Below are 57,671 nucleotides of genomic sequence, written 5' to 3'. Positions count from 1 at the left end.
GCGACGATAACCGGGCTTCTGGATGGCCTGGAACGGGACGGTTTCCTGACTCGTCATCATGCGACCGACGATCGCCGCAAGATCACGGTGCGCCTGACGGAGAGAGGCGAAACGACGGCCGCTGCCCTTTTCCGCCAGCATGCCGAATGGATCGGCTCGCTTTTTTCGGACCTGAGTACCGATGAAAGCCGCCTGCTGAGCACATTGCTCGATCGTATCTGGCAGAAGACCGACGCCGGCAGGAGCAAAGCCCGCTCCTGACAAAACAGACAGCCACTCGAATCCGCAAGCACGCGCTCCGGTTCATCAGCCGCGACCGCTGACATGGAAGGACATTGTATGACGCACTACCTGGCCGAGCTGTACACCCCGAAACCCGCATGGCTAGCTCTCGACGCGCAAGACCGGCAGAGCTTCTTCGCCGGCATCGGCGCCGGCATGGCCGGATTGTCGGCTCTCGGTGTCGAGCCGATCGCTCTTGGGGAGGTTGACGCAAAGGTTCTGCATGCCCCGCCGCAAAGCTTTTTTGCCCTGTGGCGCTGCCCCGACGAAGCGGCGCTCGGCGCACTTGTCTCCGGCATCGCAGCGTCCGGATGGCATGACTATTTCGAAACCATCAACGCAGGCGGCGCGGGAACAGATCTGCTCGGGCACCTGGCCCAACTCGCCACCGTGTGAGAATCGCAAGACCGATTGATGCGCGCCCCGGGCATGGTTTGGACGATCTTCCACCGAATCGCATTCCTGGCCGGATCGCATGAAAGCTCCTCGCGTAAATCCAGCCTGGCAAGCAGAGCCCTGTCGTCAAACGGACGTTAAGAATATCGCTGCCGAAGACCGCGCTCTCCCTTTATTGTGACAGAAAACTGTGCTCTAGCGCTGTCATATTATGCTATGGGGCCCTCGAAGGCCCTGTTTTTGCGAAAAGCGGGCCGTCCGCAGGAGAACCAAATGGCAGACAGCACCTATCCGGTACATGGCGAAATCACCGGCCCGATCGTGATGATCGGTTTCGGCTCCATCGGGCGCGGCACGCTGCCGCTGATCGAGCGCCACTTCAAGTATGACCGGAACCGGCTGATCGTCATCGAGCCGCGTGAAGACGCTGCCGACGCCGAGATCTACGCCCGCCACGGGGTGCGCCACGTCAAGGCGCATGTCACCAAGGATAACTACAAGGACCTCCTGAAGCCGCTGCTCACCGAAGGCGACGGCCAGGCGTTCTGCGTCAATCTTTCCGTCGATACCGGCTCCCTCGATCTGATCAAGCTCTGCCGCAAGCTCGACGTGCTCTACATCGACACGGTCATCGAACCCTGGCTCGGCTTCTACTTCGACAAGGGTATGAAAAACGCCGACCGCACGAACTATGCGCTGCGCGAAACGCTTCGCCGTGAGAAGGAAAAGCATCCGGGCGGCACCACGGCCGTTTCCACCTGCGGTGCAAACCCGGGCATGGTTTCCTGGTTCGTCAAGCAGGCGCTGATCAACCTCGCCAAGGATCTCGACCTGAAGGTCGAAGAGCCGGCGCAGGACGACCGCGAAGGCTGGGCCAAGCTGATGAAGAAGGTCGGCGTCAAGGGCGTGCACATCGCCGAGCGCGACACCCAGCGCACCAAGAACCCGAAGCCGTTCAACACCTTCTGGAACACCTGGTCGGTCGAAGGCTTCATCTCGGAAGGCCTGCAGCCGGCCGAACTTGGCTGGGGCACGCACGAAGAGTGGATGCCGAAGAACGCCAAGAAGCAAAAGAAGGGCTGCAAGGCGGCAATCTACCTGGAGCAACCCGGCGCCAACACGCGCGTGCGCTCCTGGTGCCCGACGCCCGGCCCGCAATACGGCTTCCTCGTCACCCACAATGAATCGGTCTCGATCGCCGACTATTACACGGTGCGTGACAAGGACGGTGACGTCACCTACCGCCCGACCTGCCACTACGCCTACCATCCGGCCAATGATGCCGTGCTGTCGCTGCACGAAATGTTCGGCAATGGCGGCCACCAGCAGCCAGTCCTGCACGTTCTCGACGAGAACGAGCTGGTCGACGGCATCGACGAACTCGGCGTGCTGCTCTACGGCCACGACAAGAACGCCTACTGGTACGGTTCGCGCCTGTCGCTGGAAGAAACCCGCCGCATCGCCCCCTACCAGAACGCAACCGGCCTGCAGGTGACCTCCGCCGTGCTCGCCGGCATGGTCTGGGCGCTGGAAAACCCGAAGGCCGGCATCGTCGAAGCCGACGAGGTCGATTACAAGCGCTGCCTCGAAGTGCAGACGCCCTATCTCGGCCCGGTCGAAGGCCACTACACCGACTGGACCCCGCTCGAGGGCCGCCCGGGCCTCTTCCCGGAAGACCTCGACACGAAGGATCCGTGGCAGTTCAAGAACGTTCTCGTTCGCTGAACAGCCCGATAAAACCCGAATGAAGACGCCCGCGGCAAACCCGCGGGCGTCTTCGCTTTCAATGGGATAATGCCCGCTCACCGGGCAGCGCGTCTTGCTTTCGCCGCCTCTTCGCGGCATGGTCTGGCGAATTGGACAGGTGGTTCGCCCCGCCGTGACCCTGGGAGATCCGAATGAAGCCGATCACAGCCCTCAGCCTGCTGGCCGCCGCCGTGGCACTGACCGCGTGTCAGTCGGACCGTGCGCCACGGGACTTGCCGCCCGTCCGCCAGCAGCAGACTGGCGTCGATGGCGCCTGGGTTGATCCGAACGGCATCGTTTCCACCTTCGCAAGCGGCACGTTCACGACGCGCACGACCGACACCAACCAGCTTCTCGCCTCCGGCACCTACATCAAGACCTCGCCGACGCTGGTCGAGATCAACATGACCTCGCTGGTGCGCAATACCCAGTCCAAGGTCAATTGTGCGCTCGTCAGCCAGAGCCAGCTCAACTGCACGACCGCCGAAGGCGCGCAGTTCTCGCTCGCCCGCCGCGCCTGAACGACGGCACATCCGAACGAAAGGGCCGCAAGGCCCTTTTTTCGTTTCAGCGCATAAACACGCGATCGCTTCTGCCCGCCGTCTTTTCTCTTGAAGTTGCCCACAAGCGGTGAAAACATCCACCGGCCGGCTGTCATGTTTCCAGTTTACCCAGGAACGGACAGGCCCTCCCGCGCCGCCGGCAGCGGGCAAACAAGGAGAACAGCACCATGACGATTTTCCGATCCGGCCTTCTGGCCGCCTCCCTTATCGCGCTCTCCAGCGGCACCGCACTTGCGGATTACGAGCTGAACATCCTGCATATCAACGACCTGCATTCCCGCATCGAGGCGATCAACAAGTTCGATTCGACCTGCTCGGCCGAGGAGGAAGGCAAGGGTGAATGCTTCGGCGGCGTCGCGCGCCTCAAGGCTGCGATCGATGCTGAGCGCCAGGCGTTGACCGGCAAGAACGTGCTGCTGCTGAATGCCGGCGACAATTTCCAGGGCTCGCTGTTCTACACGACCTACAAGGGTGCGGTGGAAGCCGAGTTCCTGAACCTGATGAAGTTCGACGCCATGACCGTCGGCAACCATGAATTCGACGACAGCGAGGACGGGCTGGCGACCTTCCTCGACAAGGTGCAGTTCCCGGTCGTGACAGCCAATGTCGCCGCCAGCGCAAGCTCGAAGCTCGGCGACCGCATCAAGCCGTTCATCGTGCTGGACCAGGGGGGCCAGAAGATCGGCATCGTCGGCGCGGTGGCAAACGACACGGCGGAACTCTCCTCGCCCGGCCCGAACGTGCTGATCGGCGACGACGTCGCCGATATCACGGCCGCCATCGGCGAGCTGAAGAAACAGGGCGTCAACAAGATCATCGCGCTCACCCATGTCGGCTATCCACGCGACCTGGCGGCAATCGCCAAAATCCCGGATGTCGACGTCGTGGTCGGCGGCCATACCAACACATTCCTTTCCAACACCTCGGACAAGGCGGATGGGCCCTACCCGACGCTGGTCGACAATCCCGGCGGCTACAAGGTTCCGGTCGTACAGGCCGGCGCCTATTCGAAATATCTCGGCAACCTGAAAGTCGTCTTTGACGACGCCGGCGTCGTCAAGGCATCGTCCGGTGAGCCGATCCTGATCGACAGCTCCATCAAGCCGGATGAAGCCGTGCTGGCCCGCATCAAGGAACTCGGTGGCCCGATCGAGGAACTGAAGAACAAGATCGTCGCCGAGAGCGCCTCGCCGATCGACGGCTCGCGCGAAGTCTGCCGTGCGGCCGAATGCGCCATGGGCAACCTCGTGACGGACGCCATCCTTGACCGCACCAAGGCCCAGGGCATGACGATCGCTATCACCAATGGCGGCGGTCTGCGCGCCTCGATCGACGGCGGCCCGGTTTCGATGGGCGAAGTGCTCTCGGTGCTGCCGTTCCAGAATACCGTCGCGACCTTCCAGCTCAAGGGCTCGGATATCGTCGCCGCCCTCGAAAACGGTCTCGGCCAGATCGAGGAAGGCGCCGGGCGCTTCCCACAGGTCTCCGGCATGAAATATTCCTTCGACAAGTCGAAGCCACCAGGCAGCCGCGTCGTCTCCGTCGAGGTCAAGGAGGGTGATGCCTTCGTGCCGCTCGATCCGGCCAAGACCTACGGCGTGGTCTCGAACAACTACATGCGCTCGGGCGGCGACGGTTACTCCGTCTTCGCCAAGGCCGGCATGAACGCCTACGATTTCGGCCCGAACCTCGAACTGGTCGTCGCCGATTACCTTGCGGCAAACCGCCCCTACAAGCCCTATACGGACGGTCGCATCACCGAGGTCGCGGCAGCCACAGTTGTGGAAACCCCGGCAACCGCAGAGACCGCAACCAGCACCGAGGCCAAGCCAGCCACGAGTGAGACGGCAACCTCCACGGACGCGGCGGCAAAATCCGTCGAAGGGGCTGCGACAACGGGTGAAGCTGCGTCCGGATCTGCCACAACCACCACGGCGACCGGTTCGGAAGCCACGACGACGGCTTCCGACACCGCGGCCGCGACGACCGCCGGCGGCAAGCATGTGATTGCCCGCGGCGATACGCTGTGGGATCTCGCCAAGGCGGCCTATGGCGACGGTACGCTGTGGCGCAAGATTGCCGAGGCCAACAACAATCCGCGTCCGCGTGCGCTGCATATCGGCACGGAGCTATCCATCCCGAGCAAATAAGGACAATTTGTCTCCACTTTTTCTGCCGGTCCGGGCTTTCCCGGGCCGGCATTTCTTTTTAGAACGATTCTGAACCAATCGGCTGCTACCGCGTAGAAGAGCAATGACCGAAAACACATACGCACAGGATCGCCCCATGCAGGATCTAGCCGCAAAGCCCGCCAGCCACCCGTCCGTCAAGCACGGCAAGGTGGGTGTGCTGCTCGTCAATCTCGGCACGCCTGACGGCACGGACTACACCTCCATGCGCCGCTACCTGAAGGAATTCCTGATGGACCGGCGCGTCATCGAATGGTCGCGCCTCGCCTGGTATCCGATCCTGTTCGGCATCGTGCTCAACACCCGTCCCGGCAAGGTCGGCAAGGCCTATGAGACGATCTGGAACAAGGAAAAGAACGAGAGCTTTCTGCGCACCTATACGCGCAGCCAGGCCGAGTTGATGGCAAAGGCGCTCGCCGAGCATTCCGAGGTGGTCGTCGACTGGGCCATGCGCTACGGCCAGCCCTCCATCGCGTCCCGCATGGACTACCTCCAGAAACAGGGCTGTGAGCGCATCCTGGTCTTCCCGCTCTATCCGCAATATGCGGCAGCGACCACCGCGACCGTCAACGACAAGGCCTTCGAAACGCTGCTCAAGCTGCGCTGGCAGCCGGCGCTGCGCACCGTGCCGCCCTATCACGACGATCCGGCCTATATCGACGCGCTCGCCGTCTCGATCGAAAAACACCTGGCGACGCTCGACTGGGAGCCGGAGCGGGTGCTCACCTCCTTCCACGGCATTCCGAAGAGCTACTTCGAGAAGGGCGACCCCTATTACTGCCAGTGCCAGAAGACCACGCGCCTGCTGCGCGAGCGGCTCGGCTGGTCCGAAGAGAAGCTGATGATCACCTTCCAGTCCCGCTTCGGACCGGAAGAATGGCTGCAGCCCTACACGGACAAGACCGTGGAAAAGCTCGCACAGGACGGCATCAAGCGCATCGCCGTGCTCAATCCCGGCTTCGTTTCCGACTGCCTGGAGACGCTGGAAGAGATCGCCGAGCAGGCCGCGGAAAGCTTCCACCACAATGGCGGCGAGAAATTCACACACATTCCCTGTCTGAATGACTCGCCCGAAGGCATGGCCGTGCTGGAAAAAGTCGTGCGCCGGGAACTCGGCGGCTGGGTTTGATCGATAAATCTTGTTCCCGTCCAAATAGACTGGCGTCGCGGCCCGTATTCCTTACAGTGGCGCCGCGCCGCATCTAAAGCGTTCGCACGCTTTAGCTTTTGGATTGACGCTTGTCGCTGCCGCAACCGCTGTGCACCGACCTGCTTTTGGGGAGAACGCCATGAATTTGGCCGGAATGGATTTCGTCGTCATCGCCCTCGTGGTCCTGGTCATCCTGATCCTTTTCCTTGCGATCAAAACGGTCCCTCAAGGTTACCAGTACACGGTAGAGCGTTTCGGCCGTTATACCTCCACGTTAGAGCCGGGCCTCAATTTTATCATCCCGTTATTCGACCGCATCGGCGCGAAGATGAACGTGATGGAGCAGGTGCTCGATATCCCGACCCAGGAAGTCATTACCCGCGACAATGCGAGCGTCGCAGCCGACGGCGTCGCCTTCTATCAGGTACTTAACGCCGCCCAGGCCGCCTATCAGGTCGCCAATCTGGAAAATGCCATCCTCAACCTCACCATGACCAACATCCGCTCGGTCATGGGTTCGATGGATCTCGACGAACTGCTCTCCAACCGCGACGTGATCAACGACAAGCTGCTGCGCGTCGTCGACGAAGCCGCCAATCCCTGGGGCATCAAGATTACCCGCGTCGAGATCAAGGACATCGCGCCGCCGAAGGATCTCGTCGATTCGATGGGTCGGCAGATGAAGGCCGAGCGCGAGAAGCGTGCGCAGGTGCTGGAAGCCGAAGGCGCGCGTAACGCGCAGATCCTGCGGGCCGAAGGCGCAAAACAATCCGCGATCCTTGAGGCCGAGGGCCAGCGCGAAGCCGCCTTCCGCGACGCCGAAGCACGCGAACGCCTCGCCGAGGCCGAAGCCAAGGCAACGAAGATGGTGTCGGAGGCGATCGCCGCCGGCAATGTGCAGGCGATCAACTACTTCGTCGCGCAAAAGTACACCGAAGCCATGGCCGCGATCGGCAAGGCGCCGAACTCGAAGATCGTGCTGATGCCGATGGAGGCCTCCGCGCTCGTCGGCTCGCTCGGCGGTATCGGTGCGATCGCTCGCGAAGTGTTCGGCGATGGCTCGGCGCCTGCCGGCACTCCGGCGCGCGCTCGCCAATCGACGTCGGCCGCGACCACCACGGCCTCGACGCCTGCCTTCCGCAACCCGTTTGACCCGACGTCGCAGGGAAGCTGACCCATGATCCAGCGCATCGTCACCGAACTCGGCCCCTGGGCCTGGTGGGTGCTCGGCATCGTCCTGCTGATCCTCGAAGTGCTGATGCCCGGCGTCTTCCTCGTCTGGATCGGCATCGCGGCGATCGTGACGGGTGCCCTGTCGCTTCTCCTGTGGGACACGGCCTTCTGGGCGTGGCAAGTGCAATGGCTGGTCTTCGCCGTGTTGTCGCTGGTCGCGGCCCTTATCGGCCGGCGCATCGTCAGCGCCCGTGGGCAAGTGACCGACCAACCGCATCTCAACCAGCGCGGCCAAAGCCTCGTCGGCCGCACCGCCACGCTGGAGCACCCGATCACGGAAGGCCGCGGCCGCATTCGTCTCGACGATACGATGTGGAGCGTTCAGGGACCGGACCTGCCGGTCGGTGCGCGTGTGCGCGTCACGGCCAGCAATGGCCGTGATCTCACGGTCGAGGCGATCTGAAAAGGATCAGGCGACGCCGATCCGGAGCAGGTCGTGGAAGTGCACGATGCCGACGGGGCGGAAGGTCTCGTCGGTGACGATCAGCGCGGAAATATTGTGCTGGTTCAACAAGCCAAGGGCGGCGGTCGCGAGCGTCGTCGGCTTCACCGTCTTCGGGCTGCGTGTCATGATATCATCGACATCGAGTTCAGCGAGGTTGCGTGAAAGGTTACGCGCAATGTCGCCGTCCGTCACGATGCCGACGAGGGTGCCGTCGTCATCGATGACCCCGACGCAGCCATAGCGCTTCTGCGCAAGCAGCATGACGGCATCCGGCATCGAGGTGCCGAGCGGCACGAGCGGCATGTTCTCGCCGCTGTGCATGATATCACCGACATGGGAAAGGCTCGCCCCCAGCTTGCCGCCGGGGTGGAAGGTCTTGAAATCCGTTGCCGTGAAGCCGCGCGCTTCGAGAAGGGCCACGGCGATCGCATCGCCAAGTGCCAGTTGCATCAGCGTCGATGTGGTGGGGGCCAGCCCATGCGGGCAGGCTTCCTGTGCCTTCGGCAGCAACAGCAGCGTATCGGACTCGCGCGCCAGCGCCGAACGCTCCCCCGATGTCATGGCGATCAGCGGGATCGAGAAGCGGCGCGAATAGGAAACGATGCCCTGAAGCTCGGCGGTCTCGCCGCTCCACGAGATGGCGAGGATGACGTCGTCGCGCGCGATCATGCCGAGATCGCCATGATTGGCCTCGACGGGATGCACGAAGAAGGACGGCGTGCCGGTCGAGGCGAAGGTCGCCGCGATCTTCGCCCCGATATGGCCGGACTTGCCGATGCCGGTGATGACGACGCGGCCGCTGATGTCGCCGATCAGGCGCACGGCCTCGCAGAAGGCATCGTAGAGGCCGGTTTCAAGCGCCGCCGAGAGGGCAACAAGGCCGGCTTTTTCCGTTTCAACGGTCCGCAAAGCGGAGGCGATGGCGCCGTCGCCGTCGATTTTTGCCTGTCTTTTGATCATGGGCCTCGTTAGCGCTTTTGCGAAGAGCTGTCCATGCACGAATGAAGGCAGAGCGTTACCGCGAGTGAATCCTCAATAGCAACCAAGCGTTAACCACGACGGTTTACGTTCGCTTAGGAAATTCTCGAGGATTCGCAGGCCCAAATCATGGCAGAGGCAAATGGAATGGATCGCGGAGCTGGACAGCTTCGTTTGTCGCGGCGGCTGGCCGGGCTTTTGCTCGCCGGCACCGTGCTCGCATCCGTTCCGGCTTTGTCGCAGGAACAGACGCCGGCTGACCCCACCGCCTTGACCGATCCGTTTGCCGTACCGGCCGCCGACGGCGGTGCCGAGACGCCGGATACCACCACCACGACGAACGGCGTCCCGGCCCTGACCGACGACCAGCAGGACGCGCTTGCCAATGCGGCCGACGACGGCGCCGTTGGCCGCACCGGCAGCGAGACAGAACGGCTGAACGCGCCGGAAGGCAGCGTAGGCGGTGCGCGCAGCGCGTTCGGTGATCCCTATGAACCGACCGGCATCCGGCTCGGCAGCTTCGTGCTGCGGCCGTCGGTTTCCCAGGGCATCGGCTACGAAAAGACGAAGGTCGGCCCGTCTTCCACCAGCCGGACCTTCTCCACGACAGGGTTCCGGGGATCGCTGACCTCCGACTGGTCGCGCCATCAGTGGACCATCGACGGCGAGGGCGTCTATCAGCGCAATATCAGCGGTGTGGGCGAAACCGAGCCGGAATTGCGCATCAACAGCGACCTCAGGCTCGACCTCAGCGGCAATACGATAGCCAACCTGACGGCCGGCTACAGTTTCGAACGCGAGAGCAACAGCGATCCCAACGCGACCGCTGGTGCCAGCGCCCAGTCCGGCGTGCACGGATTTACCGGCGGCGCGCGCGTAACGCGGGACTTCGGATTGATTCGCGGCACGATCGGCGCCGATCTGCAGCGTGAAACCTTCAGTTCCGCCACCCTTGCCAACGGGGACAAGCTCATCATGTCGGACCGTAACTACACGGAAGGCACCTTGACCGGGCGCATCGGCTTCGAACTGTCGCCGGCCCTGATCCCCTATCTCGAAGCCTCCGTCGGCAAATCGATCTATGACGACGAGCACGATCAGGAAGGCTATGCCCGTTCCTCTTCCACACTCGGCGGCCGTGCCGGTGTGGAAATCGATCTCGGGGAAAAGTTGCGCGGCGATCTCGGCGTCGGCTTCACGCGCGCGACGTTCGAAGACAGCCGTCTGGCGGCGATCGAGGCCGTGACGATCGACGGCTCGGTCTTCTGGTCACCACGGCGCGGCACGGACCTTCGCCTCGGCCTGCGCTCGGAAATCGAACCCTCCACCACCGCCCGCGAGAGCGGTTATGTGACCTACGAAACCAATGCGGAACTGACGCACGAACTGCGCGACAACCTCGTCGCGCGCCTCAGCGGCATCTACACCTGGCGGGATTTCCGGTCGTCCACCAGCAACGATCAATATGTCTACCAGATCGGCACGGGCCTGACCTGGAACCTCAACCGCTGGCTGGCGATGACCGGCGACGTCTCCTACGAACTGACCAGGCAGTCCGGCACATCCGACACCGGCATCACGCGTGCCGGCATCGGTCTCGTGCTGCGCCGCTAAGCCCTATTTCAGGTTCGCGACGAGTTCTCTCAACGGACCCTCGACGGTCGGCCGGATATCTGCGCGGGCAAGCGCGAAGGCGATGTTTGCAAGGATGAAACCGTCCTTCGCGCCACAGTCGTAGGTCTCGCCGCGGAAATGATAGGCGGCGAACTTCTGGTCAGTGGCAAGCTTCACCATGGCATCCGTCAGCTGGATCTCGTTGCCGGCGCCGCGCTCCTGATTGGCGAGGATCGGGAAGATTTCCGGCTGCAGGATGTAGCGGCCGTTGATGAAGAAGTTGGAGGGTGCCGTGCCCGGCGCCGGCTTCTCGACCATCTTGGTGATGGCAAAACCATCGCCGACCTTCTCGCCGACGCCGACGATGCCGTATTTGTGGGCTTGGTCCGGCGCGCATTCCTCGACGGCGATGACATTCGCACCGCTATGCTCGAAAAGCTCGACCATGCCCTTCATGCAGCCCTTCTCGGCCTTCATGATCATGTCGGGCAGAAGCAGCGCGAACGGCTCGTTGCCGACCAGCTCGCGCGCGCACCACACGGCGTGGCCGAGGCCAAGCGGTTCCTGCTGGCGGGTAAAGCTCGTCGAGCCCGCGACCGGCAGGATGCTTTCGAGCAGCGTCAGCTCAGCCGTCTTGTTGCGCTGGCGCAGCGTCTGTTCAAGCTCGACCTGGATGTCGAAATAGTCCTCGATGACGGCCTTGGAGCGGCCAGTCACGAAGATCAGGTGCTCGATGCCGGCGTCCAGCGCCTCATCGACCACGTACTGGATCACTGGCTTGTCCACGACGGTCAGCATCTCCTTCGGCACGGCTTTCGTTGCCGGAAGGAAGCGCGTGCCGAGGCCCGCCACTGGAAAGACTGCTTTGCGAACCCTACGTGTCTGGGACATTATTCACCTCTTTGAGCCCGTTGCCTTCATGGCCGGGGCGCATCTGTGCCGGAATAGAAGCCAATTGCTATTTTTTTGCAAAGGAAGACGGGACAAAAGTTTGATGGTAAAGAATTTGTTGACTTCGTTTTTATAAGTTTTGCGTTCAGCCGGTGGTTTCAAGCCATCGTACCGAAATTTAAGAAACGGACATGATAGCCGATGACCCAGAATCTGAAGACCGTTCTGCGCCGATCTGCGCTCACCCTCCTTCTCTCGGCCGGGCTTTTCGCCCAGGCCGGCGTCGCCCGCGCGGATGCCCGCTTCCAGAAGTGGGTCGCCGATTTCTACGCGACGGCAGCCGAGGCCGGCATCACCAAGTCGACCTACCAGAAGGCGTTTTCCGGCGTCAAGACGCCCGATCCCGACGTGCTGGAGAAGGCGGCCTTCCAGCCTGAATTCAAGCACAAGATCTGGGACTATCTCGACTCGCGCGTCAACCCCTACACGGTACGCATCGGCCAGGAGATGGCGGCAAAACACGGCCGCACGCTGGCAGCGCTCGAGCGCCATTTCGGCGTCGACCGCAACATCCTGCTCGCCATCTGGTCGATGGAATCGAACTACGGCGCGGTATTGGAGAAAAGCGAACGGCTGCATTATGTGCCGCGCGCATTGGCAACGCTCGCCTATGCCGACAAGAAGCGCGCGAAATTTGCCCGCACGCAGCTGATCGCCGCCCTCAAGATCATCCAGCGCGGCGACATCGATGCCGCCGACATGACCGGCTCCTGGGCCGGCGCTATGGGCCACACCCAGTTCATTCCGACGAGCTACCTGATCTATGCCGTCGATGCCGATGGCAACGGCCACCGCGACATCTGGAATTCTGTGCCGGATGCGCTGGCGACCGCCGCGAACCTGCTTGCCAAGAACGGCTGGCAGGCGGGCAAGACCTGGGGCTACGAGACCATCGTGCCGACGGGCGGCAGCAAATATTCCGGCCAGACCAAGACGCTCGCCCAATGGGCGAAGCTCGGCTTCACACGCCCCAACGGCAGCGGCTTCAAGAACGGCGCCGACCGCGCGGAACTGAAACTGCCGGCGAATGGCGGCCCGGGCTTCCTGATGACCAAGAACTTCTTCGTCATCAAGCGCTACAATGCGTCGGACTCCTATGCCATGGGCGTCGGCATGCTGGCAGACCAGCTCGCCGGCTACAGCGGCGTCAAGCAGCGCTGGCCGCGCCCGGACGGCACGCTCGATATCACCGAAAAATTCGAGCTTCAGACGCGCCTCAAGGAGCTTGGCTACTATGAGGGCGAGGTCGATGGCAACTTCGGCTCCGGCTCCAAGGCCGCGATCCAGGCCTTCCAGAACCGCGTGGGCCTTGCTGCGGACGGCGAGCCGAGCCAGCAGCTCCTGAAGGCATTGCGCCGCTAATATCGGCCTGCGATGAGAACAGGGGCGCTCTGCGCCCCTTTTTGCTGCCGGCAGCTTCCGTTCCCCGCGTGCTTTTGCCATCATGCCGCCACCGAAATCCTTCAGGATCGCGGTGGAGGCCGGAGTCCATGAGCATGAAGACGATAGTGCGGTTTGTACGACTGGGCTTTGCCCTCGCCGTCTCGGCGAGCGTCGTCGTGACGGCCATGCCGGCCAGCGCCCAGGAGCGCACCGAACGCAAGACGATCCTCCAGCTGCTTTTCGGCACGCCGAAGCGCAAGGAGATCATCCGCGAACCGGAAGTCAGGAAACCGCGCACCACCGTCAACCGCAAGAAAAAAAAGCCGACGGCCGTCGTCGCCAAGCCGGCGCCAGTGGTGATCGAAAAACTGCCGGAGGCCAAGGTCGTGCTGGTCGTCGGCGACTTCATCGCCGGCAGCCTCGGCGAAGGGCTAGCAACCGCCTTCGAGACAACACCCGGCATCGTGATCGAGCGCCGCACGAACGGCTCCTCCGGTATCGTGCGTGACGATTATTACGACTGGCCCGCTTCGCTTCCTGGCCTGATCGCCGAAACCAAGCCCGCCCTCGTCGTCATCAGCATGGGGGCCAACGACCGCCAGCAGATGCCGGTTGCAGGGGAAAAGGAAAAGTTCCGCTCCGAGGCGTGGACGAAGGAATACGAGGCGCGTGTCGCCCGGCTTGCGACGCTGGCGCGCGATAGCGGCAAGCCGATGCTCTGGGTCGGCATGCCCGCCTTCCAATCCTCGGCCCTCACCGCGGACATGACCACGCTCAACACGATCTACCGCGCAAGCGTCGAGAAGACCGGCGGCGAATTCGTCGATATCTGGGACGGTTTCGTCGACGAGAACGGCAAGTTCGTGATTTCGGGCTCCGATATCAACGGCCAGCAGGTGCGCTTGCGCGGCTCGGACGGCATCAATTTCACCAAGGCCGGCAAACGCAAGCTCGCCTTCTACGTCGAAAAGGAAATCCGCCGCCTGCTCGGGGATGCCGCCGCAGATGGCCCGGGGCTGCAGGGCGACCTCAAGGATCTCGTGGTCGCCACCCCCCCGGTCGAGGATGCGGAGATTACCAAGACGCAACCGATCAGCCTTGCCGACCCGGCGCTCGACGGCGGCACCGCCCTGCTCGGCGGCACGACAGCCAAGGGAAATGGCAAGAGCCTGCGCGAAAAGCTGGTCGAGAAGGGCGAGGTCGCCGATGCGCCGCTCGGCCGCGTCGATGATTTCCGGCTGGACAAGACCGCGACACCCTGACCGGGCCATCCAAAACAAAAGGGCGCGTCGGTTTCCCAACGCGCCCTTTTCTGTTTCTGAGGCTCAGCGCGGCAGCGTGGTCGCGCCCATCAGTGCTTCGTCGATGGCGCGTGCGGCCTGACGGCCTTCGCGGATCGCCCAGACGACGAGCGACTGGCCACGGCGCACGTCGCCGGCAGTCCACAGCTTGTCGACCGAGGTCTTGTAGTCGCGATCGTCGGCAATGACGTTCGACGAGCCGCGCTTGTCGGTGTTGATCGCAAGCTTGTCGCCGAGATCCTTCAGCACGCTATCCGTGAAGGGACCGCGGAAGCCGATGGCGATGAAGGCGAGGTCAGCCTTGATGATGAACTCCGTGCCGGCGATCGGCTTGCGGCGATCGTCCACCTGGCAGCACTTCACGCCGGTCAGGACGCCGTCCTCGTCGCCGACGAATTCGAGCGTGCCGACCTGGAACTCGCGCATGGCGCCTTCGGCCTGCGAGGAGGAGGTGCGCATCTTCGTCGCCCAGAACGGCCAGACGGCGAGCTTGTCTTCCTTTTCCGGCGGCTGCGGGCGGATGTCGAGCTGGGTGACCTTCACGGCACCCTGGCGGAACGCCGTGCCGACACAGTCGGACGCGGTATCGCCACCGCCGACGACGACGATATGCTTGCCGCCGGCGAGGATCGGGTCGGACGGCCAGCCGACGCTGTCGATGTTCTCGCGGCCGACGCGGCGGTTCTGCTGCACGAGATAGGGCATGGCATCATGCACGCCCGCAAAATCGACGCCGGGAATGCCGGCATCGCGCGGCGTCTCGGAACCGCCGCAGTAGAGAACTGCATCATGCTCCGAGAGCATCTCGTCCATCGTCTTGTCGACGCCGACATTGACGCCGTAGTGGAACGTCACGCCCTCGCCGCGCATCTGGTCGACGCGACGGTCGATAAAATTCTTCTCCATCTTGAAGTCCGGAATGCCGTAGCGCAGCAGGCCGCCGGCCTTGGATTCGCGCTCGTAGAGATGGACTTCGTGGCCGGCGCGGGCGAGCTGCTGGGCAGCCGCCATGCCGGAAGGACCGGAACCTATGACGGCGACCTTCTTGCCGGTCTTCACCGTCGCCGGCTGCGGCACGATATAGCCCATCTCATAGGCCTTGTCGGCGATCGCCTGCTCGACGGTCTTGATGGAGACCGGCGCGTCCTCGAGGTTCAGCGTGCAGGCCTCCTCGCAGGGAGCGGGGCAGACGCGGCCGGTGAACTCCGGAAAATTGTTGGTCGAATGCAGGTTGCGGATCGCCTCTTCCCAGTTGCCGTTGTAGACGAGGTCGTTCCAGTCCGGGATCTGGTTGTGCACCGGACACCCGGTCGGACCGTGGCAATAGGGAATGCCGCAGTCCATGCAACGCGCGGCCTGCTTCTGGACCTCCGGGTCCGACATGGGGATGGTGAATTCGCGGAAATGGCGGATGCGGTCGGAGGCCGGCTGATACTTCGCCACCTGTCGGTCGATTTCCATGAAACCAGTTACCTTGCCCACTTCAAAAATCCTCACTCAAGACGGTGCCTTCAAGGCCCCGGACCGGTGCGCAGCTCCGCTGTCGCGCCGGTTAAGATGAATTCGATCCTGATTTCGCTGTCCTTACGGCGCGCAATCAGTCGGTGAAGGTCGAAAACCGCTGCCTTACTCGGCAGCGACCCCCATCCTCATGCGCTCCATCTCTTCGAGCGCGCGTCGGTACTCGACCGGCATCACCTTGCGGAATTTCGGACGATACTCGACCCAGTTGTCGAGGATCTCCTTGGCCCGCGGCGAGCCCGTATAGTGCAGGTGGTTCGAGATCAGCTGATAAAGCCGTTCCTCGTCATGGCGCGTCATGTCGTCAGACACGTCGACCATGCCCTTGTGCATGAGGTCGCCACCGTGGTGGTGCAGCTTCTCCAGCATGTCGTCTTCTTCCGGCACCGGCTCGAGTTCAACCATCGCCATGTTGCAGCGACGGGCAAAATCACCGGCCTCGTCGAGCACATAGGCAACGCCGCCCGACATGCCGGCCGCGAAGTTTCGACCCGTCTCGCCCATAACGACGACGACACCGCCCGTCATGTATTCGCAGCCGTGGTCACCCACGCCCTCGACGACGGCGACCGCTCCGGAGTTGCGCACGGCAAAACGCTCGCCGGCCACGCCGTTGAAGTAGCATTCGCCGGCAATCGCCCCGTAGAGCACCGTGTTGCCGACGATGATCGACTCGTGCGGCACCGCCCTGTTGTCCGCCGGAGGACGCACGATGATGCGGCCGCCCGAAAGGCCCTTGCCGACATAGTCGTTGCCAGCGCCGATGAGGTCAAAGGTGATGCCACGGGCCAGGAACGCGGCGAAGGACTGGCCGGCCGTGCCGTGCAGCTTCACCGAGATCGTATCGTCCTTCAGGCCCTTGAAGCCGTAGCGCTTGGCGACGGCCCCGGAGAGCATCGCGCCAGCCGAACGGTCGACGTTCTTGATGTCGACCTCGAAGGCGACAGGCGTCTTCGATTCCAGCGCGGGTTTGGCCTGCTCGATGAGCTTGCGGTCGAGCACGTCATGGATCGGGTGGTTCTGCCGCTCGGTCCAGTAGGTCGCCTCCTTCGGCGCATCGACCTTGTGGAAGATGCGGCTGAAATCGAGCCCGTTGGCCTTCCAGTGCGAAATCATCGTCTCCTTCTCGAGCAGTTCCGAGGCGCCGATGATCTCGTTCAGCGAACGAACGCCGAGCGAAGCCAGGATTTCGCGCACCTCTTCGGCAACGAAGAAGAAGTAGTTGATGACATGCTCAGGCGCGCCCTTGAAGCGCTTGCGCAGAACCGGGTCCTGCGTCGCAACCCCCACCGGACAGGTGTTGAGGTGGCACTTGCGCATCATGATGCAGCCGGCCGCAATCAGCGGCGCGGTTGCAAAGCCGAACTCGTCGGCGCCCAGCAGCGCACCGATGACGACGTCGCGGCCGGTCTTCAGGCCACCATCGACCTGGAGCGCGATGCGCGAACGCAGCTTGTTCAGCACGAGCGTCTGGTGCGTCTCGGCAAGGCCGATTTCCCAGGGCGAACCGGCATGCTTCAGCGAGGTGAGCGGCGAGGCACCCGTGCCGCCGTCGAAGCCGGCGATGGTGATATGGTCCGCACGCGCCTTGGCAACGCCGGCGGCAACCGTGCCGACACCAACTTCCGAGACGAGCTTGACGGAAATATCCGCTTCCGGGTTGACGTTCTTCAGGTCGTAGATGAGCTGCGCCAGGTCCTCGATCGAGTAGATGTCATGGTGCGGCGGCGGCGAGATGAGGCCGACGCCCGGCGTGGAGTGACGGGTTTTTGCCACCGTCGCATCCACCTTGTGGCCGGGCAGCTGGCCGCCCTCGCCGGGCTTGGCGCCCTGCGCGACCTTGATCTGCAGCATGTCCGCGTTGACCAGGTACTCGGTCGTCACACCGAAGCGGCCGGATGCGACCTGCTTGATCGCCGAGCGCTCGGGGTTTGCAGAACCGTCCGGCCGCGGCAGGTAGCGGTCGGCTTCCTCGCCGCCCTCGCCGGTGTTCGACTTGCCGCCGATGCGGTTCATCGCAACGGCAAGCGTCGTATGCGCCTCGCGGGAAATCGAGCCGAAGGACATGGCACCCGTCGAGAAGCGCTTGACGATGTCCGTCGCCGGCTCGACCTCGTCGATGGAGATCGGCTTGCGGCCGGCAGCCTCGGCGCCCTTGATGGCGAAGAGGCCACGGATCGTGTTCATGCGCAGCGACGAGGTGTTCACCAGTTCGGCGAATTCCTTGTAGCGGTCGGCCGCATTGCCACGCACCGCATGTTGCAGCGAGGCGACGACGTCCGGCGTCCAGGCATGGTCTTCACCGCGCATGCGGTAGGCATATTCGCCGCCGATATCGAGCGTGTTGGCGAGCAGCGGATCGCGGCCGAAGGCGGCCTTGTGGCGGTTGAAGGTCTCCGTTGCGATCTGTTCGAGGCCGATGCCCTCGATGGTCGTCGCCGTGCCGAAGAAATACTTGTCGACCAGCTCGGACGAAAGACCGATCGCGTCAAAAATCTGCGCACCGCAATAGGACTGGTAGGTCGAGATGCCCATCTTGGACATGACCTTCAGGATGCCCTTCCCGATCGCCTTGATGTAGCGGTAGACGATCTCTTCCCCGTCGACTTCCTTCGGGAACTCGCCGCGCTTGTGCATGTCGGTGAGCGTGTCGAAGGCGAGATACGGGTTGATCGCTTCCGCGCCATAGCCGGCAAGCAGGCAGAAGTGATGTATCTCGCGCGGTTCTCCGGTTTCGACGACGAGGCCGACCGAGGTGCGCAGACCCTTGCGGATCAGGTGGTGGTGCACGGCGGCGGTCGCCAGCAGCGCCGGGATCGCCACGCGGTCCGGCCCGATCTGGCGGTCGGAGAGCACGATGATGTTGTAGCCGCCGTTGACCGCATGCTCGGCGCGCTCGCACAGCCGGGTGAGCATTTCCGGCATGCTTTCGGCACCGCGCGAGACGTCATAGGTGAAGTCCAGCGTCTTGGTGTCGAACAGGTCCTCGACATGGCCGATCGAGCGGATCTTTTCCAGATCGCCATTGGTGAGGATCGGCTGGCGCACTTCCATGCGCTTGGCCTTCGCCGCGCCACCATGGTCGAGCAGGTTCGGACGCGGGCCGATGAAGGAGACGAGGCTCATGACCAGTTCTTCGCGGATCGGGTCGATGGGCGGGTTCGTCACCTGCGCAAAGTTCTGCTTGAAATAGGTGTAGAGCAGCTTGGTCTTGTCGGACATCGCCGAAATCGGCGTATCCGTACCCATGGAGCCGATCGCTTCCTGCCCCGTCGTCGCCATCGGCGACATCAGCAGCCTGGTGTCTTCCTGGGTATAACCAAAGGCCTGCTGGCGATCGCGCAGCGACACGTCGCGGCGCAGCGCGCGCGGTTCGACCGGGCCGAGTTCTTCCAGGATGATCTGGGTGTTGCGCAGCCAGTCGCTGTAAGGGTGCTTGGCGGCGAGCGCGGACTTCACCTCGTCGTCGGAGATGACGCGGCCCTCTTCCATGTCGATGAGCAGCATCTTGCCCGGCTGGAGGCGCCACTTCTTGATGATGCTCTCTTCCTTGACCGGCAGCGTGCCGGCTTCGGAGGCGAGGATGACGCGGTCGTCATCGGTCACGAGATAGCGGGCCGGGCGCAGGCCGTTGCGGTCGAGCATCGCGCCGACCTGCCGGCCATCCGTGAAGGCGACGGCGGCCGGGCCGTCCCACGGCTCCATCAGGGCAGCATGGTACTCGTAGAACGCCTTGCGCTCGGGGCTCATCAGCTGGTTGCCGGACCAGGCTTCCGGGATCAGCATCATCGCCGCATGGGCCATGGAATAGCCGCCGCGCACGAGGAACTCGAGCGCGTTATCAAAACAGGCGGTGTCCGACTGGCCCTCATAGGAGATCGGCCAGAGCTTGGTGATGTCGTCGCCGAAGAGCGGCGAGGACACGGAGGCTTGGCGGGCCGCCATCCAGTTGACGTTGCCGCGCAGCGTGTTGATTTCGCCGTTGTGGGCGACCATGCGGTAGGGGTGCGCCAGCTTCCAAGACGGGAAGGTGTTGGTGGAAAAGCGCTGGTGCACGAGGGCGACGGCCGATTCGAAGCGCGGGTCGGCCAGGTCCTTGTAGTAGGCACCCACCTGGTAGGCGAGGAACATGCCCTTGTAGACGATCGTCGTCGAGGACAGCGAGACCGGGTAGAAGTTGCTCTCCTCGCCCTCGTATTCGTCATAGATGCGGTTGGAGATCACCTTGCGCAGGGTGAAGAGACGACGCTCGAACTCGGCATTGGTCGCGGCTTCGCGGCCGGCACCGACGAACACCTGGACATGGCGCGGCTCGGTGGCGGCGATTTCCGGCGCCTTGGAAAGCGAGGCATTGTCGACCGGCACGTCGCGATAGCCGATGAGGACCTGGCCCTCCTCGGCAATGACGTCACCGATGACCTTCTTGAAGTAATCAACGAGCTTTTCGTCCTGCGGCATGAAGATGTGGCCGACGGCATATTCGCCGGCCTTCGGCAGGGTGATGCCCTGTACCGCCATCTCCTCGCGGAAGAAGCGGTCCGGGATCTGCACGAGGATGCCGGCACCGTCGCCCATCAGCGGATCGGCGCCGACAGCGCCGCGATGCGTCAGGTTTTCGAGCATGAAGAGCCCGTCCTTGACGATCTGGTGCGACTTCTGGCCCTTCAGGTGCGCGACGAAGCCGACGCCACAGCCATCGTGCTCATTGCGCGGATCATAAAGACCCTGTCGTTTCGGCATGCCTGTCGTGGAGGGACGCGTTTTGGCGTCCGTCGCAGTAATCTGCGTCCGGTTCTGCCCAAACCCGTTTGATGGCGTCATGTCCGTCATCGTCGTCCCTCCTTCTAGGCCCGGCATCGTGCGGGCAACCGTTTTCGCCCACGTGGCAGCCGTTTGCCTTGTCGCAAGTACGGCCACGCGAGCGTCTCTTGTATGGACCTGATCCGACCGTAAAAAGACGACGGTCGACCAGATATGCCATCGGGACCGTCAAGGCGGCGGGCTTTTCAGGAGAGAACCTCTCCATCACCCGGCGCCGTGTGCGGCACTCTCTCGCGGTCGCGGGAGGCGCCTCTTCGGTCTCTTGACCGAAATAGGACAGCAACACTGTCCTATTTCATGTGTTCTATGCCAGAAACACCTTGGCCCTGCAAGGCCATCATGCCAAATAATCACCATGCCATGAAGAAAAATTGCCCGCGCCGTCGAAGGCTTGAAATTAAATTACGACACTTCGACGTTTTGTTTCCGTTCCTTTCATTCTTCGGGAGGATGGCGCTCTTCGCCGATTCCGGCGATTGATCGCCATCATTTCTCCATTATGGTCCCTCGAAGACCCATTTTCGCATTGGAAACCGCATGTTTTTCGCTTCCGACAACTGGGCAGGCGCCCATCCCGACATCGCAAAGAGCCTGGTCGATGCGGCCGGCGGCTTTGCCTCCGCCTATGGTACCAGTGATCTCGACAAGCGTGTGGAAAAGACGTTTTCCGAAATTTTCGAGCGCGACGTCGCGGTGTTCTTCGTCGGCACCGGCACCGCGGCGAATTCGCTGGCGCTCGCCAGCTTCAACCGCCCCGGCGGGCAGGTTTTCTGCCACCGCGAAGCGCATGTGAATGTCGACGAATGCAATGCGCCGGAATTCTTCGCGACCGGCGCCAAGCTCGTACCGATCGACGGTCAGGCGGGCAAACTTTCGCCGCAGGCGCTCGCCGCTGCGATCGGCCGCTTCCCACCGGATTTCGTGCATGGCGGACAGCCGATGGCCGTCACCATAACGCAGGCGACGGAAGCCGGCACCGCCTATACGCTGGACGAAATCGCCGCCCTCTCCGACGTCACGAAGAAGGCCAACCTGCCGCTGCATATGGATGGCGCGCGTTTCGCCAACGCGCTTACCCATCTCGGCACGACGCCGGCAGACATGACCTGGAAACGCGGCGTCGACATCCTGTCCTTCGGCGGCACGAAGAACGGCTGCTGGTGCGCGGAGGCCCTGGTGCTCTTCGATCCGGGCAAGGCGCAGCAGATGCATTTCCTGCGCAAGCGCTCGGCCCAGCTTTTCTCAAAATCCCGCTTCATCGCCGCGCAGTTCGACGCCTATTTCCGCGATGGCCTGTGGCTCACCCTCGCCCGCCACTCCAACGGCATGGCAGCCCACCTCGCCGCCGGCTTCGCCACGTCCGACAAAGCCCGCCTCGCCTGGCCGACCGGCTCGAACGAGCTGTTCGCCATCATCCGGAACGATGCGATGAAGGCCTTGCAGGACAAGGGCGCGGTCTTCTACGACTGGCCGGCCGGCCCGGACGTGAAGGCGACCATGCGCGACGACGAGACCCTGATCCGCCTCGTCACCAGCTTCGCCACCACCGAAGCGGATGTCGATAATTTTCTCTCGGCGCTTTGAAAGAATAGACGTGCAGTAGAGGCCCCCTCATCCGACCCTTCGGGCCACCTTCTCCCCGGGGGGAGAAGGGATAAAGGATGCAACGTCTCCGCTTTCCCCTTCTCCCCCCGGGGAGAAGGTGCCGGCAGGCGGATGAGGGGGGCTTCAACAACAAAAAAGGCGGTGCCTTGCGGCACCGCCCTTCTTCATTCCAAACGAAGCAGAGATTAGCTGGTCTGCGCTTCAATCTGCTTGGCTTCGCGGTTGACGGCTGCAATCTCGATACGGCGCGGCTTGGCAGCTTCCGGAATTTCGCGCAGGAGATCGATGTGGAGAAGGCCGTTCTTCAACGAAGCGGCGCGCACTTCCACATGATCGGCGAGCTGGAAGCGGCGCTCGAAGGCGCGCTTGGCAATGCCGCGGTAAAGAAACTGGGTTTCCTCGGCCGTTTCGTCCTTCTTCTCGCCCTTGACGGTCAGCGCATGTTCGCGCGCTTCGATCGACAGTTCACTTTCGTCGAAGCCGGCAACCGCCATGGTGATGCGATAGGTGGTCTCGCCGGTGCGCTCGATGTTGTAGGGCGGATAGCTCGGGGCCTGCTCGGGCTGGCCGAGGCTGTCGAGCATGGTGAAGAGACGGTCGAAACCAACGGTGGAACGGTAGAGGGGGGAGAAATCGACGTGACGCATGGTGTCCTCCTTCAGAGCAACGGTTGCGATCTTTCTGAAGGCTGCCCCTGATTTCCGAAGGTGCAGCCCGGTTGACCGGTCCCCGACCCTTTTTGGCGACGGAGACCTCGACGGACCCTTTCGGCGCCCGTGAGGATGAGATGGGAATGCCGTTTTCGCTGTTCAAGGGGGCAAACAACGGGCGAATCAGAACATATTTGCCGTGCGACGGAGGGATGCTCGAAAATGACTGTTTTGCAGACGACGCAGTTGACGCTCAGTCCCTGCTGCCCGCGTGACCGCACTGACTTCATGGCGCTTGAACGCGATCCGGAGGTGATGCGCTTTCTCAACGGTGGACACGCCGTAAACCACCAGGAGATCGATCCGAACGCAACGTTCCTTATGCCGAGGGGAACGGAGCCCTATGTCTGGACGGCGCGCCGCACCACGAACGACGCGTTCGTCGGCTGGTTTTGCCTGTGGCCGGAAAGCGAGACCCTCGCCGAACTCGGCTACCGCCTGCATAGGGCGGATTGGGGTCAGGGACTGGCCTCGGAAGGGGCGTCTGCACTTGTCGACTGGGGATTCAGGAGCGGTGGATACGAGAAGGTCGTCGCGACCACGATGGCGATAAACCAGGCGTCGCGCCACGTCATGGAAAAGATCGGCATGCACCACGCACGCACGGTCTCCGTCGACTGGCCCGACCCCATTCCCGGCAGCGAGCACGGCGAGGTTTGGTACGAGGTGACGCGCGAGCAATGGATCGGCGGTTAACCGCTCCCCCACCTTAGCAGCGATCGTCCCGAATTCTTTACGGATGAACGCCGGATGAACGATGGCTTCGGACAGCGTTCAGCTTGCCCTTGCTAAAACCGCAGCATCGGAAGCGAAAACTTTCGACGACTGGGGTGTAACGTCCCTTCCTCCCCGGTCAAATTGCGCCGGACTGCATGTGTTGTACCCCCGTGCCGCATGCAGCCGGCTTTTTTCTTTGACGGCTCAAGGGCGAGCGCCTATCCATCAATCATCGACGCCTGCCGAGACCTCATCGCCCGATGGATTCCATCCTGCACGCCACCGCCGACAATCCCGTTCCGGAAAACCACGTCGCGGGTTTCCTGGAAGGTCGCGGCGGCGTGAAAATCCGCTATGCCGTGTTCCGCTCGAAGGAACGCCAGGCGAAGGGCACGGTCGTGCTGCTGCAGGGTCGCAGCGAGTGCATCGAGAAATATTTCGAGACGATCAACGACCTCACCGCCCGCGGCCTCTGGGTCGCGACATTCGACTGGCGCGGCCAGGCCGGTTCCGACCGGCTCATCACCGGCAGCCGGGCGGGCCATGTCGCGCGCTTTGCCGATTACGAGGCCGACCTCTCGCTCTTCCTTGAAAAGATCGTGCTGCCGGACGCCCGTCTGCCCTTCTTCATCGTCGCGCATTCCACCGGCGCGCTCGTCGCGCTTTCACAGGCACCGGCACTGGAAAACCGCATCGAGCGCATGGTTCTCGCCGCACCCTTCGTAGCGCTTGCCGGGCAATCGATGAGCCAGCGCAAGATCGCGATCATCGCGCGCCTCGCCTCGCTCACCGGCCTTGGCAACCACACCTTCCGCAAGGGCGACCCGACATTCGATTTCGCCAACAACGTCGTGACGTCCGACGCGCGCCGCTTTGCCCGCAACGCCGCCATCTACGCCGAACATCCCGAGCTTTCGATCAGCTGGCCGAGCGCGCGCTGGCTGAACGAGACGATCGCGACCATGGCCCGCGTGACGCATCAGGACCACCTGACACGCATTCGCATCCCCACGCTGCTACTGTGCCCGACGGCCGACATCCTCGTCCCGCGCAAGGCGATCGGCAATCTCGCACGCATCTTCCGCGCCGCCCGCCTCATAGAGATCGACGGCGCACGCCATGAGCTCTTTCAGGAAGCCGACCGGTTCCGCGCGCAGGCGCTTGCCGCAATCGAGGCCTTCATTCCGGGAAGTGACGCCGAGGAAACCGGCCTCGGCGCCTGAGTTGAATCAGCCCCTGAGAAGCGCCATCGCCTCGTCATAGACCTTGCGGCTGCCGGCCGCGATGATCTCGCCGCCCATTTCCGCCGGACCGCCGTCCCAATTGGTGATGATACCGCCCGCCTGCTCGACGACCGGAATGAGGCCGCCGACGTCATAGGGCTTCAATCCGCATTCGACCACGAGGTCGATATGGCCGGCGGCGAGCAGCGCATAGGCGTAGCAGTCGCAGCCGTAGCGGAAGAGCCGCACCTTGTCCTGCACCGCCTCATAGCGGGTCTTGGCCGTATCGGTGAAGAGATGTGGCGAGGTGGTGAACATGATCGCGTCCGACAGGCTGTTGCACGGCCGCGTGGAGAGCGTCTTGGCCCCATCCGGCCCGGCATAGTGCGAGACCTTGCCGTCCGCAAAGTAGCGTTCCCCCGTGAAGGGCTGGTCGATCAGGCCCATGATCGCCTCGCCATTGCGATAGAGCCCGATCAGCGTACCCCAGACCGGCACGCCGGAAATGAAGGCGCGCGTGCCGTCGATCGGGTCGATGACCCAGACATATTCGCGGTCAAGACCAACCGAACCGTGCTCTTCGCCGAGGATGCCATGGTTGGGAAAATGCTGCTCGATCAGCACGCGGATTGCGGCTTCCGCCGCGCGGTCGCCCTCCGTCACCGGATCGAAACCGGAAGCCTCCTTGTTGACGACATCGGCACCAACGCGGAAACGCGGCAGGGTTTCTTGCCTTGCAGCATCGGCAAGGCGGTCGAAGAAGGCGCGATCAGGCAACATGGGGATCTCTCGGAGGGACTGTGAATGTCATTGACATACTGCATTGGCCCCGAAAACGGAACCGCAATGCGCATCGGCACGAAGAAGTGCCCACGCAAGAAAATTGCTTAACGGATCGCAAATTTATTCCGCAGTTGCGCTTGACACTTGTGCAGCGCAATATTACTCTTTTCTTACAGTCACTCGTGGCTGTAAATACCCTCCTTGGGTGTTTCCTCCCTAGACTTGAACCGCGCCACAAGCGCGGTTTTTTTTGAGAGGAAACCGGGCCTATTCGGCCGCCAGTGCCCGGTCCGCGGCATAATCCTCTACATGGTCGGAAAAATCCTGCAGGAACGCGGCAATCGCCGTCTGCAGCACCGCGAAATCCGGCTTCTTGGCAAGCGTCGTCTCATCGACGTAGAGGCCGCGGTTTACCTCGATCTGCAGCGCGTGCAGCCCCTTGGCCGGCCGCCCATAGTGCTCGGTGATGAAGCCGCCCGCATAGGGCTTGTTGCGCACGACGGAAAAACCCATGTCCTCGAGAAGCCGCATCGCGGTGCGCGACAGTTCGCCCGAGGCGCTGGTGCCATAGCGGTCGCCGATGATGAAATCCGGCCGCAACCCCGAGCCGGACACCCGGATATTGCCCGGCATGGAATGGCAATCGATCAGCACCGAGAAACCGAACATCACATGCGTGCGCACGACAAGTCGGCGCAGGCACGCGTGATAGGGCTTGTAGACCGTCTCGACCCGCTCCAGCGCCTCCTCGACGGGAAAGCGATGTCTATAGATTTCCATGTTCTCGGCCACGACCCTCGGCACCGTGCCAAGCCCGCCGGCAACCCGGATCGAGCTGATATTGGCGTAAGACGGCAGAGAGCCTTCGAACATGCGCGGATCGAGTTCGTAGGGCTCGCGGTTGACGTCGAGCCAGGCGCGCGGGAAATGCGCAATCAGCATCGGCGCGCCGAGCGCGGGTGCCACCGAAAACAGCTCGTCGACATAATGATCTTCCGACCGGCGGATGCCGAGCGCATCGAGGCGTGACTGATCGAGGAAGCCCTGTGGATAACGCCGCCCGCTGTGTGGCGAGTTGAAGACGAGGGGCACGCTCTGCGAAACCGGCTCCAGCACTTCGAAGTGGCTGTTTTCGCTCAGAGCCTCCGCCATTGCCGTCCTTTACCATGCCTCGAAATCATTACGTCGTTCATGTTGCCAGCGGCCTCACCCCGTGTCCATACTGAGAAACGAGGGATAAGGCCTTGCCATGCCCCATTCACCGGATATTTACCGGAATACGATCTCTTAACAGAACCGCCCGTTCGCGGGCAGACACCCTTTTAGCAATGGTTCCCGAATTCCATGACCCCCAAGATTCTCCTCGCTGAAGACGACAACGACATGCGCCGCTTTCTGGTGAAGGCGCTCGAAAAGGCGGGCTACCAGGTGCTGTCTTACGACAACGGCGCCAGCGCCTATGACCGGCTTCGCGAAGAACCCTTCTCGCTGCTCCTCACCGATATCGTGATGCCGGAGATGGACGGCATCGAGCTGGCACGCCGCGCCACCGAGCTCGATCCGGACCTCAAGGTGATGTTCATCACCGGCTTCGCCGCCGTCGCGCTCAACCCGGATTCCAAGGCCCCGAAGGACGCAAAGGTCCTCTCCAAGCCCTTCCACCTGCGTGATCTCGTCGACGAGGTCAACAAGATGCTGGCCGCCTAAGCCCCGGAAAAGACCACAAAATCGGCGCGTAAAAAAAGCTAAAAAAGCCTATTGACGCCGCCAGATGTTTTGTGGTCTATGCGGCTCATCGGATGGGCGTGTAGCTCAGCGGGAGAGCACTACGTTGACATCGTAGGGGTCACAGGTTCAATCCCTGTCACGCCCACCATCCGGTTTCTTGCAAGGCCCTGTATCCACGGGGCCTTTTGCATTTCTAGGCCACCGAAAATCCCGCACCAACCGCCCTTTTGCGCCCATTGTTTCCATTGTGAAACCTGGCGCGGCACCCTCACCTTTTCATCGCTTCGCAAGCGGTTTTTGACACTGAGAATCAGCTTTTCCCAGGCCATTTAAGCCCACTACATATTGCCCGGTAGGTTCAGTGAATCTGAGCCCAATTTTCGGGAGGTTCAGATGACAGCGACCAAGATTGTGGTGCTTGCAGCATTCAACAAAAATGATGAGGGGGATTTGGTGGCGGCCTTCGATCCGCGCCAGATCGACACGGAAGAGCGCGCGGTGCGCGAGGCAAAGCTATTGGCGGGGAGCCATGCCGGCGTGTCGGCGTGATGCCGATCCAACCTTGGGGGAATTCGGACCGCCAACGATCCTGTTTCAGGCGGGCGCACTCCCGGAGATGGATTGAGGTGGCATGATGTTCGTCCTTCAACGGTGGTCTCTTGCGAATATCGAAACGAATCGAAGAAAAAACCATCATAGCCTGCATAGCAACCATGGCCTTCTCTGATATCTTCATCCAGCACAGCAATGCACCCGTGCCAGCAATCCGGCTGCCGCAAATGGGGCGGTCTCGAGTCCCCGTGAAACAAGATGTTTGCCGTAGAATCGCCGCGCCTTCTGGTTATGCCCCCGAATGCTCCGCACGCTCGGCTATCCGCTCATAGAGCCGTCTAGCGTGCCCGTATGTCGGGGAAAATCGTGGTGCCGCCAGACGGACCAAGGCCTTCAGATGCTCGCGTCCACCATAGCTGACGGTTGGTGCGAAAGGGACCATGGCAGGCTGCGGATCGTCTGGATAGAGGCGGGCATAGTCCGCAAAATTGGCGAATATCTCATGATTGCCACCCTTGAGCAGCAGCGACTCGGCTGCGACGCCTTCGGCGAACATGCCTTCGTGAGCTTTGAACGCGATATGAAAGTAGTCAAGCGTTTCGACACCTTCCGGCACCGCCTGTGTGATCGAGGTTCCGTTGACGAGATCGGCCGCCTGAATCAGGACGCCGTCGATATACAGCGCATGGCCCGGCGAGACATAAAGATCCCGGTGCGGCGATTTCTCGTCAAGGGCATGGCGAGCGATGCGAACAGGCATCACGCTCCTGCTCCAGTGATGGCCGCTACGCCTGAAGGTGTGATATCCGATCCACTTGATCGGTTTGGCCTTGCCATCCACCGTTTCGACCAGATCACCGATGAGAAGGTCTTCGATGCGTACCTCGCCGGCTGCCGTCCTGATCGAGGTCCCGGCCAGGAAGCACATACCGCCCTGACCACCCCCGTCTTTGTGCCACCATTTGGTTCCCAATGCCTGGGCGACCGAGGGAAGAAACGTTGCCGCCAGGGAACCTATCGCTGCAAGACGGGCACCCGTGGCTACCGACACGCCAAGAAAGTGACGCCTCGCTCGATTAACCCGCATATCAGGCTTCCGATCTACCGACATGGCTACCTCCCTGCTGGCGTTGGCCGCTGCATGTGAATGCTAAGTAGAGCGCAGTTTGCGCGAATTAGCGATTGAGACGAATTGTGAGTAACATTGTTGCCCCACGCAAAATCCGGTGCGGATGGTCGTCTGAAAGGGGGAGAGCCCCATGTGCTTTCGGAGGAGAGCTTAGGACAAATGGCGCAAGGTGACGCCGCCGCTAATACCTGAGACGTAGACTGTCATCGCCGGCTGTATCCGGCAAAGCGCTGACGAAAAGCGCAGGAAACGCGTCATACACTCCATTGATGCAACGCCGCGTAAGGGCTCGTATTTGATCGAAAGCTCCCATGGGAAGGCATTCACAAAGGAGAGCTTCGGAATCTGTTTCAAGGAGAAATACATCGAGTCGGGGGGAAGAAACCCGCGCATGGCCTGCGCAAGCTCAGCGCTAAGCTCCAGCAGAGGGCGGCGCCGGGAGCCGTCAGCTTATGGCTCAGGATGGCTCGACCGGTACTTCACCCAGCTCCTCTCATTCGCCCGCCGGCATCCCTCGTCCCTGGGAGGAACAGGTGACCAGACAACGCTCATTGCAGATGCGATAGCCCTCCACAGAGGAGGCGAGGCGGTCGCATAATTTCATCTCATCGGCACAATAGGCCGCCCCAAAACGGGGCGGCGTCCCATCCGCTTTTGCGCGTCGTACGAATGTAGGGCGGCCTTGGCCGGCTCCGCTCTTTGTTAAGATTAACGCGAACTAGATTTGCCGATTCCTTTCCAGCCGCACGCAGAGGCGCTAGTGCTTCGGCCAGGCGCTTGCTTTAAAAGGATCGGCGGACCATGTCTCGCATCGTAACAGGGACCCAGCTCAACGATACCGTGTACGGTACCGACTTGAACGAGACCTATATGGCGCTTGCCGGCGACGACAAGCTTGTCGTCAGCGGCGGTAACGACTCCATGTATGGCGGCGCAGGGTGGGACACCCTCTCCTATTTCCATTACACGGGCAGCGTGAGCGTGACGCTGAACGGAGAGGGCAAGGGCATTGCGAAGGGCTCGCTCGGCGACGTAAAAAGCCTCTACTCGATCGAAGCCGTGATCCTGAGCAACAGCAACGACCTCGCGCGCGGCGACGCTGGTGCCAACACCTTCTTTGGGCGCGACGGCGACGACAGATTTATCTTCAGCGCGGGCGAAGACACCTTCTATGGTGACGGGGGCTGGGACACCCTCGACTACTTCGACTACAAGGGCAACGCAGTTATAACGCTCAAGGGAGCGGCCGCAGGTACCGCGAAAGGCTCGCTCGGCGACATCCAGCATCTGTACTCTATTGAAGCCGTGATCCTCGGCGCGGGCAACGACATCCTTCGTGGCGATGCAGCCGCCAACACCGTCTGGGGTAACGGCGGCAACGACAGCCTCAATGGAGGAGCGGGTGCGGACAAGCTTTCCGGCGGCGCCGGCGCCGACAAGCTGACCGGCGGGCTTGGCGCCGATCAGTTCATCTTTTCCAGCCTTAGCGATTCGACCCTCTATGCATCCGGTCGGGACTTCATCTTCGACTTCAATCGCAGCCAGGGCGACACGATCGACCTGTCGGCCATCGATGCCAATACGAAGGTTGCCGGCGACCAGGCCTTCACGTTCGTCGGCGAGAAGGCCTTCAGCAACAAGGCCGGTGAGCTACGCTACACCAATGCCAATGGCGATACCTATCTCCACGGCGACGCCAATGGTGACGGCAAGATCGATTTCTCGGTTCGGCTCGACACGACGATCGAGTTTGTCAAAGGCGATTTCATTCTGTGATCTGGACGGGCGGACAAGGCGTGCTCACCCGCCCCGCCTAGCCTCCGATCCGACAGGCGCTTGAATAGGGTGCCTGATAACGCGCTTTGCACACACGAGGCCGATGCCTGCGCCGCATTCCGGTGGCGTCGCATCGTCGGTTAGCACATCGACTCAGCCGTCCGCCGATGCCGCCCAATTCTTCATAGCCGCCTCACCGACGAGACCTCGGGCTTGATCGACGTAGGTCTGGGCAATCGCATCATCCCCCAATAGGCGATAACTTTTCGCCAGGGTGAGTGCGGGCAGCGGTTGCTTGAGGGCAAAGCACCAGCCGAGCGCGACCTTCGAAATGGCGATACTGCGCTCATAGGAGCCGATATCGTAGAGGGCGGCACCGAAGCCGCTCTTGATCCAGTAGTCGATATCGGCCCCCGGCAAATGGGTGTCCGCGTAGTCCGACGCAGCCTCCCAATGCTTCGCCGCCTCGGCATGGTTTCCCTCCGCACCCGCCTCTATGCCCTTCTGCGCCAAAGCCAGGGCTTCGGCTTCACACGGATTTTCCGGTTGTTTTCGGGGCATTCGGGCGCTCCTTCGGTCCATTTCGCGCCGCAGCAGGTGGCTCTGCGGAATGACACATATGCCGTGCAGGAAACAGTTGACGGCGGCAGTTATTTTGCGCTCAAATGATGGTCGGTTCAAGCCGATCCTTACACCGGAAAACGATGCCAACCATGTGAAAAGGCGTTCGAATTCGGCAGACGATCGACGTATGGCGAATGCTCCCCGTCGCACGATTACCCCGGAAATACGTAAAGTGTTTATCGCCTGGCTATGCTTGAAGCGCTCTACCGCGGCGCGAGAGATAGCGCACCCCGTTGGAGGACGGGGCAGGTAAGGTCGACATGATAGGAGGAGTATCCATGAGCGACGCATCCAGCATACATCCGGTGGACGAGAAACTGCCCGTCGGCAGGCTCGCAACGCTGGGCATTCAACATGTTCTCGTCATGTATGGCGGCGCCGTCGCGGTGCCGCTGATCGTCGGGCGGGCCTTGCAGCTCAGCCCGCAGGACGTCGCGTTCCTGATTTCCGCCGACCTTTTCGTCTGCGGTCTCGTCACGATCATCCAGTCGCTCGGCGTCGGCCGCCATGTCGGCATCCGCCTGCCCGTCATGATGGGCGTCACCTTCGCCTCGGTCGGCCCGATGGTCTCCATGGCCACCATGGCCCCGGGCCAGGAGGGCGCCCGCATGATCTTTGGCGCCATCATAGGGGCCGGTTTCCTGGCGCTATTGATCGCGCCGCTGATGGGGCGGCTGCTCCGCTTCTTCCCGCCCGTCGTGACCGGCACGATCATCCTCGTCATCGGCGTGTCGCTGATGCGCGTCGGCATCAACTGGACCTTCGGCAACCCCTTCGGCCCGACCGCCCCCAAGCTGATCAACCCGACGCATGCCGAGTGGCTGGCCCAGATGAAAACGCTCGCCGAGAGCGGCGGCCCGGCGGTTCCGGACGGCTTCGCCATCGCGCCGACCGTCTCCAACCCGATCTATGCCGAACCCAGCCATATCGCCCTTTCGGCGCTGGTGCTCGTCTCCATCCTGCTCATCGCCCGCTTCGGCCGTGGCCTGATCAGCAACATCGCAGTGCTTGCCGGCGTCATCATCGGCTGCCTTGCCGCATCCGTGCTCGGCATGATGCATTTTGACCGCGTGGGTGATGCCGGCTGGTTCGCCGTCGTCACGCCCTTCCGCTTTGGCGTGCCGATCTTCGATCCGGTGCTGATCGCCACCATGACGCTGGTGATGATCGTCGTGATGATCGAATCGACCGGCATGTTCCTCGCGCTTGGTGAAATCACCGACAAGCCGGTGTCCCAGCGGCAGCTGACCGCCGGCCTGCGCGTCGACGGCATCGGCACGATGATCGGCGGCCTGTTCAACACCTTCCCCTATACGAGCTTCTCGCAGAATGTCGGTCTCGTCGGCGTCACCGGCGTCAAGAGCCGCTATGTCTGCGTCGCTGCCGGCGTGATCATGATCGTGCTCGGCCTCATCCCGAAGATGGGCGCGCTGGTGGAAGCCGTGCCGACCTTCGTGCTCGGCGGTGCGGGTCTGGTGATGTTCGGCATGGTCGCGGCGACGGGCGTGCGCATCCTTGGGAATGTCGATTTCAAGACATCGCGCAACAACCTCTTCGTGGTTGCCGTGTCCATCGGCTTCGGCCTCGTCCCGTTGCTCGCGCCGAACTACCTGATGTGGATGCCGCATGCGATCCATCCCATCATCGAATCGGGCATCGTGCTCGCCTCGATTGCCGCCGTGCTGCTGAATGCCTTCTTCAACGGCACGAACTTCGCGCAATCCGACGCCGTCGAAGCGGCACGCCTGGCCGACTCGCACTGAGCCATCCGCTTTCAAACAAACCCGGCTTGCAGATCGCAAGCCGGGTTTTTCCGTGAACAATGTCTGCTCCGGCATTTTCCTGCGGCCGCTTCCGAGGCATAGCAGGGACATGGCAGTTAGAGCGCCAGGAAATGGCGGCTTCGGGAGCATTCATGGTCGGCATATGGAATTGGCGCGAGGCCCTCGTTCTGGCCGTTACCCTGTGGACGGCGCTTTCCATCAACGACATCCTGATGCTGCCGGGCGGCCTGCCCATCATCGCGCCCGGTTGGCTGAGCAGCATTCTGCTCGCCCTCGTCCTGGCAAGACTGCTCCACCATCTTCAAACCCTGCCGAAAAAGCAGGCCATAGGCTTCGGCATTCTCGCCGTCTTCGTTGCCGCTGTCAGTCAGGCCGTGTTCGATATCGCGGTGATCATGATGGTCGGCCCGCATGCATTGCCCGGCGGCCTGAGCGTGCCGGGCTTTGCCCTCGCCGATACGTGGGGCAAGGCCATTCTGCAGTTCCGCTTCAGCTTCATTTGGAATGCCGTGGTTTTCGGCTTCTATGTGGCGGCGCTCTCGCTGCTCAATGCGCAGCGCCGCAAGCTGGACGCGGAATTGCGGGCGCTGCGTTACGAACTCAATCCGCATTTCCTCTTCAACACGCTGAATTCCATTGCCGGCCTGATCGAGGAAGGGTCGGGCGGGCGGGCGGACCGCATGGTGCTGTCGCTCTCGCGTTTCCTGCACACGACACTCTCGCTCGATCCGTTGCATGACGTGCCACTGGCAGAAGAGATCGCCCTTCAGCGCGACTACCTCGAAATCGAGCATGAGCGGTTCGCCGACCGCATGGCCTTCGACATCCGCCTTCCGGCAGATCTCGGGGTGGCGCTCGTTCCCAACCTCATCCTTCAGCCGCTGATCGAGAACGCGGTCAAGCACGGCGTTGCTCCGGCGCGCAAGCGCGTCACCATCGTGCTGGAGGCGAAACGGGAGGGGGATCGACTGGTGCTGAGCGTCGAAAACGATCTGCCAGACGAGCAGGTGGAACGCAAGCCGGCCGGCATGGGCGTCGGTCTCAGGAATATCAGCGACCGGCTGCAAGCGCGTTTCGGCAGCCGGTGGCGCTTCGCGTCAGGTCCGGTGGATGGGGGCGGCTACCAGGCCGTCATCACATTGCCGTTCCGGACGGCCTGAAGGCCTGCGGCCTTCAGGCCGATCGCAAGCCGCTATCGGCTCAGTTCAGCGGAACACTCAGGCCACCGGAGACCGGCGGACGGGCATAGGTCGTGTTGCTGCTAGCCCCAGTCGTGTTGCAACCCGCAAGGGCCAGAACCGCAAATGCGACGACGACGAAACCGGAAATGGGACGCATGGACCTCTCCTTTATGGTGTGCCCGTAACACATAGGCATGCGGGATGATTCCGTCCACCATGACGCGAATAGAAAAGCCCGGCGCGATGCCGGGCTTCTGCAAGTCTACCACTCGGCGACGCTGCCATCCTCGTGACGCCAGACGGGATTGCGCCAGCGATGGCCTTCCTTGGCCCGCTCGATGACATATTGCTCATCCACCTCGATGCCGAGACCAGGCCCCTGCGGGATCGACACGAAACCGTCCGCATAGTGGAACACCTCCTTGTTCGAGATGTAGTCGAGGATGTCGTTGCCCTTGTTATAGTGGATGCCGAGGCTCTGCTCCTGGATGAAGGCATTGTGCGAGACGGCATCGATCTGCAGGCAGGCGGCAAGCGCGATCGGCCCCAGCGGGCAATGCGGCGCTAGCGCCACGTCATAGGCTTCCGCCATCGCTGCGATCTTGCGGCATTCCGTGATGCCGCCGGCATGGCTGAGGTCGGGCTGGAGGATATCGACATAGCCGTCCGACAGGACCGACTTGAAGTCCCAGCGCGAGTAGAGGCGTTCACCCAACGCAATCGGCGTCGAGCAATGGTTGGCGATTTCCTTCAGCGCCTCGCGGTTTTCGGAAAGCACCGGCTCCTCGATGAAGAGCAGCTTGAACTGCTCGAGTTCCTTCGCCAGCACCTTGGCCATCGGCCGGTGCACGCGGCCGTGGAAATCGACGCCGATGCCGATATAGGGGCCGATCGCCTCGCGGATCGTCGCGATGGTCTCGACCGCCTTTTCCACCTTGTCCCAGGTGTCGACGATTTGCATTTCCTCGCAGCCGTTGAGCTTGATGGCCTTGAACCCGCGGGCGACGACCTCCTTGGCATTGTTGGCGACGTCGGCCGGCCGGTCGCCGCCGATCCAGGAATAGACCTTGATCTTGTCACGCACCTGGCCTCCGAGCAGCGCATGGACCGGCTGGCCATAGGCCTTGCCCTTGATGTCCCACAGCGCCTGGTCGATGCCGGCGATCGCCGACATGTGCACGGCGCCGCCGCGGTAGAAGCCGGCGCGGTACATCACCTGCCAATGGTCCTCGATCAGCAGCGGATCCTTGCCGACAAGGTAGTCCGACAGTTCATGCACGGCCGCTTCCACGGTCAGCGCACGCCCCTCCACCACCGGCTCGCCCCAGCCGACAATGCCCTCGTCCGTCTCTATCTTCAGGAACATCCACCGCGGCGGCACAATATAGGTCGTCAGCTTGGTGATCTTCATGTCGTTTCATCCCTCGTCGGTTTGTCTTCGGTCACGGGCTTTTCGCCCGCGGAATTCGTCAGCCGGCCTTGCCAATCAGGCCGGAAAGATCACGCGCGGCGAGATCGAGAATGTTGCGCGAGCATGTCTCTGCCCGCGTGCCGTCCCGCATGCGCAACGCATCGACCAGCTCACGGTGCACGCCCAACGCCTCGTCGCGTTTCCCAGAGGCCCGGTTGGAGGCGTGAAGCGCATGGGAAAGGGCCGCATGAATGATCGAGGAGAGCTGGTGAAACACCTTGTTGTGACTCGCCTTGAGGAGGGTCTCGTGAAAGCGGGTGTCCGCCGCCGTGAACGCTTCCAGATCGCCTTCCGCATCTCCCATCTCGTCGCAGGCCCGTTCGAGGTCGGCGATTTCCTGCGCCGTCGCGCGGGATGCAGCAAGAAAGGCGGCCGCGGGTTCCACCGTGCGGCGCGCCTCCAGGATCGAGCTTAAAAGCTCTGCCGACAGCACGTCCGGCCCCATCCATTCGAGAATCTGCGCGTCGAGCACGTTCCATTCGGACCGGTCCAGGACGAGCGTTCCGACGCGGGGCCGGCCATGCACAAGGCCTTTTGTCTCCAGCACCTTCAGCGATTCGCGAATGACGGTGCGGCTGACGCCATAGGTCTCGCAAAGGTCGCTCTCGCGCGGCAAAACCGTGCCCGGCGGAAAACGCCCGCCGCAAATGTCCGCGCCGATCGCCGCCGTCACGTTATGGCGCACACGCGGGCGACGCGATTGCGGCCGCTGCGCCTGTCTCTTTGCCTTGTCCGCCACGCCATCCCCATCGGCTGGAGTTAATCATCATACAATTACAAACAAATCATATGACAAATTGATGGCGAAGACCATGACCCACCCCGTTCATTCGAACCATTATTCGCATTATTGACTTTTGCTGACAAAGTGCATAATGCACCGAACCCAACCGCAGGAGCCGCCATGCTCGCCGAACTCCCCGCCGTGCTCGTCCTCAACGCGAAAGACAATGTCGGGGTCGTGCCCGCCAATATCGATGCCGGCCGGGCGCTGGTGAACGGCGTCGCGGCGATCGAGCGCATTCCGCGCGGCCACAAGGTGGCAATCGAGCCGATTGCGGAAGGCGCGGCGGTCCTGAAATACGGCCAGATCATCGGCTATGCGACGAAGGCGATCCGTCCCGGCGAACATGTGCACCTGCAAAACCTCGCCATTCTCGATGTGGCGCTGAAACACGAATTCTGCATCGACAACACCCCGCCCGTGATGGTGCCCGAAGCCGAGCGCCGCACCTTCGACGGCTATGATCGCGGCAATGGCCGCATCGGCACGCGCAACTATATCGGCATTCTCTCGACGGTGAACTGTTCCGCCACGGTCTCGCGCTATGTGGCGGAGCATTATGCCCGCAAATTCCGCGAGACCGGTCACGACAATATCGACGGCGTAGTGGCGCTCACCTATGGCGGCGGCTGCGCGCTGAACCTGAAATCCGAGGGCGGACGCATCCTCACCCGCACCTTCAAGGGCTATGCCCGCAACCCGAATTTCGGCGGCATCCTGATGATCGGCCTCGGCTGCGAGACCTTTCAATATGGCCCGCTTGTCGAGGAAGCCGGGCTGGAGGAAGGAAAAACCTTCCGCAAGATGATGATCCAGGAACAGGGCGGCACGCGAAAGACCATCGAGGCCGCCTGCGCGATGATCGACGACATGCTGCCCGATGTCGGCCGCATCCGCCGCACCCCGCTGCCCGTCTCCGGCATCAAGCTGGCACTCGAATGCGGCGGCTCGGACGGTTATTCCGGCATTTCCGCCAACCCGGCGCTGGGCATCGCCTCTGACCTTCTCGTGCAGGAAGGCGCCACCACCGTGCTGTCCGAGACACCGGAAATCTATGGCGCCGAACACCTTCTGACCCGCCGTGCCGCCCGTCCGGCGGTGGCGGAAAAACTGCTCGCCCGCATCGACTGGTGGCGGGACTACACGGCGAAAAACGATGCCGAACTCAACAACAACCCCTCCTTCGGTAACAAGGCCGGCGGGCTCACGACCATTCTCGAAAAGTCGCTCGGCGCCGTCGCCAAGGGCGGCTCGATGCCGCTCAACGCCGTCTATGAATATGCCGAAGAGGTGACGGAACCGGGCTTCGTCTTCATGGATACGCCCGGCTACGACCCGGCCGCCGTGACCGGCCAGATCGCCGGCGGCTGCAACCTCGTCGCCTTCACCACCGGCCGCGGCTCGGTTTCCGGCTACAAGCCGGCACCCTGCATCAAGATCGCCACCAACACGCCGATGTACGAGCACATCAAGGAAGACATGGACATCAATTGCGGCACGATCGTCGACGGCACGGAGACAATCGAGCAGGCCGGCCGCCGCATCTTCGAATTCGTCATCGCGACTGCCTCCGGCCGCAAGACCGCAAGCGAAGCCTTCGACTACGGCGACAACGAATTCGTGCCCTGGCAGGTCGGCGCGATTACCTGACCGTCAGGCGTGCATGAGGATATTGACGAGCGTGCCGGCTGGATCGCGCACGAAAAAACGCCGCACGCCCCAGGGCTCGTCCGCCGGCCCGTATTCGATCGCATAACCGGCCGCGAGCACGGCGCGATGAACGGCATCCACGTCATCCACCTCGATCGACAGCCCCGGCACCGGCGTGCCCGCGCCGCCTTCGGAAGCGAAGCTCACCTGCAAGGGCATCGTACTGCCTGCGAGCCCATAGGTGGCGATCCAGCCGTGATCCATCAGCAGGTCCAGCCCGAGAATATCCTTGTAGAACCGCGCGACCACCGCAGGCTCGGCCGTTTCGATGTTCGCGACAATGCGTTTGACCTTCATTCCAATCTCCTCAGCGCGAGGCGGGCGCTGCATAGACCGGCATCTCCGGCCGGTGCGCGTCGCGCAGTTCCGCGACGCGTGCGATGACCTTGGGTAGCGAAACGGTAATGTGGTGGCGCAGCGTCTCGGCCGCGCGCTCGCTATCGTCCACGTCAAGCGCCCGGAACACCGCCAGGTGCTCGGCGATGAACGGCTCGTCGGCGGGCATGCGGTGCGAGACGCCGATGATATGCTTGCTGACATTGAGCATGAAGCGCGCGCGGCGCAGCGCGATCAGCAACTCCCGGTTCGGGCAATAGCCGAGGCAGGTAATGTGCAGGTCCGTTTCGAGATCGTCCATCGCCTCGACGGACAGGTCGGGATAGACGGCAAGCGCCTCCTCCAGCCGATGCGTCATGGTATGCCGCTCGGCGGGCGGGATGAAGGGTGCTGCCCTGTTCAACGCCATCGGCTCCAGCGCCACGCGGATATCATGCAGGTCGCGCATGCGGCCCTCGTCGAGCGGCACCAGCGTCCAGCGCATGCGCTCGTCCTTTTCCATGATGCCGAGCGCTTCGAGCCGGGTCAGCGCATCCCGCGCCACCTGCCGGCCGACGCCGCGGGCGCGCGCCAGTTCCACCTCGTTGATCCGATGCCGCCCGAAGACGGAGAGGTGCACCAGTTCCCGCTCCAGGCTTTCGTAGATCGCCTCCCAGGCCGGCGCCTTGCGCAGGCCCGGTGCCTCCTCGTCGAGGCCGAGCATTCCGGCGGTCAACGCCACCCGTTTCGGCCCGCTGCGCCCCTGCCCCACCAGAAAACCGCGCCCGTCGAAACGCCGGATCTGACCGGCCGTTTCGAGAAGCGCGAAAGCTTGGCGAACGGGTGTCCGCGTCGAGGCGAAGACGGTCGCGACCGGCCCTTCGAGCAGCAGCGCGCCCTTGGGCAACCGGCCCGCAGAGATGGCATCTGCCAGCACATCGCGAATACGCAGATAAAGCGGGCTTTTGTCGAGCGCCGCTTCGGGGCTTTCCGCGCCCGCCTCTGCCAAAACCTGCCCCGTGCCGTTCATGGCGCGGACCATGGCATGAATGCCTTGTGCCGACAACGGTCATGTCCGGCACCGATCGCCGGCAAGGAAATTGCGCCGCAGCGTCAAAAAATCATCATTCCTTTCGTGACGCCGGGGGCGTTTTGCGCTAGGGAAACCCTTCCAAGGCTCGCAATCCGGTCCTCCAAGGGCCATATGCGCACCACGTCCGATGTCAAGGAACAGACCCATGCCTGCATATCGCTCCCGAACCACCACCCACGGCCGCAACATGGCCGGTGCCCGCGGCCTCTGGCGCGCGACCGGCATGAAGGATTCGGATTTCGGCAAGCCGATTATTGCGGTGGTGAACTCCTTTACCCAGTTCGTGCCCGGCCACGTGCACCTGAAGGACCTCGGCCAGCTCGTCGCGCGCGAGATCGAGAAGGCTGGCGGCGTCGCCAAGGAATTCAACACGATCGCCGTCGACGACGGCATCGCCATGGGTCATGACGGTATGCTCTATTCGCTGCCGTCGCGCGAGATCATCGCCGACTCGGTCGAGTACATGGTCAATGCGCATTGCGCCGACGCCATGGTCTGCATCTCGAACTGCGACAAGATCACGCCCGGCATGCTGAATGCCGCGATGCGCCTCAACATCCCGTCGGTCTTCGTCTCCGGCGGCCCGATGGAAGCCGGCAAGGTCGTGCTGCACGGCAAGACCCACGCGCTCGACCTCGTCGACGCCATGGTCGCTGCCGCCGACGACAAGATCTCCGACGAGGACGTCGCCGTCATCGAGCGCTCCGCCTGCCCGACCTGCGGCTCCTGCTCCGGCATGTTTACCGCCAATTCGATGAACTGTCTGACCGAAGCCCTCGGCCTGTCGCTGCCGGGCAACGGCTCGACGCTGGCGACCCACGCCGACCGCAAGCGCCTGTTTGTCGAAGCCGGCCACCTGATCGTCGATCTCGCCCGCCGCTACTACGAGCAGGAAGACGACAGCATCCTGCCGCGCTCGGTTGCCAACAAGCGCGCCTTCGAAAACGCCATGTCGCTCGACGTCGCCATGGGCGGCTCGACCAACACCGTGCTGCACATCCTCGCGGCCGCCTATGAAGGCGGCATCGATTTCGACCTGAACGACATCGACCAGCTGTCGCGCCGCGTGCCCTGCCTCTCCAAGGTCGCCCCGGCCAAGCAGGACGTGCACATGGAAGACGTGCACCGCGCCGGCGGCATCATGCGCATCCTCGGAGAACTCGACCGCGGCGGCCTCATCCACCGCGACACGCCGACCGTGCATGCCGAAACGCTCGGCCACGCCATCGACCGCTGGGACATCACCCGCACGACCAGCGAGACGGTGCGCACCTTCTTCCGCGCGGCACCGGGCGGCATCCCCACCCAGGTCGCCTTCAGCCAGTCGGCCCGCTGGGACGAGCTGGATACGGACGGCGAAAACGGCGTCATCCGCTCCGTCGAACACCCGTTCTCGAAGGATGGCGGCCTCGCCGTTCTGTCCGGCAACATCGCGCTCGACGGCTGCATCGTGAAGACGGCCGGCGTCGATGAATCGATCCTGAAATTCGCAGGCCCCGCCATCGTCTTCGAAAGCCAGGATGCAGCCGTTAAGAGCATCCTCGCCAACGAGGTGAAGGCCGGTGACGTCGTCGTCATCCGCTACGAAGGCCCGAAGGGCGGCCCCGGCATGCAGGAAATGCTCTATCCAACGAGCTACCTGAAGTCGAAGGGTCTCGGAAAGGCCTGCGCGCTCGTCACCGACGGCCGCTTCTCCGGCGGCACCTCGGGCCTGTCGATCGGCCATGCCTCGCCGGAAGCGGCGCAGGGCGGCACGATCGGCCTGGTGCGTGATGGCGACCTCATCGAGATCGACATCCCGAACCGCACGATCAACCTCTCCGTTTCCGAGGAAGAGCTGGCAACCCGCCGCGCCGAGCAGGACAAGCTCGGCTGGAAGCCGGCCGCCCCCCGCAAGCGCAACGTCACGACGGCGCTGAAGGCCTATGCCGCCTTCGCCGCCAGCGCCGACAAGGGCGCCGTGCGCATCCTGCCGGAATAATATTCAGCCGGGCGTGAAACATGTTTCGCGCCCGGCCTCATTTCACAGGTGCCGCGTCTCGGCCGGCGTGTTCCACCAGGCATTGTTCCGCCCGTCGAAATACTGAACCGGCAGCGCCGCCAGTTCGCTATGCTCGATATCATCCAGGCAGGCGACATTGATCGAGACATAGTCTCCGCCGATCTCCTCGACATAGCCCTTGCCGAACGGCGACACGCCGCAAGTCTTGCAGAAGTGGTGGTGCCCGCTCATCGTGCCGAACTGGTAGTCGCCGAGATCCGCCTCGTCACATTGCAGGCGAAAGGCATCCGGCTTGATCTGGGCGCCCCAGGAACGCTTCTTCGCGCAGATCGAGCAATTGCAGCGACCCGTGCCGGCGGAGAGGTCGATATCGGCCTCGTACCGGATTTTCCCGCAATGGCAGCTTCCCTTATAGGTCTTCAACATGATGCTCTCCTCGCTTGCGTCCGTCGGCCTAAAATGACAATATGCTGTCAAATTCACCCTCGCAGAATGACAGTATGTTGTCAATATGAATCCTGACCGCACCCCTACCGGCGATGCCTTTGCCGCCTTCGCCATCTCGGTTCTGCGCCTTGCGGGCCATCTGCAGGCTGCCGGCGATGCGCTGGCGAAACCCGCCGGCCAGACCAGCGCACGCTGGCAGGTGCTCGCCGCCGCCGACCATGCACCGATGTCCGTTGCCGATGCCGGCCGGGCGCTCGGCATGACGCGGCAGGGCGTGCAGCGCGTCGCCGACCTGCTCGAAAAGGACGGCCTTATTCTCTATGCGGAAAACCCCGCCCACCAACGCGCCAAGCTGATGGTGCTGACCGACGCGGGCAAGGCGACGCTCGACGCCATCAAGGCCCGCCAGGCCGTCTGGGCCAATGCGCTTGGCGCGCTCTTCGATAAAAAGCAGCTCCGCGAAGCAACCGAGACCGTCATCACGGCGTTACAGGCCGTTGAGAAACAATCCGTGCCGGACGACTGAAACCGGTCGACGCTTTGACACGGACAAGGAATGTTGATACCAACTTATTTGTCGAAAGCCCGTGAAAGAGGAGTCCGGAGCATGAGACCGAACCACGAAATCGTATCGCAGGAAGACTGGCTCGCCGCCCGCAAGGCGCTGCTGACGCTGGAAAAGGAGGAGACCAAGCTGCGCGACAAGGTACGCGCGGAACGCCTCAGCCTGCCCTGGGTCAAGGTGGAGAAGGACTACACCTTCGACACACCCGACGGCCGCAAGACCCTGGCCGAGCTGTTCGACGGCCGCAGCCAGCTCATCGTCTACCACTTCATGTATGGCCCCGACTGGGATGCCGGCTGCCCCGGCTGCTCCTTCATGGGCGACCATATCGACGGCATGCTGCCGCATCTCAACAATCACGACGTGACGATGATCGCCGTCGCCCGCGCGCCGCTGGACAAGCTTCTGGCCTACAAGACGCGCATGGGCTGGAAATTCCCATGGTTTTCCTCCTATGGCAGCGATTTCAACTTCGATTATCATGTCTCCTTCACCAAGGAGGAGCTGGCCAGCGGCAAGGTCATGTACAATTACCGCGAGACCGACGCCGCCGATGCGCATGACGAACTTCCCGGCCTCAGTGTCTTCTTCAAGGACGAGGACGGCACCGTCTACCACACCTATTCCGACTATGCCCGCGGCGGCGAGGAAGCGCTCGGCACCCTGATGATCCTCGACCGCGCGCCAAAAGGCCGCAACGAGACGGGCACGCTGAGCTTCGTCAAGCGCAAGGACGAATATGCCGATACGCCAAAGGCCCATTCCTGCTGCGGCTGACCGACAGGCCCAGAGCCTCAAGAGAAAAAAAGGGAACATCACATGCACAAGGATTATGGCAAATTCTGCTGGTACGAGTTGATGACGACGGATGTGCCCGCCGCCGAACGCTTCTACGCATCGGTCGTCGGATGGTCGATGCGCGATTCCGGCATGCCGGGCATGAACTATGTGCTCGCCTATTTCGGCGAGACGCAGGCCGCCGGCATTGCTGAACTGCCGGAAGAAGCCACGGGCATGCCGCCCGCCTGGATGGGCTATATCTTCACGGACCGGATCGAGGACACCGTGAAGGAGATCGCCGCGAATGGCGGCACGATCATGCGAGCGCCGGACGACATTCCCGGTATCGGCCGCTTCGCCGTCGTCGCCGATCCGCATGGCGCGGTCTTCTCGCTCTTCACCACCGAGGACGAAGGCCCAGCCCAGCCCGGCATGATGGAGCCGGGTCGTATCGGCTGGAACGAATTGATGGCAGGCGACCTCGATACGGCCTGGGATTTTTACGCGAAAACCTTCGGCTGGACCAAGGACAAGGCGGTCGACATGTCGGACGCCGGCATGGGCATCTACCAGACGTTTGCCGCAGGCGGCGGCGATGCTATCGGCGGCATGATGACGAACCCGCCCGGCTCGCCCGTCCCGCCGTGCTGGGGCTATTACTTTGTGGTCGAAGGCCTCGATGCCGCCGAAAAGCGGGTTACGGACGGCGGCGGCAGCGTCACGATGGGTCCGATGGAAGTGCCCGGCGGTGCCTGGATCCTCAATTGCGTCGATCCGCAGGGCGCACATTTTTCGCTGGTCGCCATGAACCGCTGATACCTGCGAGACCAAGCGGCCTGGGTCTGCGCGCACCCCGCGCCATTCCCGCTTGCAATCTCTCTTCGCATTGCACAAACTCCCCTCGATGGCGGCATCAGACCGCCCGAGGGGAACAGAGCGCGCATGTCGATCAAGGCCGGTATCTACCACCTCACCCATTACAAGTACGACAACCCGGTCCGCCTCGGACCCCAGATCATCCGGCTGAAGCCGGCAGCGCATTCCAAGACCAAGGTCATCAGCCACTCGCTGAAGGTTTCTCCCGAAAACCACTTCGTGAATCTCCAGCAGGATCCCTACGGCAACTATCTCGCCCGCTACGTCTTTCCCGATCCGGTGACCGAACTGAAGATCGAAGTGGACCTCGTCGCGGACATGACGGTCTACAACCCGTTCGACTTCTTCGTGGAGGAGGAGGCGGAGCACTGGCCCTTTGATTATCCGGAGGATCTACGCGAAGACCTCAAGATCTATCGCGCACCCGAGCCGATGGACCCGGCGCTCGAAGCCTACATGAAGACCATCGACCGCACGCCAAAGCAGCGCACGCTGGACATGGTCGTCGCCCTCAACGCACAGGTCCAGCAGTCGGTCGGCTACGTCATCCGCATGGAACCGGGCGTGCAGACGCCGGAACAGACGCTGACGAGCGCGCTGGGCTCGTGCCGCGATTCGAGCTGGTTGCTCGTGCAGATCCTGCGCAATCTCGGCTTCGCCGCCCGCTTCGTCTCGGGCTACCTCATCCAGCTCGCACCGGATCTCAAGGCGCTCGACGGCCCTTCCGGCACCGAGGTCGACTTCACCGACCTGCACGCCTGGTGCGAGGTCTATCTGCCCGGCGCCGGCTGGATCGGGCTTGACCCGACGTCGGGTCTGCTCACCGGCGAAAGCCACATTCCGCTCGCCGCCACGCCGCACTTCCGCAACGCCGCGCCGATCAGCGGCGGTTATTTCGGTGAGGCGAACACCGAATTCGACTTCGCCATGACCGTGACCCGCGTGGCCGAGCATCCGCGCATCACCAAGCCGTTTTCCGACGAAAGCTGGGAGGCACTGAACACCCTTGGTCGCGAGATCGACACCGTGCTGGCGAGCAACGACGTGCGCCTCACCATGGGCGGCGAACCGACCTTCGTCTCCATCGACGATTTCGAATCGGAGGAATGGAACACCGCCGCCGTCGGCCCGACCAAGCGCGAGAAGGCCGACGAACTGATCCGCCGGCTGCGCGAGCGCTTCGCCCCGGGCGGTTTCCTGCATTACGGCCAGGGCAAGTGGTATCCCGGCGAAAGCCTGCCGCGCTGGACCTTCTCGCTCTATTGGCGCAAGGACGGCAAGCCGATCTGGCACAACCCGGACCTGATCGCCACCGAGGGCGCCGACACCGAGGTCACCGACAAGCAGGCAGCCGCCCTCCTGGCCGGCATCGCCGCCGAGTTGGAGATCGGGGAGGATATGATCATCCCCGCCTTCGAGGACCCGGCGGAATGGATCATCAAGGAAGGCAGCCTGCCGGAAAATGTCGACCCCTCGAACTCCAAGCTCGAAAGCCCGGAAGAACGGGCGCGCATTGCCAAGGTGTTCGAGCGCGGTCTGACGACTGCGACCGGCTACATCCTGCCGGTACAGGCCTGGAACGCCAAGGCCGGTGGCCCGCGCTGGGTGAGCGAGAGATGGCGCACCCGCCGTGGCAAGATCTTTCTCATTCCCGGCGATTCACCGATCGGCTTCCGCATGCCGCTCGGCACCCTGCCCTATGTGCCGCCGTCGCAATATCCCTACATCCACCAGGCCGATCCCTCGATCCCGCGTCAGCCCCTGCCCGACTACAGCGCCCCGGCGCGGACATTGGCACAGGCATCGCTGCGGGCAGCCGAGCCGCAGCAGGACCGCAATGAGCAGAACATCGCCGGATCGACGGGCGATATTCGCGGTGCGGTGCGCACTGCGCTGAGCGTCGAGCCGCGCGACGGCCGCCTGTGCGTCTTCATGCCACCGGTTGAGCGGATCGAGGACTATCTCGACCTGATCGCCGCCGCCGAGAAAGCCGCCGCCGATCTCGGCCTGCCGGTCCATATCGAAGGCTATGCGCCACCGCAGGACGAGCGCATCAACGTCATGCGCGTCGCCCCCGATCCGGGCGTCATCGAGGTCAATATCCATCCCGCCAGCAACTGGCAGGACTGCGTGGCGATCACCACCGCGACCTATGAGGAGGCCCGCCTCACCCGGCTCGGCGCCGATAAATTCATGATCGACGGCCGCCACACCGGCACCGGCGGCGGCAATCATGTGGTCGTCGGCGGCGACAACCCCAACAACAGCCCGTTCCTGCGCCGGCCGGACCTGCTGAAGAGCCTCATCCTGCACTGGCAGCGGCATCCCTCGCTGTCCTATCTGTTTTCCGGCATGTTCATCGGGCCGACCAGCCAGGCGCCGCGCATCGACGAGGCGCGGCATGACACGCTCTACGAGATGGAAATCGCGTTTGCGCAGGTGCCGCTTCCCGGCACGGCACAGCAGCCCTTGCCGTGGATGGTCGACCGGCTGTTCCGCAACCTGCTCACCGACGGCACGGGCAACACCCACCGTTCGGAAATCTGCATCGACAAGCTGTTTTCGCCGGACGGCCCGACCGGGCGTCTCGGCCTCGTCGAGTTCCGTGGCTTCGAGATGCCGCCGAACGCGCGCATGAGCCTTGCACAGCAACTCCTTATCCGCGCACTCATCGCCCGATTCTGGCAGAATCCGGCGGACGGCGGCCTGGTGCGCTGGGGCACCACGCTGCATGACCGGTTCATGCTGCCGCATTTCGTCTGGCAGGACTTCCTCGACGTGCTTGCGGACCTCAAGGGCAACGGCTTCGATCTGCGCCCGGAATGGTTTGCCGCTCAGCTCGAATTCCGCTTCCCCTTCTGCGGCGAAGTGGAATACGAGGGCGCCAATCTGGAAGTCCGCCAGGCGCTCGAACCCTGGCATGTCATGGGCGAACAGGGGGCGGTCGGCGGCACCGTGCGTTATGTCGATTCGTCCGTCGAGCGGCTTCAGGTCAAGCTGGAGACCGCCAATCCGGAGCGTTACACCGTCACCTGCAACGGCCGGCCCATCCCGCTGAAATCGACGGGCGCGCGCGGCGTTTCCGTGGCCGGCGTGCGCTACAAGGCCTGGCAGCCGGCCTCCGGCCTGCATCCGGGGCTGCCCGTCAACACACCGCTTACATTTGACATTTATGATACATGGTCGCGGCGGGCGATCGGGGGCTGCATTTACCACGTTGCCCATCCGGGCGGACGCAACTATGACACCTTCCCGGTGAACGGAAACGAGGCCGAGGCGCGCCGGCTGGCGCGATTCGAGCCCTGGGGGCACAGAGCGGGCGGCTATACGCTATGGCCGGAAACAGCATCAGCGGATTTTCCGCTGACGCTGGATCTGAGACGGCCGCCCGGTATCTAACCCTCTATAGGAGAGAATGATTGAAGACCACGAGTGTGGAGGCAGAACGCATCACAGCCGACGCGGCGCAAACGCCGTCACGCGGCTATGCGCCGCTTCCGGGCGTGGCCGACGAGATGGTCGATACGCATGGCAAAGTGCGTCCCGTCTGGCGGCATTTCCTGAAAGCGCTCGACCGCATGGACGAAACGGACCTTGCCGGCCGCTTCGCCCGCGCCGACCGGTATCTGCGCGATGCCGGCGTCTTCTACCGTGCCTATGGCAAGGAAGCGAGCACCGAGCGGGCCTGGCCGCTATCGCACATTCCCGTGCTCATCGATGAAGCCGAGTGGGAAACCCTGTCGCGCGGCCTCACCCAGCGCGCAGAGCTTCTGGAAGCCGTGGTCGCCGATATCTACGGCAAGAACGAGCTCGTTGCGAACGGCCTGCTGCCACCCGCCCTCGTCGCCTCCAACAGCGAGTTCCTTCGCCCGCTCGTCGGCGTGCAGCCGGCCGGCCAGCACTTCCTGCATTTCATCTCCTTCGAGATCGGCCGCGGGCCGGATGGCAACTGGTGGGTGCTCTCCGACCGCACCCAGGCCCCCTCCGGCGCCGGCTTCGCGCTGGAAAATCGCGTGGCGACGACGCGCGCCTTCTCCGACGTCTATGCAGAAACCCATGCCCATCGCCTCGCCGGTTTCTTCGGTGCCTTCCGCAGCACGCTACAAGGCAACAAGTCGGCGGAGGACCGCATCGCGGTTCTCACCCCGGGCCTTGCCAACGAAACCTATTTCGAACACGCTTATATCGCCCGCTATCTCGGCTTCATGCTGCTCGAAGGCGAAGATTTGACGGTCGTCGGCGGCAAGGTGATGGTGCGCACCGTAGCCGGCCTCAAGCCGATCGGCGTGCTCTGGCGGCGTCTCGATGCCTCCTTCGCCGACCCGCTGGAACTCAACCAGAATTCCCATATCGGCACGCCCGGCATCGTCGAGGCCCTCCGGTCCGGCTCCGTCAGCATCGTCAACGCGCTGGGCGCCGGCGTCGTGGAAACACGCGCCATGCTGGCCTTCCTGCCGAACATCTGTCGCCAGCTTCTCGGCGTCGACCCGATCCTTCCTTCCATTGCCACCTGGTGGTGCGGACAGAAGAACGAGCGGGAGCATGTGACGCAAAACATCGAGCGTATGGTGATCGGACCGGCCTATTCGACCCGGCCGTTCTTCGATGACAACGAACAATCTGTGCTCGGCTCATCGCTGCGCGACACCGCCAAGCAGTCGGTCGCCGAATGGCTCACCTCCGACGGCGCCAAGCTGGTCGGCCAGGAGGCGGTGACGCTATCCACAACCCCGGCCTGGGTCGATGGCAAGCTGGTGCCGCGGCCGATGAGCTTGCGCGTCTTCGCCGCCCGCACGCGCGATGGCTGGCAGATCATGCCGGGCGGTTTCGCCCGGATCGGCGCCGGCAACAATGTCGCGGCCATCGCCATGCAGGAAGGTGGTTCGGCGGCGGACGTCTGGATCGTCAGCCCCAAGCCGGTTGAGCGCACCTCGCTTTTGCCCGCGGAAGCGGAATTTACGCGCAACATGCCCGGCAGCCTGCCGAGCCGCGCCGCCGACAATCTGTTCTGGCTCGGCCGCTATATCGAGCGGGCGGAAGGGGCATTGCGCATCCTGCGCGCCTGGCACGGCCGCTATGCCGAATATGCCAATCCCGAACAGCCCCTCCTGAAGGACGTCAGCGACTATCTCGACGCGCTCGGCATCGACACGGCAGAAGCCGTGCCGAGCACGCTGATCCGCAGCATCGACAGCGCCGTCTTCTCCGCCAGCAACATCCGCGACCGCTTCTCGCCCGATGGCTGGCTGGCGTTGAACGACCTCTCGAAGACCGCGCGCCGATTCCATCTCAGCGTCCAGGCTGGCGACGACACCACCCGCGCCATGACCGTGCTGCTGCGCAAGCTCGCAGGCTTCGCGGGTCTCGTGCATGAAAACATGTACCGCTTCACCGGCTGGCGCTTCCTGTCGATCGGCCGCCACCTCGAACGCGGCCTGCACATGACGCGCCTGCTTGGCCACATGTCCGGCGAGGATGCACCGGACGGCGCACTCGACATGCTGCTCGAGATCGGCGACAGCGTGATGACCCACCGCCGCCGCTACAATGTGGCGACGGCGCGCCTGACGGTCACCGACCTCCTGGCACTCGACGCGCTTAACCCGCGCTCGATCCTCTACCAGCTGAACGAGATCAAGAACGAGGTCGAGCAGCTGCCGAATGCCTATTCAAACGGCCAGATGTCGCCTTTCTACCGCGAGGCCATGCGGCTGCACGCGGGCCTTGCGGTGATGACGCCGGAAACCATGACGGACGCGACCTACAAGCGGCTCGAGGCGGAGATGGAAAAGCTCTCCGACATCCTCGCAAAGACCTATCTGAGTTGAGCGGGAGGGAGACGCTGTGACCATGCTCTACGACGTCAACCTCACCATCAGCTACCTCTACGACACGCCGGTCTCCGGCGGGCGGCACATCGTGCGCGTGCTGCCGCTGTCGATCGGCGGCCGCCAGCGGCTCGTCGCCGGCACGGTCGGCGTCAATCCGGGTCCCGGCGAGCGGGTCGATCACAACGACTTCTTCGACAACCCGATGAGCGCGATCCTCTTCCGCAATGCGCATGAGCGGCTGGATATCCGCATGCAGGCACGCGTCCATGTCGATATGCCGGAGCAGGCCGCCGACTTTTCGCCGTGCGTCGCCGACCTGCCGGAAGATATCGCCAATTACTGGTCGCTCGATGCCGGTTCGCCGCACCACTATACCGGGCCGAGCCCGCGCCTGAAGGAATGCCCCGAGATCGCCGAATATGCCCGCGCCATCGCCAAGCCGGACATGACGATCCGCGCCATCGCGACCGCGATCTGCGCCCGCATCCACAAGGATTTCACCTACGATCCGAAGGCGACCAATGTCGACACTACGCCACGCGAGGCCTTCAAGCTGAAGCGCGGCGTCTGCCAGGACTTTACCCATGTGATGATCGTGGCGCTTAGAAGCCTCGGCATTCCGGCCGGCTATGTCAGCGGCTTCCTGCGCACCATCCCACCGCCGGGCAAGGAACGGCTGGAGGGCGCCGACGCCATGCATGCCTGGGTGCGCTACTGGTGCGGCCGGGTGAACGGCTGGATGGAGCTCGACCCGACCAACAACATTCCCGCCGGCACCGACCACATCGTCGTCGCCTACGGCCGCGACTATGCCGACGTGGCGCCGGTCATCGGCGTCCTCAAGGGCTACGGCCAGCACAAGACCACGCAGGCCGTCGACGTCATCCCGGTGCGCCAGACGGCATGAAATCCCGTTTGGAAACAACGACAAACGCCGGGACTGCGGGATCGGCGCAATTTTACGAAAACTATACCACGCGGCCGAACCGATAAATAACACTTCGCTGCTAGCTTCACGCCACATTATGAAGATGGCGGGTGAGCTCTCATGACGAAGAAGATTGCGGAACAGACGTGGACGTCCCGGATATTGCGGGATCGTCGCGGCAATTTCGGAATGATGACGGCAATCCTCCTGCCGGTCATGCTTGCGGCCGGCGGTGTGGCGATTGACCTGACCAACATAGTGATGACGAGGGGCGAGCTTCAGGACGCGACCGACGCGGCAGCCCTTGCCGCCGCATCCGCCCTTGCAAATGACAACAAGAGCCCTGCGGAAGCGAAAGAAATCGCCATGCGCTTCCTGAAGGCGCAGATTTCCAACAAGGGCAGTGCCGTCGGCACCGGCGAGACCAAGCAGGATCAGAACGACCTCGACTCAGCCACGACCATCAGCATCAAGGAAACGGCTTTGAACGGCGCAGGCAAGTCGTTCAGCATCGATGTCTCGACCAAGTATGTCCTGCAGTTCAACGCCTTCACGCGACTGCTCGGACAGAAGTCGACGACGATGAACGCGACGAGTTCGGCGGAGAGTGCAACGGAATCGAAGAATGCCCTCTCGATGTTCCTCGCCCTCGACCGGTCTGGTTCGATGGCATGGATCACGGACGAGAAGGAAGCGGATCTCACCAAGAAGTGCCAGAACCATACGGAACAGAATTGGTTCAATGCCAGTTTGAAGACAACCGCGCCGTGCTACATTTCCAAGATCGCAGCGCTCAAGACAGCGGCGGCGAGCCTTTTCACCCAGTTGAACACCGCGGATCCGCAGGGCACGCTCGTGCGCACCGGGGCGGTAGCCTACAATGACCAGATGTTTTCTGCAGTCGATCTGGCCTGGGGCACAGGTGGCGCACTCACCTATGTCAACGCCATTCCGGCGGTTCCGCAAGGCGGCACAGATTCCAGCGGCGCCTTCGCGAAAGCCCTGGAAAAGTTGAGCGACCCCGCTGAGGCCACGTTCCATAAGAACAAGAACGGCCAGGTTCCCTCGCGCTACATCGTCTTCATGACCGACGGTGCGAACACCCACTACAAGGGCGCCACCAACAATACGAAATCGGACGAGGAAACGAAGAAGAGCTGCGATGCGGCGCGCATCGCCAAGGTCGAGGTCTATGCCGTCGCCTTCATGGCGCCGGAGCGTGGCAAGACCCTTCTGAAGTACTGCGCGACCACCGGCGCCAACTATTTCGAGGCGACGAACATGATAGCCCTGGTCTCCGCCTTCAAGGCGATCGGCGACCGCACGGCGGCAGCGATGGCGCGGCTGACCAAGTAAGTCGGCACGCCTCCACGAAATCCGCGAGAAAAAAGGCCCGCTGCATGCATATGCAGCGGGCCTTTTAGCATTTTTCCCGTATTTCAGGCATGCTGAAAATGCATGCGCCCTTTCTTGAAAAGGCGTATTGCAAGCGCTTCGGATAGATGCATAAATTGATTTAAACGTGATTTTCGTAAGAAACGAACGCAATGAATGCGAAGGGGCAAAGTTCACCGATGATGAACCGGGTTACCAACAACGACCTCGCTCCCGCTCTCCGATCTTCCGACGTCGAACAGCTCGCCACAGAGCTCCTCGAGCGTCTGAAATACCGTATCGGCAAGGACCCGAAAGTCGCCAAACCACATGACTGGCTGACCGCCGCCATCCTGGTTGCGCGCGACCGCATCACCGACAAGTGGATGGATAGCACCCGCCGCACCTACGCGACCGGCGCAAAGCGCGTCTATTATCTTTCGCTGGAATTCCTGATCGGTCGCCTGATGCGCGATGCGATGACCAATACGGGCATCATGGACCCGATGCGCGAGGCACTCGCCTCGCACGGCGTCGATATCGACGTCATTGCGGAACTCGAGCCCGATGCCGCGCTCGGCAATGGCGGTCTTGGCCGTCTCGCAGCCTGTTTCATGGAAAGCATGGCAACGGTGGACGTGCCGGCCTATGGCTATGGCATCCGCTACGTGCACGGCCTCTTCCGCCAGCAGATGGCGGACGGCTGGCAGGTCGAGCTGCCGGAAACCTGGCTTGCCCACGGCAACCCCTGGGAATTCGAACGCCGTGAAAGCTCCTACGAAATCGGCTTCGGCGGCGCCGTCGAGACGATCAATATCGGCGAGGACAAGCAGCGCTTCGTCTGGAAGCCGGCCGAGCGCGTCATCGCCACCGCTTTTGACACGCCAGCCGTCGGCTGGCGGGCAAAGCGCGTCAACACGCTGCGCCTGTGGGCCGCCAACCCGATCGACCCGATCCTGCTCGACGCCTTCAATGCCGGCGACCACATCGGTGCATTGAAGGAAAGCAACAAGGCGGAAAGCCTGACGCGCGTGCTCTATCCGGCCGACGCCACCGCCGCCGGCCAGGAACTGCGCCTTCGCCAGGAGTTCTTCTTCTGCTCCGCCTCGCTGCAGGACATCCTGCGCCGCCACCTTCAGCAGTATCCGGACTTCACGTCCCTGCCGGACGCCGTGGCCATTCAGCTCAACGACACGCACCCGGCCATTTCCGTCACCGAACTCGTGCGCCTCCTCACCGACGTGCACGGGCTGGATTTCGATGCGGCCTGGGACATCACCCGCCGCACGTTCTCCTACACCAACCACACGCTGCTGCCGGAAGCGCTGGAAACCTGGCCCGTGCCGCTGCTCGAACGGCTGCTACCGCGCCATATGCAGATCGTCTATGCGATCAATGCCAAGATCCTGCTCGAGGCCCGCAAGCAGCCGGGTTTCGAAGACCAGCGCATCCGCAGTATCTCGCTGATCGAAGAATCCGGCGAGCGCCGCGTGCGCATGGGTAACCTCGCCTTTGTCGGCTCGCATTCGATCAACGGCGTGTCCGCGCTGCATACGGAACTGATGAAGGAAACGGTCTTCGCCGACCTGCACAAGCTCTACCCGGACCGCATCAACAACAAGACGAACGGCATCACCCCGCGGCGCTGGCTGATGCAGTGCAATCCGGGCCTGTTCAACCTGATCCGCGAAGCGATCGGCGACGCCTTCATGGACGATGCCGAGCAGTTGAAGGCACTCGACGCCTTTGCCGACAAGAAGGACTTCCAGGAGCGCTTCGCCGCGATCAAGCGCGAGAACAAGAACCGCCTCGCCAATCTGGTCGGCAGCCGCATGGGCGTGCGCATCGATCCCGCCGCGATGTTCGACATCCAGATCAAGCGCATCCACGAATACAAGCGCCAGCTCCTCAACATCATCGAGGCCGTGGCGCTTTACGACCAGATCCGCTCGCATCCGGAGCTGGACTGGGCGCCGCGGGTAAAACTGTTCGCGGGCAAGGCAGCGCCGAGCTACCACAATGCCAAGCTGATCATCAAACTCGCCAACGACGTGGCGCGCGTCATCAACAACGACCCGTCCGTGCGCGGCCTGCTCAAGGTGGTCTTCGTGCCGAACTACAATGTCTCGCTCGCCGAGATAATGGTGCCGGCCGCCGACCTGTCGGAGCAGATTTCCACCGCCGGCATGGAAGCGTCGGGAACTGGCAACATGAAGTTCGCCTTGAACGGAGCGCTGACGATTGGCACCCTCGACGGGGCCAATGTCGAGATGCGTGACTGTGTCGGCGAGGAGAACATCGTGATTTTCGGCATGACCGCAGACGAAGTGGCGAAGGTCAGGGCCGACGGGCACAATCCGCGCGCCATCATCGAGCAGTCGAAAGAGTTGTCCCAGGCCCTCGCCGCCATTTCCTCCGGCGTCTTCTCACCGGACGACCGCAACCGTTTCACAGGCCTCACCGACGGCATCTACAATCACGACTGGTTCATGGTGGCGGCCGACTTCGACGCCTATTCCAAAGCGCAGCGCGATGTCGACGCCATCTGGGCCGACAAGACATCCTGGTATTCCAAGACCATTCGCAACACGGCGCGCATGGGCTGGTTCTCCTCCGATCGCACGATCCGTCAATACGCCAAGGAAATCTGGAGAGCCTGATGACCGCACCGCCGAAAAAAGGCACGACGGAACACCCGTCAGAACTTCTGGCGAAAACGGACATTGACGCAATTTTGGAAAGCCGGCACTGGGATCCGTTCGCAGTGCTCGGCCTTCACGAGGCGGGGGGTAAATTTGTCGCCCGCTGCTTCCTGCCCGGTGCGGCGGAGGCGACCGCCGAAACCCTGGCGGGCAAGGAGATCGGCGCGCTTAAGCAGGTACATCCAGCCGGCATTTTCGCTGGCGAGGTCTCCCTCAAGAAACTCCAACCGATCCGCTATCGCGCCCGCAACGAGGGCGGCGAATGGGTCGTCATCGACCCTTACAGCTTCGGCCCGGTGCTTGGGCCCATGGACGACTACTACATCCGCGAAGGCTCGCACCTGCGGCTCTTCGACAAGATGGGCGCCCATCCGATGACGCTCGACGGCACCGATGGCTTCCACTTCGCCGTCTGGGCGCCGAATGCCAAGCGCGTCTCCGTCGTCGGCAATTTCAACAACTGGGACGGCCGGTTGAACGCCATGCGGCTGCGCCGCGACACCGGCATCTGGGAAATCTTCCTGCCCGGCATCACCGAGGGCCATGCCTACAAATACGAGATCGTCGGCCCGAGTGGCGAAGTTCTGCCGCTGAAGGCCGACCCCTTCGCCCGCCGCTCGGAACTGCGGCCGAACAATGCGTCCATGACGACGGGGCCGATCACTCAGGAATGGGACGACGAGGCGCATCTCGCCCATTGGGCCTCCGCCGACGCCCGCCGGCAGCCGATCTCCATTTACGAAGTGCATGCCGGGTCCTGGCAGCGGCACGGCGATGGGGAATTTCTCACCTGGGACGAACTCGCCGACCGGCTGATCCCCTACTGCATCGACATGGGTTTTACCCATATCGAGTTCCTGCCGATCACCGAGTTTCCCTTCGATCCCTCCTGGGGCTACCAGACGACCGGCCTCTATTCGCCGACGGCGCGCTTCGGCGAGCCGGAAGGTTTTGCCCGCTTCGTCAACGGCTGCCACAAGGTCGGCATCGGCGTCATCCTCGACTGGGTGCCGGCGCATTTCCCGACCGACGCCCATGGCCTTGGCAAGTTCGACGGCACGGCCCTTTATGAGCACGAGGATCCGCGCCAGGGCTTCCATCCGGACTGGAACACCGCGATCTACAATTTCGGGCGCGCGGAGGTGCTGTCCTACCTCATCAACAACGCGCTCTACTGGGCGGAGAAATTCCATCTCGACGGGCTGCGCGTCGATGCGGTCGCCTCGATGCTCTACCTTGATTATTCGCGCAAGCACGGCGAATGGGTGCCGAACGAATATGGCGGCAACGAGAACCTCGCCGCCGTGCGCTTCCTGCAGGAGATGAATGCCCACGTCTATGCCGCCCATCCCGGCATCCTGACGATTGCCGAGGAATCCACCTCCTGGCCAAAAGTTTCGGCGCCCGTGCATGACGGCGGCCTCGGCTTCGGCTTCAAGTGGAACATGGGCTTCATGCACGACACGCTGCAATATTTGTCGCGCGAGTCGGTGCACCGCAAGTTCCACCACAACGACATGACCTTCGGCCTGCTCTATGCCTTTACGGAGAACTTCGTGCTGCCGCTATCGCATGACGAGGTGGTGCACGGCAAAGGCTCGCTGATCGCCAAGATGGCCGGCGACGACTGGCAGAAATTCGCCAACCTGCGCGCCTATTACGGCTTCATGTGGGGCTATCCCGGCAAGAAGCTGCTCTTCATGGGGCAGGAATTCGCGCAGTGGCAGGAGTGGAGCGAGGAGAGATCGCTCGACTGGAACCTGCTCGAATATCCGCTGCACGAGGGCATGCGCCGGCTGGTGCGCGACCTCAACGGCACCTACCGCCGCAAGGCCACGCTGCACGCCCGCGATTGCGAAGGCGACGGCTTCGAATGGCTGATCGCCGACGACCGGGAAAACTCGGTCTTCGCGTGGCTTCGCAAGGCGCCGGGCGAAAAGCCGATCGCCGTCATCACCAACTTCACCCCCGTCTACCGCGAGAACTACGCGATCCCGCTGCCGGCGGAGGGCCGCTGGCGGGAAATCCTCAACACCGATGCCGAGATCTATGGCGGCAGCGGCAAGGGCAACGGCGGTGCGGTGCAAGCCAAGAAACAAGCCAACGGAACGATCTCAGCCGCGCTCACCTTGCCGCCTTTGGCAACGCTGATGCTGGAGCTGGACACATAACTCGACTGTCGGGAGGACGGACACTATGGAGCAAAAGCGGATTCAACCCCTCGCCCGTGACGCGATGGCCTATGTTCTTGCGGGCGGCCGAGGAAGCCGCCTGAAGGAACTGACGGACCGGCGCGCCAAGCCCGCCGTCTATTTCGGCGGCAAGGCGCGCATTATCGATTTCGCGCTGTCCAATGCGCTGAATTCCGGTATCCGCCGCATCGGGGTGGCCACCCAGTACAAGGCGCA

45 protein-coding genes, 1 tRNA gene and 1 pseudogene (1 of these 47 cut by a window edge) are annotated in these 57,671 nt (G+C 62.8%); 32 read left to right on the top strand and 15 right to left on the bottom strand.

Annotated features, from left to right (window positions below):
* The 8 genes from ACT6VE_RS14080 to ACT6VE_RS14045 all read left to right on the top strand — a co-directional run.
* Positions 1 to 261, top strand: the 3' portion of a protein-coding gene (locus ACT6VE_RS14080) for a MarR family winged helix-turn-helix transcriptional regulator (protein ID WP_444799203.1). 246 nt of this gene lie to the left of the window's left edge; 261 of the gene's 507 nt are visible here — the last part of the coding sequence; its start codon lies beyond the left edge, outside the window; its stop codon occupies positions 259 to 261.
* A gap of 78 nt (positions 262 to 339) precedes the next feature.
* The gene (locus ACT6VE_RS14075; protein WP_444799202.1) at positions 340 to 678 is read left to right on the top strand and encodes a DUF6616 family protein; all 339 of its coding nucleotides are present in this window, start codon (positions 340 to 342) and stop codon (positions 676 to 678) included.
* A gap of 273 nt (positions 679 to 951) precedes the next feature.
* A complete protein-coding gene (locus tag ACT6VE_RS14070; protein WP_444799201.1) occupies positions 952 to 2,403 on the top strand; it encodes a homospermidine synthase in 1,452 nt (483 codons plus the stop codon).
* 173 nt (positions 2,404 to 2,576) lie between these two features.
* Positions 2,577 to 2,945 (top strand): outer membrane lipoprotein Omp10, encoded by a 369-nt coding sequence (gene omp10 / locus ACT6VE_RS14065; protein WP_069061165.1) that lies wholly within the window; start codon positions 2,577 to 2,579, stop codon positions 2,943 to 2,945.
* 209 nt (positions 2,946 to 3,154) lie between these two features.
* Positions 3,155 to 5,137: a 5'-nucleotidase C-terminal domain-containing protein gene (locus ACT6VE_RS14060; RefSeq protein ID WP_444799200.1), complete on the top strand. Its 1,983-nt coding sequence runs from the start codon at positions 3,155 to 3,157 to the stop codon at positions 5,135 to 5,137.
* A 136-nt stretch (positions 5,138 to 5,273) separates the two neighbouring features.
* Positions 5,274 to 6,305: a ferrochelatase gene (gene hemH / locus ACT6VE_RS14055; protein ID WP_444799199.1), complete on the top strand. Its 1,032-nt coding sequence runs from the start codon at positions 5,274 to 5,276 to the stop codon at positions 6,303 to 6,305.
* Positions 6,306 to 6,465: 160 nt separating this feature from the next.
* Positions 6,466 to 7,500, top strand: coding sequence for an SPFH domain-containing protein (locus ACT6VE_RS14050; RefSeq protein WP_444799198.1), 1,035 nt, complete (start codon positions 6,466 to 6,468; stop codon positions 7,498 to 7,500).
* A gap of 3 nt (positions 7,501 to 7,503) precedes the next feature.
* Positions 7,504 to 7,962, top strand: coding sequence for an NfeD family protein (locus ACT6VE_RS14045; RefSeq protein WP_444799197.1), 459 nt, complete (start codon positions 7,504 to 7,506; stop codon positions 7,960 to 7,962).
* A gap of 6 nt (positions 7,963 to 7,968) precedes the next feature.
* On the opposite strand, the gene ACT6VE_RS14040 is transcribed toward ACT6VE_RS14045, so the two are convergent.
* On the bottom strand, positions 7,969 to 8,964 hold the full coding sequence (locus tag ACT6VE_RS14040; RefSeq protein WP_444799196.1) for a KpsF/GutQ family sugar-phosphate isomerase: 996 nt from the start codon (positions 8,962 to 8,964) through the stop codon (positions 7,969 to 7,971).
* A gap of 165 nt (positions 8,965 to 9,129) precedes the next feature.
* Here ACT6VE_RS14040 and ACT6VE_RS14035 point away from each other — a divergent pair, with 165 nt between their 5' ends.
* A complete protein-coding gene (locus ACT6VE_RS14035) occupies positions 9,130 to 10,596 on the top strand; it encodes an outer membrane beta-barrel protein (protein ID WP_444799195.1) in 1,467 nt (488 codons plus the stop codon).
* A 3-nt stretch (positions 10,597 to 10,599) separates the two neighbouring features.
* On the opposite strand, the gene galU is transcribed toward ACT6VE_RS14035, so the two are convergent.
* Positions 10,600 to 11,487 (bottom strand): UTP--glucose-1-phosphate uridylyltransferase GalU, encoded by an 888-nt coding sequence (galU, locus tag ACT6VE_RS14030; RefSeq protein WP_444799194.1) that lies wholly within the window; start codon positions 11,485 to 11,487, stop codon positions 10,600 to 10,602.
* Between the two features lie 201 nt (positions 11,488 to 11,688).
* Between galU and ACT6VE_RS14025 the strand changes: the two genes are divergently transcribed.
* Together ACT6VE_RS14025 and ACT6VE_RS14020 are read left to right on the top strand one after the other, a co-directional pair.
* A complete protein-coding gene (locus ACT6VE_RS14025; RefSeq protein WP_444799193.1) occupies positions 11,689 to 12,909 on the top strand; it encodes a lytic murein transglycosylase in 1,221 nt (406 codons plus the stop codon).
* 134 nt (positions 12,910 to 13,043) lie between these two features.
* Positions 13,044 to 14,192: an SGNH/GDSL hydrolase family protein gene (locus tag ACT6VE_RS14020; protein WP_444799192.1), complete on the top strand. Its 1,149-nt coding sequence runs from the start codon at positions 13,044 to 13,046 to the stop codon at positions 14,190 to 14,192.
* 63 nt (positions 14,193 to 14,255) lie between these two features.
* Here ACT6VE_RS14020 and ACT6VE_RS14015 read toward each other — a convergent pair whose 3' ends face one another.
* The gene (locus ACT6VE_RS14015; protein ID WP_444799191.1) at positions 14,256 to 15,713 is read right to left on the bottom strand and encodes a glutamate synthase subunit beta; all 1,458 of its coding nucleotides are present in this window, start codon (positions 15,711 to 15,713) and stop codon (positions 14,256 to 14,258) included.
* Between the two features lie 144 nt (positions 15,714 to 15,857).
* Positions 15,858 to 20,582, bottom strand: a complete 4,725-nt coding sequence (gltB, locus tag ACT6VE_RS14010; protein WP_444799190.1) for a glutamate synthase large subunit — start codon at positions 20,580 to 20,582, stop codon at positions 15,858 to 15,860.
* Positions 20,583 to 21,110: 528 nt separating this feature from the next.
* Between gltB and ACT6VE_RS14005 the strand changes: the two genes are divergently transcribed.
* Entirely contained in the window at positions 21,111 to 22,157 is a 1,047-nt protein-coding gene (locus ACT6VE_RS14005) for a threonine aldolase family protein (RefSeq protein WP_444799189.1), read from the top strand.
* A 206-nt stretch (positions 22,158 to 22,363) separates the two neighbouring features.
* Here the strand turns inward: ACT6VE_RS14005 and ACT6VE_RS14000 are convergent, their stop codons facing one another.
* Entirely contained in the window at positions 22,364 to 22,825 is a 462-nt protein-coding gene (locus ACT6VE_RS14000; RefSeq protein WP_444799188.1) for an Hsp20 family protein, read from the bottom strand.
* Between the two features lie 225 nt (positions 22,826 to 23,050).
* Here ACT6VE_RS14000 and ACT6VE_RS13995 point away from each other — a divergent pair, with 225 nt between their 5' ends.
* Both ACT6VE_RS13995 and ACT6VE_RS13990 read left to right on the top strand, forming a co-directional pair.
* A complete protein-coding gene (locus ACT6VE_RS13995) occupies positions 23,051 to 23,584 on the top strand; it encodes a GNAT family N-acetyltransferase (protein ID WP_444799187.1) in 534 nt (177 codons plus the stop codon).
* 281 nt (positions 23,585 to 23,865) lie between these two features.
* Positions 23,866 to 24,828: an alpha/beta fold hydrolase gene (locus ACT6VE_RS13990; RefSeq protein WP_069061151.1), complete on the top strand. Its 963-nt coding sequence runs from the start codon at positions 23,866 to 23,868 to the stop codon at positions 24,826 to 24,828.
* Between the two features lie 6 nt (positions 24,829 to 24,834).
* On the opposite strand, the gene hisN is transcribed toward ACT6VE_RS13990, so the two are convergent.
* Both hisN and ACT6VE_RS13980 read right to left on the bottom strand, forming a co-directional pair.
* A complete protein-coding gene (gene hisN, locus ACT6VE_RS13985; RefSeq protein ID WP_444799186.1) occupies positions 24,835 to 25,608 on the bottom strand; it encodes a histidinol-phosphatase in 774 nt (257 codons plus the stop codon).
* A gap of 270 nt (positions 25,609 to 25,878) precedes the next feature.
* Positions 25,879 to 26,763, bottom strand: coding sequence for an N-formylglutamate amidohydrolase (locus ACT6VE_RS13980; RefSeq protein ID WP_444799185.1), 885 nt, complete (start codon positions 26,761 to 26,763; stop codon positions 25,879 to 25,881).
* A gap of 192 nt (positions 26,764 to 26,955) precedes the next feature.
* On the opposite strand from ACT6VE_RS13980, the gene cpdR1 reads away from it, so the two are divergent.
* The 3 genes from cpdR1 (at position 26,956) to ACT6VE_RS13965 (ending at position 27,888) form a co-directional block, all read left to right on the top strand.
* Positions 26,956 to 27,318, top strand: a complete 363-nt coding sequence (cpdR1, locus tag ACT6VE_RS13975) for a response regulator CpdR1 (protein ID WP_069061148.1) — start codon at positions 26,956 to 26,958, stop codon at positions 27,316 to 27,318.
* Between the two features lie 94 nt (positions 27,319 to 27,412).
* Positions 27,413 to 27,487: transfer RNA gene (locus tag ACT6VE_RS13970), tRNA-Val, on the top strand.
* 245 nt (positions 27,488 to 27,732) lie between these two features.
* On the top strand, positions 27,733 to 27,888 hold the full coding sequence (locus tag ACT6VE_RS13965) for a hypothetical protein (RefSeq protein ID WP_444799184.1): 156 nt from the start codon (positions 27,733 to 27,735) through the stop codon (positions 27,886 to 27,888).
* Between the two features lie 292 nt (positions 27,889 to 28,180).
* On the opposite strand, the gene ACT6VE_RS13960 is transcribed toward ACT6VE_RS13965, so the two are convergent.
* Positions 28,181 to 29,002: a Hint domain-containing protein gene (locus tag ACT6VE_RS13960; RefSeq protein ID WP_444799183.1), complete on the bottom strand. Its 822-nt coding sequence runs from the start codon at positions 29,000 to 29,002 to the stop codon at positions 28,181 to 28,183.
* An 819-nt stretch (positions 29,003 to 29,821) separates the two neighbouring features.
* Between ACT6VE_RS13960 and ACT6VE_RS13955 the strand changes: the two genes are divergently transcribed.
* Positions 29,822 to 30,796, top strand: coding sequence for a M10 family metallopeptidase C-terminal domain-containing protein (locus ACT6VE_RS13955; RefSeq protein WP_444799182.1), 975 nt, complete (start codon positions 29,822 to 29,824; stop codon positions 30,794 to 30,796).
* Positions 30,797 to 30,949: 153 nt separating this feature from the next.
* Here ACT6VE_RS13955 and ACT6VE_RS13950 read toward each other — a convergent pair whose 3' ends face one another.
* Complete coding sequence (locus ACT6VE_RS13950; RefSeq protein WP_444799181.1) at positions 30,950 to 31,357, bottom strand: hypothetical protein; 408 nt, start codon at positions 31,355 to 31,357, stop codon at positions 30,950 to 30,952.
* 341 nt (positions 31,358 to 31,698) lie between these two features.
* On the opposite strand from ACT6VE_RS13950, the gene ACT6VE_RS13945 reads away from it, so the two are divergent.
* A complete protein-coding gene (locus ACT6VE_RS13945; protein WP_444799180.1) occupies positions 31,699 to 33,183 on the top strand; it encodes a nucleobase:cation symporter-2 family protein in 1,485 nt (494 codons plus the stop codon).
* Between the two features lie 152 nt (positions 33,184 to 33,335).
* Complete coding sequence (locus tag ACT6VE_RS13940; RefSeq protein ID WP_444799179.1) at positions 33,336 to 34,364, top strand: sensor histidine kinase; 1,029 nt, start codon at positions 33,336 to 33,338, stop codon at positions 34,362 to 34,364.
* A 40-nt stretch (positions 34,365 to 34,404) separates the two neighbouring features.
* On the opposite strand, the gene ACT6VE_RS13935 is transcribed toward ACT6VE_RS13940, so the two are convergent.
* The 3 genes from ACT6VE_RS13935 to ACT6VE_RS13925 form a co-directional block, all read right to left on the bottom strand.
* A complete protein-coding gene (locus ACT6VE_RS13935; protein ID WP_444799178.1) occupies positions 34,405 to 34,542 on the bottom strand; it encodes a hypothetical protein in 138 nt (45 codons plus the stop codon).
* A 105-nt stretch (positions 34,543 to 34,647) separates the two neighbouring features.
* Positions 34,648 to 35,796 carry a galactonate dehydratase gene (gene dgoD, locus ACT6VE_RS13930; RefSeq protein WP_069061143.1) on the bottom strand — a complete coding sequence of 383 codons (1,149 nt, stop codon included), beginning with the start codon at positions 35,794 to 35,796 and terminating at the stop codon, positions 34,648 to 34,650.
* Positions 35,797 to 35,854: 58 nt separating this feature from the next.
* On the bottom strand, positions 35,855 to 36,595 hold the full coding sequence (locus ACT6VE_RS13925) for a FadR/GntR family transcriptional regulator (protein ID WP_444799177.1): 741 nt from the start codon (positions 36,593 to 36,595) through the stop codon (positions 35,855 to 35,857).
* Positions 36,596 to 36,760: 165 nt separating this feature from the next.
* On the opposite strand from ACT6VE_RS13925, the gene ACT6VE_RS13920 reads away from it, so the two are divergent.
* Positions 36,761 to 38,290 (top strand): UxaA family hydrolase, encoded by a 1,530-nt coding sequence (locus ACT6VE_RS13920; protein ID WP_444799176.1) that lies wholly within the window; start codon positions 36,761 to 36,763, stop codon positions 38,288 to 38,290.
* Between the two features lie 3 nt (positions 38,291 to 38,293).
* Here the strand turns inward: ACT6VE_RS13920 and ACT6VE_RS13915 are convergent, their stop codons facing one another.
* Positions 38,294 to 38,647, bottom strand: a complete 354-nt coding sequence (locus tag ACT6VE_RS13915) for a VOC family protein (protein ID WP_444799175.1) — start codon at positions 38,645 to 38,647, stop codon at positions 38,294 to 38,296.
* A 10-nt stretch (positions 38,648 to 38,657) separates the two neighbouring features.
* Positions 38,658 to 39,707: a GntR family transcriptional regulator gene (locus ACT6VE_RS13910; RefSeq protein ID WP_444799174.1), complete on the bottom strand. Its 1,050-nt coding sequence runs from the start codon at positions 39,705 to 39,707 to the stop codon at positions 38,658 to 38,660.
* A gap of 196 nt (positions 39,708 to 39,903) precedes the next feature.
* Between ACT6VE_RS13910 and ilvD the strand changes: the two genes are divergently transcribed.
* Positions 39,904 to 41,739 (top strand): dihydroxy-acid dehydratase, encoded by a 1,836-nt coding sequence (gene ilvD / locus ACT6VE_RS13905; protein WP_444799173.1) that lies wholly within the window; start codon positions 39,904 to 39,906, stop codon positions 41,737 to 41,739.
* 42 nt (positions 41,740 to 41,781) lie between these two features.
* Here ilvD and ACT6VE_RS13900 read toward each other — a convergent pair whose 3' ends face one another.
* A complete protein-coding gene (locus tag ACT6VE_RS13900; protein WP_444799172.1) occupies positions 41,782 to 42,186 on the bottom strand; it encodes a GFA family protein in 405 nt (134 codons plus the stop codon).
* A gap of 85 nt (positions 42,187 to 42,271) precedes the next feature.
* Here ACT6VE_RS13900 and ACT6VE_RS13895 point away from each other — a divergent pair, with 85 nt between their 5' ends.
* The 10 genes and pseudogenes from ACT6VE_RS13895 to ACT6VE_RS13850 all read left to right on the top strand — a co-directional run.
* On the top strand, positions 42,272 to 42,733 hold the full coding sequence (locus ACT6VE_RS13895) for a MarR family winged helix-turn-helix transcriptional regulator (protein ID WP_444799171.1): 462 nt from the start codon (positions 42,272 to 42,274) through the stop codon (positions 42,731 to 42,733).
* Between the two features lie 81 nt (positions 42,734 to 42,814).
* Positions 42,815 to 43,549, top strand: coding sequence for a DUF899 domain-containing protein (locus ACT6VE_RS13890; RefSeq protein WP_444799170.1), 735 nt, complete (start codon positions 42,815 to 42,817; stop codon positions 43,547 to 43,549).
* Positions 43,550 to 43,591: 42 nt separating this feature from the next.
* Entirely contained in the window at positions 43,592 to 44,368 is a 777-nt protein-coding gene (locus ACT6VE_RS13885) for a VOC family protein (RefSeq protein WP_444799169.1), read from the top strand.
* A gap of 126 nt (positions 44,369 to 44,494) precedes the next feature.
* Entirely contained in the window at positions 44,495 to 47,827 is a 3,333-nt protein-coding gene (locus ACT6VE_RS13880) for a transglutaminase family protein (RefSeq protein WP_444799168.1), read from the top strand.
* Positions 47,828 to 47,862: 35 nt separating this feature from the next.
* Positions 47,863 to 50,256 carry a circularly permuted type 2 ATP-grasp protein gene (locus ACT6VE_RS13875; RefSeq protein ID WP_444799289.1) on the top strand — a complete coding sequence of 798 codons (2,394 nt, stop codon included), beginning with the start codon at positions 47,863 to 47,865 and terminating at the stop codon, positions 50,254 to 50,256.
* A 22-nt stretch (positions 50,257 to 50,278) separates the two neighbouring features.
* Positions 50,279 to 51,166, top strand: coding sequence for a transglutaminase family protein (locus ACT6VE_RS13870; protein WP_444799288.1), 888 nt, complete (start codon positions 50,279 to 50,281; stop codon positions 51,164 to 51,166).
* 141 nt (positions 51,167 to 51,307) lie between these two features.
* Positions 51,308 to 52,543, top strand: coding sequence for a vWA domain-containing protein (locus ACT6VE_RS13865; protein WP_444799167.1), 1,236 nt, complete (start codon positions 51,308 to 51,310; stop codon positions 52,541 to 52,543).
* 218 nt (positions 52,544 to 52,761) lie between these two features.
* On the top strand, positions 52,762 to 55,221 hold the full coding sequence (locus ACT6VE_RS13860; RefSeq protein WP_444799166.1) for a glycogen/starch/alpha-glucan phosphorylase: 2,460 nt from the start codon (positions 52,762 to 52,764) through the stop codon (positions 55,219 to 55,221).
* Positions 55,221 to 57,434, top strand: a complete 2,214-nt coding sequence (gene glgB, locus ACT6VE_RS13855; protein WP_444799165.1) for a 1,4-alpha-glucan branching protein GlgB — start codon at positions 55,221 to 55,223, stop codon at positions 57,432 to 57,434. The genes ACT6VE_RS13860 and glgB overlap by 1 nt, the downstream gene beginning before the upstream one ends.
* 25 nt (positions 57,435 to 57,459) lie before the next feature.
* A pseudogene (locus ACT6VE_RS13850) lies at positions 57,460 to 57,671 on the top strand (sugar phosphate nucleotidyltransferase); the annotation flags it as partial.

The sequence above is a fragment of the Shinella sp. genome (assembly GCF_052438155.1).
Classification (GTDB): Bacteria; Pseudomonadota; Alphaproteobacteria; order Rhizobiales; family Rhizobiaceae; genus Shinella.
The sequence above is the reverse complement of the archived record's forward strand: the minus strand, read 5'-3'. Positions and strand labels throughout refer to the sequence as shown.

Coding starts and splice junctions, on each gene's coding strand:
- ACT6VE_RS14050 (WP_444799198.1), top strand. CDS start 6,466: ATGAATTTGGCCGGAATGGATTTCGTCGTCATCGCCCTCGTGGTCCTG.
- hemH (WP_444799199.1), top strand. CDS start 5,274: ATGCAGGATCTAGCCGCAAAGCCCGCCAGCCACCCGTCCGTCAAGCAC.
- ACT6VE_RS13920 (WP_444799176.1), top strand. CDS start 36,761: ATGCTCGCCGAACTCCCCGCCGTGCTCGTCCTCAACGCGAAAGACAAT.
- ACT6VE_RS14075 (WP_444799202.1), top strand. CDS start 340: ATGACGCACTACCTGGCCGAGCTGTACACCCCGAAACCCGCATGGCTA.
- ACT6VE_RS13955 (WP_444799182.1), top strand. CDS start 29,822: ATGTCTCGCATCGTAACAGGGACCCAGCTCAACGATACCGTGTACGGT.
- ACT6VE_RS13960 (WP_444799183.1), bottom strand. CDS start 29,002: ATGTCGGTAGATCGGAAGCCTGATATGCGGGTTAATCGAGCGAGGCGT.
- ACT6VE_RS13950 (WP_444799181.1), bottom strand. CDS start 31,357: ATGCCCCGAAAACAACCGGAAAATCCGTGTGAAGCCGAAGCCCTGGCT.
- ACT6VE_RS13980 (WP_444799185.1), bottom strand. CDS start 26,763: ATGGCGGAGGCTCTGAGCGAAAACAGCCACTTCGAAGTGCTGGAGCCG.
- ACT6VE_RS14005 (WP_444799189.1), top strand. CDS start 21,111: ATGTTTTTCGCTTCCGACAACTGGGCAGGCGCCCATCCCGACATCGCA.
- glgB (WP_444799165.1), top strand. CDS start 55,221: ATGACCGCACCGCCGAAAAAAGGCACGACGGAACACCCGTCAGAACTT.
- ACT6VE_RS13945 (WP_444799180.1), top strand. CDS start 31,699: ATGAGCGACGCATCCAGCATACATCCGGTGGACGAGAAACTGCCCGTC.
- ACT6VE_RS14020 (WP_444799192.1), top strand. CDS start 13,044: ATGAAGACGATAGTGCGGTTTGTACGACTGGGCTTTGCCCTCGCCGTC.
- ACT6VE_RS14070 (WP_444799201.1), top strand. CDS start 952: ATGGCAGACAGCACCTATCCGGTACATGGCGAAATCACCGGCCCGATC.
- ACT6VE_RS14045 (WP_444799197.1), top strand. CDS start 7,504: ATGATCCAGCGCATCGTCACCGAACTCGGCCCCTGGGCCTGGTGGGTG.
- ACT6VE_RS13895 (WP_444799171.1), top strand. CDS start 42,272: ATGAATCCTGACCGCACCCCTACCGGCGATGCCTTTGCCGCCTTCGCC.
- hisN (WP_444799186.1), bottom strand. CDS start 25,608: ATGTTGCCTGATCGCGCCTTCTTCGACCGCCTTGCCGATGCTGCAAGG.
- ACT6VE_RS13880 (WP_444799168.1), top strand. CDS start 44,495: ATGTCGATCAAGGCCGGTATCTACCACCTCACCCATTACAAGTACGAC.
- gltB (WP_444799190.1), bottom strand. CDS start 20,582: ATGACGGACATGACGCCATCAAACGGGTTTGGGCAGAACCGGACGCAG.
- omp10 (WP_069061165.1), top strand. CDS start 2,577: ATGAAGCCGATCACAGCCCTCAGCCTGCTGGCCGCCGCCGTGGCACTG.
- ACT6VE_RS13890 (WP_444799170.1), top strand. CDS start 42,815: ATGAGACCGAACCACGAAATCGTATCGCAGGAAGACTGGCTCGCCGCC.
- ACT6VE_RS13870 (WP_444799288.1), top strand. CDS start 50,279: ATGCTCTACGACGTCAACCTCACCATCAGCTACCTCTACGACACGCCG.
- ACT6VE_RS14035 (WP_444799195.1), top strand. CDS start 9,130: ATGGATCGCGGAGCTGGACAGCTTCGTTTGTCGCGGCGGCTGGCCGGG.
- ACT6VE_RS14000 (WP_444799188.1), bottom strand. CDS start 22,825: ATGCGTCACGTCGATTTCTCCCCCCTCTACCGTTCCACCGTTGGTTTC.
- ACT6VE_RS13860 (WP_444799166.1), top strand. CDS start 52,762: ATGATGAACCGGGTTACCAACAACGACCTCGCTCCCGCTCTCCGATCT.
- ACT6VE_RS13910 (WP_444799174.1), bottom strand. CDS start 39,707: ATGGTCCGCGCCATGAACGGCACGGGGCAGGTTTTGGCAGAGGCGGGC.
- ACT6VE_RS13965 (WP_444799184.1), top strand. CDS start 27,733: ATGACAGCGACCAAGATTGTGGTGCTTGCAGCATTCAACAAAAATGAT.
- ACT6VE_RS13885 (WP_444799169.1), top strand. CDS start 43,592: ATGCACAAGGATTATGGCAAATTCTGCTGGTACGAGTTGATGACGACG.
- ACT6VE_RS13990 (WP_069061151.1), top strand. CDS start 23,866: ATGGATTCCATCCTGCACGCCACCGCCGACAATCCCGTTCCGGAAAAC.
- ACT6VE_RS14060 (WP_444799200.1), top strand. CDS start 3,155: ATGACGATTTTCCGATCCGGCCTTCTGGCCGCCTCCCTTATCGCGCTC.
- ACT6VE_RS13915 (WP_444799175.1), bottom strand. CDS start 38,647: ATGAAGGTCAAACGCATTGTCGCGAACATCGAAACGGCCGAGCCTGCG.
- ACT6VE_RS13900 (WP_444799172.1), bottom strand. CDS start 42,186: ATGTTGAAGACCTATAAGGGAAGCTGCCATTGCGGGAAAATCCGGTAC.
- cpdR1 (WP_069061148.1), top strand. CDS start 26,956: ATGACCCCCAAGATTCTCCTCGCTGAAGACGACAACGACATGCGCCGC.
- ilvD (WP_444799173.1), top strand. CDS start 39,904: ATGCCTGCATATCGCTCCCGAACCACCACCCACGGCCGCAACATGGCC.
- dgoD (WP_069061143.1), bottom strand. CDS start 35,796: ATGAAGATCACCAAGCTGACGACCTATATTGTGCCGCCGCGGTGGATG.
- ACT6VE_RS13940 (WP_444799179.1), top strand. CDS start 33,336: ATGGTCGGCATATGGAATTGGCGCGAGGCCCTCGTTCTGGCCGTTACC.
- ACT6VE_RS14025 (WP_444799193.1), top strand. CDS start 11,689: ATGACCCAGAATCTGAAGACCGTTCTGCGCCGATCTGCGCTCACCCTC.
- ACT6VE_RS13865 (WP_444799167.1), top strand. CDS start 51,308: ATGACGAAGAAGATTGCGGAACAGACGTGGACGTCCCGGATATTGCGG.
- ACT6VE_RS14040 (WP_444799196.1), bottom strand. CDS start 8,964: ATGATCAAAAGACAGGCAAAAATCGACGGCGACGGCGCCATCGCCTCC.
- galU (WP_444799194.1), bottom strand. CDS start 11,487: ATGTCCCAGACACGTAGGGTTCGCAAAGCAGTCTTTCCAGTGGCGGGC.
- ACT6VE_RS13935 (WP_444799178.1), bottom strand. CDS start 34,542: ATGCGTCCCATTTCCGGTTTCGTCGTCGTCGCATTTGCGGTTCTGGCC.
- ACT6VE_RS13995 (WP_444799187.1), top strand. CDS start 23,051: ATGACTGTTTTGCAGACGACGCAGTTGACGCTCAGTCCCTGCTGCCCG.